Below are 57,671 nucleotides of genomic sequence, written 5' to 3' on the forward strand. Positions count from 1 at the left end.
ATGACATTTGGTCATCACCTGACACGGGTGAAAGGATTAGATAGAGTACTAAAGGTGCCAAAGCAGCTAGGGTATAGGAAGAAGCACTTATCGTATGAAGAGCTGAACCCACTTCCTCACCCGTTTCCGTAATGGAAGGAGAGGAGGACGAAAGAATTGGAGTTAGATACATTTATATACAATCTCCACTTTGATACAGAGAAACTTGCTCCACCCGATTGGCAGGTCGATTGGGAAGGGGCCCCCCTTCCGTATAAATTGTACCGTGGGTTACCAGCTATTCCGTTAAACGCTAATGTACCTTCAACCCTTCACCAAAATCTAATGCCTACATTGAAGGAGATTGGGCATTTGCTATGGTATACCTATGGAATAACTCAATATGTCCGGCTCCCTCATGACACTCAATCATTGCGGAGATTTGTCCCCTCCGGTGGGGCGCTTTATCCTAATGAAATATATGTATATATGAAACTTGAAGATGCTAAAACAGGCATCTACCATTATGATGTTGCTCATCACCGCCTCATTTTGTTACGGGAGGGAAATTTTGATACATTCGTTTCCAAAAGTTTGGGGACAGTGATTGAAGATTGTTTTTGCACTGTTTTTATTTCAACCTTCTTTTGGAAAAATTTTTATAAATACAATCATTTTTCCTATCGATTACAGGGACTAGATACTGGGGTGCTCATTGGACAATTATTAGTAGTAGCAGATCAATTAGATTACAATACGAAAGTTTGCTATCAGTTTTTAGACGGAGCAATGAATCATTTACTAGGTCTAGCTGAAGAAGACGAAAGTGTGTACGCAGTCATTCCGATATCAACTAAAGCCATCGACCAAACGACTAAAGAAATGGTGTCCTCCCATACATTGTGCGCCGAAATAGCGCAATTAGGTCACCTACCTCATAACCTGTCAAAGACTATGGACTATCCGTTACTTAGAAAGCTCAATGAAGCTGCCATGTTCGATTCAACAGTGTCTTTTAGAAAGGTAAGGTGCCAGGGTGGAACATTCACTTCTGGTACTGATATAACCTTGCCAAATACACAAAACTATTCATATGATTTCTCATCGATTTGTAAGAAGCGGTTTTCTCCAGATGCAGACTTTATGATGGGGGAAATAAGGCAAACGACTCTAGCAACCTTGCTAAAGGAGACATGTTCCTTCACTTATCATCACGATCTTGATGATACCGACGGCCATGTTGCTGCGCGTGTAACTTTATACGGCAGCCTATACAATGTGGAGGGGATACCGAACGGGGCTTATGCTTATGACAATGAAAATCATATGCTTCGTCTATTGAAAGTAGGTGATTATCGCCCGTTTTTACATTCGGGCTTAGTGATGCCTAATGTTAATTTATATCAAGTGCCGCTTTGTATGCATGTAATAGGGGATAAAAGCCATTACAAAGATTCATTGGGTTACCGAGGATACCGTATTCAACAGATGGAGGCAGGCCTACTAACACAACGATTACTCTTGCATGCGTCTGCCTTAGATTTGGGAGGGCATCCACTATTGGGTTATTCTGTCAGTCAATGCGATCAACTCTATGAACTCGCTTCTAAAGGGAAAACGAGCTTAATTCAAATCCCGGTTGGCATGCACCGGCCTCGTGCTTGGTTGAAAGGAGGATTACGTTGATGTAGTTTACTCATCAATAACGTACCCTCTCAAATTCTTGGTAATGAAAACAAGCCTTCTAACTCAACTTAGAAGGCTTTATCAAGTATTAGTTTGCAACAAATATCTCTCTTGCCTTCTTTTCTTACCCTTTTAAACCACAATCATCTATAAAAAAGTATTTTCTATTAGAAAAAGCTTGCATCTCACGTTACGTTATCTTCTATGATTGGGTGTAGATAGAATGAGAGAGGCAGGGTATGAATGGAACAACGATATTCTTTAATGAGAAACACACCTTTTATTTTCTTATTTATAGGTAGCTTTTTGGCGATTATTGGATTTAGTATGTTTTTCATGACAACTACTTGGTTTGTAATTTCAGATTTAGGGTCTGCTAGTTCACTAGGCATGATTCTCATTGCCATTACTGTACCTAGAGTAGTTATGATGGCATTTGGTGGAGTACTTGCTGATAAATATAAGAAGACGACCATTATGTTCACTACGAGTACCATTCAAGGTGTTTTACTCGTACTCATTTTTTTACTAAACAATGCCGGTCAATTAACATTTGTTTATTTGCTTATTTTGGGGTTCTTTTTTGGAACACTAGATGCTTTTTCTGGACCAGCCGGAACCTCGTTAATTCCCAAGTTGGTACAAGTACAACAGATCAAACAAGCGAACGCAATCATTCAGGGGTTAGGTCAAATTGGTTTTATTGTTGGTCCAATTATTTCTGGGAGTATCATGGAGTTCGCTGGCGTAACAACAGGTTATTTAGTTTCAGCTATTATTGTTCTGTTGTCTGCTTTCTTTATGTTTCCACCATTCTTAAAAGAAGGTCCAGTAGACAATACAGTCAAACAAACACCACTGAAAGATTTGATCGAAGGGTTTTCTTATGTCAAAGCGAGCAAATTTTTGATTACAGGCATTCTTATTTTAATCACGTTAAATTTCTTTGCCTTTGGTGCGATTTCTATTGCGATTCCCATCTTAGTAGAGACGTACGGAGGTTCACCAATCAATCTTAGTTACATTGAATCAGCATTAGGAGTGGGGATGTTAGTTAGTACTGCTATTATTGGGATGGTTAAAATACGCCGTAGGGGGTTCACTTCTATTGTTGGTCTAATTGCAACACTAATTGTTGCGATAGCATTTAGCCAAATTCCCAATTTGTATATATTGACAGCTTTAGCTTTCTTTATTGGATTTACGATGACATTTGTTTCTATTCCATTCTTCACTTCAGCACAAGAAGATACAGACCCAAGGATTATGGGAAGAGTGATGAGTATTGTTTTCTTAGCGATGAACGGCTTTGACCCGTTGGCTTATGCCACTGTCACTTTACTCGTGTCTAAGGGAATTGATATCCAATTAGTCATTTTGTCCTTTTCTGTTATTGGATTAATCATTGCTCTAGTCACTTTATGGAAAGGAAAGACGTATAGAAATTACGAGTCAACTTATTAATGTATTTAAAACAAGAGACCACTTTAATATAAAAGAAGTGGTCTTTTGATCACTAGCATACTATTGTGAATCAACTAGGTAGATCCTTGATCAATAGGAGAAAAAAATCAATTTAATAGAAACTTTATTATTTTTCTAAAAATAGTATTAGTAGAATCATTGCTGAATTTTCTCTAATTATGGTAGTATAATAATTGTTAGGGTTAATCTTTTCACAGTCTGAAATGTGCCAATTGTAGCAACATTTCAAAATGACTGATGTGAACTTATAGGAGGATGAAAAAATGGTACAATCTTATAAGCATGAGCCATTTACTGATTTTAGCGTTGAGCAAAACCGTGAAGGGTATTTAAAAGGTTTAGAAACGGTTAAAGGTTATTTAGGTCAAGATTATGATTTATTAATCGATGGAGAACGTATCTCTACTGAAGATAAAATCGTTTCTGTAAACCCAGCGAATAAAGAAGAAATCATTGGTCGCGTTTCAAAAGCGAACCAAGAGCTAGCTGAAAAAGCGATGCAAGCTGCAGTTAAAGCCTTCCAATCATGGAAGAAAGTGAAGCCAGAAACACGTGCAGATGTGTTATTTAAAGCAGCAGCCATCATTCGTAGACGTAAACATGAATTCTCTGCCTTACTAACAAAAGAAGCAGGGAAGCCATGGAATGAAGCAGATGCTGATACAGCTGAAGCAATTGATTTCTTAGAGTATTACGCGCGTCAAATGCTTGCAATTAAAGATGGTGTGCCTGTTAACAGTCGACCAAATGAATTTAATCGTTATGATTATATTCCTCTTGGCGTTGGTATCATCATTTCTCCTTGGAACTTCCCATTAGCGATTATGGCAGGTACAACCGTTGCTGCTATTGTTGCAGGGAATACCGTTCTATTAAAACCCGCTTCTACAACGCCAATTGTGGCTGCGAAATTCGTAGAAGTTATGGAAGAAGCCGGTCTACCAAAAGGTGTACTGAATTTTGTACCAGGAAGTGGCGCAGAAGTAGGTGACTATTTAGTAGATCACAAAGATACTCGTTTCGTATCATTTACAGGATCTCGTGATGTTGGCCTTCGTATTAACGAACGAGCTTCAAAATTAAATGATGGTCAAATCTGGATTAAACGTGTCATTGCTGAAATGGGCGGTAAAGATACCATTGTTGTAGATAAAGAAGCAGATTTAGAGCTTGCTGCTCAATCAATCGTAGCTTCAGCCTTTGGTTTCTCTGGTCAAAAATGTTCTGCATGTTCACGTGCAGTCATCGTTGAAGATGTTTACGACCAAGTGTTAAATCGCGTAATCGAAATTACAAAAGAGAAACAAGCTGGTAATCCGGAAGACACAAGCAACTTTACAGGACCGGTTATTGACCAAGCTGCGTATGATAAAATCATGAGTTATATTGAAATCGGTAAACAAGAAGGAAGATTAGTAGCCGGTGGAGAAGGCGATGACTCTAAAGGTTATTTCATTCAACCAACAGTGTTCGCTGATCTTGATCCAGAAGCTCGTCTCATGAAAGAAGAAATCTTCGGCCCAGTTGTCGGTTTCACAAAAGCAAAAGACTTCGACCATGCAATTGAAGTGGCAAACAACACGGAGTATGGTTTAACGGGTGCTGTTATTACAACCAACCGTGAACATATCCAAAAAGCACGTGAAGATTTCCATGTCGGAAACCTTTACTTCAACCGTGGTTGTACAGGGGCGATTGTCGGTTACCAACCATTCGGAGGGTTCAATATGTCAGGAACAGACTCAAAAGCGGGTGGCCCTGACTACATCATGCTACACATGCAAGCAAAAACAACATCTGAAATGTATTAATCTGTCTAATCAAAAGGTGCTCACCAAAAATACGGTGAGTGCCTTTTTTTATGTACGTACCTTTACCAAATCTACTGGCAAAAGTTGACGTAGTAGTGAGCGGATGACAAACATTACTCGGCAATCCTTAGCCAGGGTGGTTATGAGTAGACTTTTACTGAAATCTGGTTGGATAGCTAGTATTAAAGAGTTTGCTCGGATAACATTGTAGGAAAATGGCAAGATAGCGGAGGAAAGCGAGATAGCGATTCCGACCGTAAGAAGCCGGGAAGATAGCTGGGGAAAGTGCGATTGCGCGTGCAACTGTATGGGAAACTGGGAAGATAGCTGTGGAAAGGACGATTGCACGTGCAACTGTGTGGGAAACTGGGAAAGAAAGCGTAGGAAAGTGCGATTGCACGTGCAACTGTGTGGGAAACTGGGAAGATAGCTGTGGAAAGGACGATTGCACGTGCAACTGTGTGGGAAACGGGAAAGAAAGCGTAGGAAAGTGCGATTGCGCGTATAACTGTATGGGAAACTGGGAAGATAGCTGTGGAAAGGACGATTGCACGTGCAACTGTGTGGGAAAATGGAAAAGGTAGCTGTGGAAAGGACGATTGCGCGTACAACTGTGTGGGAAACGGGAAAGAAAGCGTAGGAAAGTGCGATTGCACGTGCAACTGTGTGAGAAATTGGAAAGATAGCGGAACAAAGTGAGATAGCGCGTGCAAATCTGCAGAAACCGGAAAGATACCCGAGCAGAGCGAGTTTACTCATACAAATTGAAAGAAAAATAGCAGAGCAAAAAAGGTTTGCTTCGCTATCCTTAAAGGATCTTCTACAGTCAAAAGAGCAAAAACCTCAAGACTCCTCATTCTAAAACTTTATAAAGACTCTTCATTAGAATTGAACTATTGCCAAACAAATGAAAGTTTTCTAGTTTGTAATTTTGAATGTTTTTTAATCTGTATTATAACAATCTTAAATTATAACCCCTTTGAAAACGTTGGTATATCAATGTTTTTATCGTAGTTGTCGATATTTGTCGAAAATAATATCAGATTATTTTGAATAAAACAGTTCCAATAATGGATTTTCTGTTATATAATACAAATTGTTAAGAGGTTATTGTAATACAACAATAAAGACGGGTTTTTTATTCAAATGATTAAAGGGAGGATTTAACAGATGGCGAATGAAAGAGTTAAACAATTACAAGAGGCTTGGGCAAATGATTCACGTTGGATGGGGATTGAAAGACCTTATTCTGCAGAAGAGGTTATTAAACTAAGAGGATCAATTGATATCGAATATACGCTTGCTCGGAGAGGGGCTGAGAAGTTATGGAAGCTCATTAATGAGGAAGATTTCATAAATGCTTTAGGTGCATTAACAGGCAATCAAGCGGTACAGCAGGTAAAAGCGGGGTTGAAGGCGATTTATTTAAGCGGGTGGCAAGTTGCTGCTGATGCGAACCTTTCTGGACAAATGTACCCAGACCAAAGTTTATATCCAGCGAATAGTGTACCAAATGTAGTGAAACGTATTAATCAAGCGCTACAAAGAGCGGATCAAATTCACCATATGGAACAAGATGAATCAATTGATTGGTTTGCGCCAATTGTAGCGGATGCAGAGGCTGGTTTTGGTGGACAGCTGAATGTGTATGAACTCATGAAAGGCATGATTGAGTCAGGTGCAGCTGGGGTCCATTTTGAAGATCAATTATCCTCGGAGAAAAAATGTGGACACCTTGGAGGGAAAGTTTTACTTCCTACACAAACGGCAGTGAAAAACTTAATATCTGCTAGATTAGCAGCAGACGTGATGGGTGTACCCACACTAGTCATTGCAAGAACCGATGCGAATGCCGCTGATTTAATTACTAGTGATGTTGATCCATATGATGCCGCTTTTATTACTGGGGATAGAACACCGGAAGGGTTTTACCGGACCAAAGCAGGCTTAGATCAAGCAATTGCAAGAGGACTTGCTTATGCACCATATGCTGATCTTATCTGGTGCGAAACATCAGAGCCAAGCTTAGAAGAAGCAAAAGCATTTGCAGATGCTATTCACGAGAAGTTCCCTGGTAAACTACTAGCGTACAACTGCTCACCTTCATTTAACTGGAAGAAGAAATTGGATCAAGAAACGATTGCTAAATTCCAAGTTGAGTTAGGAAAAATGGGTTACAAATTCCAATTCGTGACATTAGCTGGTTTCCACTCATTAAATCACAGCATGTTTGAACTTGCACTAGGTTATAAGGATCGTGGAATGGCAGCTTACTCTGAACTTCAACAACGTGAATTTACTAGTGAAGCAGATGGTTACACGGCAACAAGACATCAACGTGAAGTAGGAACAGGTTATTTCGACCAAGTTTCCATGACTATTACAGGTGGTACATCATCCACAACCGCACTAAAAGGCTCAACCGAAGAAGAACAGTTTACGAAGGATGAAGAAGTTCAAGTGTAATTTTTTGTATTGCCCTAATAATAACTCCAATTTTTTGCCTCCCTATTTTAGATGGGGAGGTCTTTTTTGTGTAAAGGAGAAGGTGGCTACAAAAGTAATCTAATGCCGTTAGGGCGGAAAGAAATAGGGATTGCGAGTCACACAGAAGGAAAAGTGGAGCTGAGCGTGTAGCAAAAGAGGTTAGCGAGTCACTCAGAAGGAAACCGGAAGTTGAGTGCGTAGCAAAAGTGGTTAGTAAGTCGCTCAAGAGGAAAAGTAGATATGAGCGCGTAGCAAAAGGTGTTAGCGAGTCACTCAAAAGAAAAGCCGGAGCTGAGCGCTTAGCAAAGTGGATTAGCAAGTCACTCAGAAGAAAAAGTGGATATGAGAGAGTAGCAAAAGAGGTTAGCAAGTCACTCAAAAGGAAACCGGAAGTTGAGCGCGTAGCAAAGGTGGTTAGCAAGTCACTCAGAAGGAAAAGTGGATATGAGAGAGAAGCAAAAGTGGTTAGCAAGTCACTCAGAAAGAAAAGAGGAAATGAGCGCGTAGCAAAAGTGGTTAGCGAGTCACTCAGAAGGAAACCGGAAGTTGAGCGCGTAGCAAAAGTGGTTAGCAAGTCACTCAGAAGGAAAAGAGGATATGAGAGAGTAGCAAAAGTGGTTAGCGAGTCACTCAAAAGAAAAGCCGGAGCTGAGCGATTAGCAAAAGTAATTAGCGAGTCACTCAAAAGGAAACCGGAAGTTGAGCGCGTAGCAAAAGTGGTTAGCAAGTCACTCAGAAAGAAAAGAGGAAATGAGCGCGTAGCAAAAGTGGTTAGCGAGTCACTCAGAAGGAAAAGAGGAAATGAGCGCGTAGCAAAAGTGGTTAGCGAGTCACTCAGAAGGAAAAGAGGAAATGAGCGCGTAGCAAAAGTGGTTAGTAAGTCGCTCAAGAGGAAAAGTAGATATGAGAGAGAAGCAAAAGTAATTAGCGAGTCACTCAGAAAAAAACCGGAAGCTGAGTGCGTAGCAAACGAGGTTAGCAAGTCACTCAAAAGAAAAACCAAAGCTGAGTGCACATCGAAATCCAATTAAGCATATTTTCTAGGATGTTTTAGTCCAGTCTAGAATAATTGATAATGTACATTTTTGTTCCTCTCACGACTGATTGTACTACGATTCAAAGTCCTCCAAAGAAAAGTAAATAATTACAGGTCCACTAATCACCTTTTGCCCAAATTTTCATACGCTTAAGTGAAAGAGTTGAGTTCAAGTCAATGGGCACGTATACTAAAACGAACATATCCATTAATCAAACGTTTGATTGATGAGGTGGAGGTAATAACGGTATGGCTGAGAAGGTTGATGATTATATTACACAAGGAATTTATGGAAAAAAAGAAACGAAGCCAGATGAACGTAGAAAATTTCTGGGCACATTGAGAGAAAGAACCGTTATCGCTTTGACACAGGCGCAAGTAAGGAAACCGGGTATCATGAAAGAAGTAAAAGAAGCGATGACAAAAAATAAACAAGCACGCGTATATTTAAATGGTCATATTGCTTATCGTGACATATCGAAGTATGCCAAACTAGCGTCTGAACAGCATATGTCATTTACCATTGTCACGAACAAGGACTACAACTCGGACCTTGGTCTTGTTCTCGCATATGATTATGCCATTGATCAAGATGACATTTATGTGCAAGAACAAAGTAAGGTTTATAAAGAAGCGAATCAAACTGAGGCTGGATTTAAACAGTGGATGAAAAAAATATTTAGAAAATAAAGGGAAAGGTCGTGGGATAACGGCCTTTTTCTAATTCAACTTTGTTGAAAAGAATGAAACTTTATTTGAAACCATCCAAACCTCATTATATAATTTTATTAAAAGATATGAGGGAGAGGTTTCTAATCGAGTTAAGGCAAATAGGTAAGAGAGTTAAGCAAGCTAGATTAAACAAGCAAATGACACAACAAGATTTAGCAGAAAAATGTGGGCTAACGAAAAGTCTAATTTCTAAAATAGAGAATGGTCAAACAGCATCTGCTGTGGCAACTTTGTTAAAAATATCTAATCAACTAGATATTCCCTTATCTTGGGTGCTTGAAGAAAATGAAAGTAAAAATTTAGTGCTTTCTCCGAGTCAAAGCCGCACGACAAAGGTTGGCAATAAGGAAATGGGCTATCTATATGAAACATTAGCTAATCGATCTCCGTTCAGTAAGATTGATCCAGTTGTTGTGACGGTTTTGGAGGACTCAGCTAAAGAAGGTCCATACACACATTTAGAAGATGAATTTATATACATATTAAAAGGTTCAATTTATCTCTCTTATGATGGAGAAAAATACTTATTACATGAAGGTGATAGTGCGTATTTTGCTGGTACCATTCCACATGTGTTTTTACCAGTAGAAAAAAAGGAAGCAAAAGTATTAACCATTTTTATACAAGCAGATGAAAGATAATAGTAGGGTTTTGGATGATCTTCTCAAGAGATTCCAAAACCCTTTATAATTTTCAGATTTTTTATTTACTTTTACAGAAAGGGGGTGTAATATTTTATTTAATATCATTCAACTTAGTTGAATGATATTAAATAAAAGTACTAAGGAGTGAATGGAATGAATAGTCGTCTATCTGGTTTTCATCGATTTTCGGTTGAGGAGAGACTTCAAATAATATCAGAAGCGTGTCATTTGACAGAGGAAGATAAGGAAATACTTATTGGCAAACAACCCCTTTCTATTAGTACGGCAGATGCCATGATTGAAAATGTGTTAGGTTCAATTTCAATTCCTGTTGGGGTAGCAACGAATTTTAAAATTAATGGTAAGGACACTTTTATACCGATGGCAACTGAAGAGCCTTCCGTAGTCGCTGCCGCAAGTAATGCAGCGAAGGCATCCTATGATAAAGGTGGTTTTTTTGCATCATTAAGTGGATCGGTAATGATTGGTCAGATACAAGTTATAGGTGTTGAAGATCCATATGCTGCAAGATTAAGGGTGTATGATAAGAAATCAGAAATTTTGAAAATATGCAACGAAAAGGATCCAACTCTAGTAGCTATTGGTGGAGGCGCAATAGACATAGAGGTAAAGATTATCCAAACGGTGAATGAGGTTTTACTTGTGGTTCATTTATTAGTAGATACAAAGGATGCAATGGGGGCGAATGCTGTCAATACAATGGCGGAATCAATTGCTCCATTGATAGAGAATATTACTTCAGGAAAAGCGCTTCTTAGAATTATTTCTAACTTGGCTGACAGACGATTAGCTAGAGCTCATGCGGTATTTTCAAAGGATCTACTTGGTGGAAAAGAAGTTGTGCGAAAGATTGTAAACGCTTACGAGTTTGCAGATGCTGATCCTTATCGAGCGGCTACACATAATAAAGGAATTATGAATGGTATATCTGCCGTTGTACTCGCGACTGGGAATGATACAAGGGCAGTTGAGGCCGGCGCCCATGCTTTCGCTGCAGTAACAGGGCAATATCGTTCCCTTACGAAATGGGAAGAAAATCGAGCAGGTGACTTAGTTGGATCTATTGAACTTCCGATGCCTGTTGGCATTATTGGTGGCGCTACAAAGACTCATCCGGTTGCCAAAGTAAATTTAAAAATATTAGATATTCAATCAGCAGAAGAGTTAGCTTGTTGTATTGCATCCGTTGGTTTAGCGCAGAATCTAGCTGCGATGAGAGCTTTAGCAACTGATGGCATTCAAAAAGGTCATATGGCCCTTCATGCAAAAAACTTAGCTGTTATGGCTGGTGCAACAGGGGATGAGATTGGTCGAGTCGTTGCTGAAGCAGTAAAGGAAAAAGATGTAAGGTTTGATCGAATCCTACAATTAACAAAAGAGATACAAGGGAGGATTTAATATGGCTCCTAATTTACATGTGGATAAGGGGAAGCAAAGCATAGAACTAGATAAAATAAATGAAGCACCTAAATATCTTGAAATATTAGGTGATACAGTTTTACCTCGTAATATTATTCTAGCAATTATTATAAGTATCATTCTTAGTTTAAGTGGATACCTTTTAGGGGAAAGATTATTTCCTCTGTTTGCCAGCGAAAAGATGGTATCGTCGTATTCTTTATTGCTTGGTATTGGCGGTAGTGTATTATCACTTGCTTTATGTGCCTTTATATTTAAACCTAGTAGAGTGCTGACAGAAGAAGAAACTTCTCTTGAAAGTATGGAAGAGATTTTTAAAGATATGCAGTTAGATCCTAAGGAAGAATATTTATTAATTGAAGAAGATCCTGTTACGAGAAAAGAAATGGAAGCACTTGGCGTTCTCGATAAGTTTAGGACAATTGGGGAGGACGATAAGAAATGAGTATTCTCCTCATATCTATTTGCTTAGCTTTAATTGGTGCTATTCTATTTTCTTTAATTGGGTTAATCTCTGGAACAGATGAAACGGCTATAATGGTGCCATTTACCTTATTAGTTATCTTGTTAGGAGCTCCCCCGGCAGCTGTGTTTGCCTTTTTTATGGCAGCTGTACTTGCCAAACACTTAACTCATGCCGTTCCTACCGCGTTAATGGGTATTCCGGGAGATACAACTGCTGTCCCATTAATTGATCATGCCTCTGCTTTAAGAAGGCTAGGGATGCCTCATATTGCATTAAGGAAAATGGTATCGGGTGGTGTGATTGGTGCTTTTATCGCCTTACCGACAGCCGTCTTATTAGGACAATTCCTTGGACAATTTGCTGACTTTTTCAAATCAGCTTCAGGATTGATTTTTACGTTAGCGGCCATTTTAATTGCTTTTTTCTCAAAAGGAAAATGGGTAAGTGTTTTGATGATTATCCCGTTAGCTTTTTTTATTAAAAGTTTAGATGTATTAAGTTTTAGCATATTAGATAAGCATTTAACCATTAGTTTCTTTTTAGGAATTGCCATTGGTCCAATGTTTACTGATATTTTGTTTGCACTGTCAGGAAATGCACGACAGACCATTCAAAGAGATCGTCCTAAAGAGTATCATTTGGCACCAGATAATAAATCATGGGCAGGATTTTTTCCTAATCCATTTAAAATACTGACAAAAAGGCAAACGATGCAAACGACTGGTACAAGCTTTATTTCTTCTTTGACATTTGTATTTAGCCCTGTAGGAATGACTTCCTTAATGGGGGAAATTGTGGGTTCGAGATCGAAAGGGATTTATAAAAAATCAACGTCCAGTTTAACCACAATGAATGGAGTCACAGAGTCAACCTATATTGCCGAAGCAATCATTCCTTTAATAGCATTTGGTATTCCGTTGAGTCCTGTTGCATTAGGACCAGCATCGCCGTTATTTAATGCACCACCAGTGTTTACAAGTGATCCGGTTAATAATCTCCATAATTACCTAGATCCTTTAGATTTTCTTTTATATGGAGCGATTGGTCTTATCATTGCCACTCTAATTGCTTATCCGTTTTCAATGAATTACGCGAGAAAGGCAACCGTTTTGGTCATGCGCTTTATTAGTCAAGAGGCAATCGTTGCTATGTTTATTGGTTTAGCCTGTTTATTGGCTTTTCACGAAGCAGGATTAGTCGGTATCGTACTCACCTTTACAATGGCTGCAATTGGGGGGCTTTTGAATAAAATCCTCGGAATTGGTTCAGGCGTTCAGTTTATGGTATTTTATGCATCAGCCTGGTTAATTAGTGTTTTATTTGGTTTTTAAGAAAGGATTTTTTTATGAAAATGAAGAAATGGATAGAAAGTCGGGAGAGGGGACCGTATGCATACGGTCTCTTATTAATGGTGATAAGAAAAATCATGTCTCCGTCAGCAAAAAGTGAGGAGCCAGATTGCGGATATGGCTGGAGGGATGCTGTCAATTAGGCTAAAACGAGTAAATGCCTGCCGATTACATACAAATGAGAAATCCTTTTCAAGCGAATGAGGATGAAATGGATGCTTCCAATTATTTTTCTAATGTAATTCATTCGTTTTTAATATCTAGATAAGTTAAATGTTTTTAAAATCAAATGGGAAAACTTTACACTTATTTGTACATGAAGATAGTACTGAATTGTTAGAAGATAATTTTGTTGTGACCGTACAAGTAGTATAGAGGAAGCGTTACAACTTTGGTATAGGTTTGCAAAAGTGGTAGAAAGGAAGAAAATGAATGGAAACGAGAATTTTTCATATTCGTAAAGCGACAGTGATGGATGCGGAACGATTATCTCAGTTAAGGTTGATTGTGGACGGGGAGACAGATAACTTTGACAGGGAACGAGGAGAAGATTTTTTAAGTGCGGCAGATTTTGAAGAGATGATACGATCTGAGTCAGTTGAAAAGAATAGTATATTTTTAGTAGTAGAAGTCAAAGGTCACCTTGTGGGTTTCCTAAGAGCTAAAGGTGGCCAATTAAAGAGGACTTCACATCGATTGGAGTTTGGTGTTGCTGTGAAAAAACAATATTGGGGACAATCTATAGGAAAAAGTCTTATTCAAGAAATGTTGCAATGGGCAGATCAAAAAGGGATTAGAAAAGTAACGCTGCAAGTATTAGAAACAAATAAAAAGGCGATTGCACTGTATGAACGACTTGGTTTTATCGTAGAAGGAGAATTAAAGGATGATAAAAAAATAGGCGATATCTATTATTCTACGATCTTAATGGGGCGGAGGAATGAGAGTAATGGATAAAAGGACGTTACTTACGGAAAATTTTTTAAAAAAGGTTATTCAAGGAAAGCGAGTGGGTGATTTCTACCCTTTTATACAAGGTGGTGATACCGAGATGGAACAATACATCTTCCATTTGGTAGGAGAGATAGGTGGATTAAAAGGGTTGTTGTATGAAGCAGATTTTGACCATTATGGCAGTGGATTTGCCTCGTATGTTAGTGTGTTTCTCTGGAAAAAGGAAGAGGAAGAAGTATTAGCAAATGGTGAAGTATCTATGAAGGGTTTATGGTTATATATTTCAAGGTTAGCGCCCGTAGTTATTATGGGTAAAGGTGAAATGACGAGACATGGTAGTAGTGGAAGTAGCGACTTTTTAGCAAGTCATACTGTGTGTGAATGGCCATCTGAGACATGGAGTAAACAAATTTGGGCAATAAAAAAAATCGTAGAAGCATATCATTATGTTATTTTGACAAAAGCAGATGTAGATCAGTATTTAGATTTTCAGATAGACATCCCAACAATACTCAGTGAACCGCCATACAAAGTCTTTGACGCGCATTTTTATTGGGAAGATTGATTAACTGTTGTGAAATAAAAGTTTACCAAAGATTATGCAATGAAAATCGTAAGACAATCGAGTATGATGAGAGAAGTTTGAGTTTGATCACGGAGGCTATGGGATGATTATTCGGAAAGCTAACTTCTCTTTATTATTGTTTCTCTTTATGATAGGAAATTTCTTATTATTTGCGATCGCCATTCACTCCTCATCTCTTGAGGTCTTTTTTTTCCATTGGGCAGTTCTACTAGCTAGTGTTATGGTTATACTTTTCCTTTCACCAAAATGGTCTTATATAGTTATAAGTGCACTCACTGTGTTATATGGTTTTCTATTATGTTATTTCAGTTATTTACAAACGGTTTTTAATCAGATGCAATTGATTTCTTTATTTATATCTTATGTATTATCTGTTGTCCCTCTCCTTTTTATCAGGCATAGCTTTTTAAGTATGGACATCCGCATGAAAGAATTATTAGCGGAAACGGTTGCTTTAAGAAAATATATGGACTCAGACGGGCTAATGCTTACAAAACAGGAGTTTTATGAACGTAGCAAAATAACATTGCGGGGAATGAATAGAAGGAATGAAACAGGTTTTCTATTAAAGGTATCTGGTTTAAATAGTGGAGTGACGCAAAAGGCTTGGCAAGGCTTAATACAAAATGTAATAGAAGAAACCATTCGGAGTGATTTCGATTTCTTTATGAGTGAAGGTGCGTCTTTCATTATTTTCTTGCAAAATACGAATGAAGAAGGCGTCATTAAATTTCAAAACAGACTATTAAGTAATTTACGTCTGCAAATGAACATGATTCAGCCACCTATCCACTTTCGCGATTATGCTATAGTCGATTTTGACGAGGTCTATCAGATGTTGCTGGAGGAGAAGTCGAATGTTTAAGGTCGTGTTACTCTTGATTATGGCTTTCTTTTGGTTTTTGCTTTTTTATTATACGATTTTATTAGTCTCTGGTGTTTTGCATTATAAAAGGGAAAGAGAAAGAAAGCGTAGACCTCTTTTGAAATATCCTTCTGTTGCTATTTTAATCCCTGCTCATAATGAAGGGTTAATTCTTGAGGATACGCTGAATGCTATGATGAAATTAAGGTATCCTGGTCATCTTGATGTATTCTTATTAGACGACCAGTCGATAGATCAAACAGCGGCAGTGGCTAGAAGTTTTGCAGAAAACTTTTCGCGTATTCACTATATTAAGGTCCCGCCTGGCGAACCTAAGGGAAAGTCGAGAGTGCTTAATTATGGATTGAGTATTAGCCAATCTGATTATTTTCTTGTGTACGATGCGGATAATCAGCCAGACTCGGATGCTGTGACAAAGCTAGTAGAAATAGCAGAACAAACAGAGAATGCAGCCGGAGCTGTCGGAGTAGTTCGTACCCTTAATCAAAATAAAAATTTGCTCACGCGGATGATTTCAATAGAGTTTCAAGTATTTCAATTGACAATGCAAAGCGGTAGGTGGAAATTGTTTAACCTTGGCTCTTTACCGGGAACTAATATGCTTTTAAGACGTTCTGTCATTGAAGAGCTAGAGGGGTATGACCCGTATGCACTTGCGGAAGATGCAGAGTTGACGATACGAATTACCCAGAAGGGATACGTATTACCGATTGTTCCATATGCACAAACGTGGGAACAGGAACCAGAGAATCTTCAAACCTTTTTAAAACAAAGAACAAGATGGCTCATTGGTAATCTTTATTTACTAGAGAAGAGCTTCAAGGATATTCATTTTTGGAAAGGTAAAACTTTCTTCCATAGTCTGCAACATCTTTTAACCTATTTTGTATTTATATTTTTCTTAATTACTTCAAATGTTATTTTTGTCGGTAGCTTATTCGGTATTAATTTTCCCGAAATGGCAGCCCCTTTATTGATGATTTGGTTAATGAGCTATGTGGTATACTCCATCCAAATTATAAGCAGTTTAGCAGTAAATCAACAGCTCTCGCTAACAAGCCTATTTGTTGGGGCAATTATGTATTTTACGTATGCCCAACTATTCGTCATCTTACTTATTCGCGCGTTTGCGATTTATCTTTATCATCGTGTGAGAGGCTTAACGATTGGATGGGATAAAACAACACGCTTTAAAGCAGGCGAGAAAGATGAAGCAGCATAAAATGGCTTCATCTTTTTTATATGGATGTGGTTCACTTTTATTGTCGAGTTGTGGTAGAGATAAATGCTTGGGGCCTGATAAGAATTACTGGTTGCAAATGAAGACGCAGAGGTGAGTGCGTCCAAGGGGGAATTGTTGGTCACATGTAATGAATCAGAATTATTGAAGAAAATCTTGGTTCTCTGATGGTTCTTCAACCCTATGAACCACTCATCCCTACTTTGCCATTGATCTTACTCTATAGCTAACTAAACTACAAACTACGTAATCCTTCCCCTCTATCTGGAAGTTCTTTGACCCCTTTATCAAAAATCAATTTCTATTATTTGTCCATTAGGCGATCTATTGAACTCGTGGTAAAATAAAGGGTGGTGAAAACGATCAGATCTTCATGTTGCTTTAACGCGTGAAAGTTTGATATGATCAATATAATTGTGTATTTTTATTTGAATTTGGAGGTGTCTATATGTCAAGAATTACAATTGATGAGGTTAAGCATGTGGCGAACCTAGCGAGATTAGCGATTACGGAAGAAGAAGCAGAGCAATTCCAACATCAGCTAGATGCAATTATCTCGTTTGCCGAAGAGTTAAACGAGTTAGATACCGATCATGTGGAACCGACTTCCCATGTGTTGGATATGAACAATGTATTACGTGAAGATGAGGCAACAAAAGGACTGCCGCAAGAGGAAGTTCTGAAGAATGCACCTGATTCACAAGGCGGCTATATTAAAGTGCCGTCAATCATGGATTAGTTGGAGGGGAAACATTTTGAGTTTATTTGATCATAAAGTGTCTGAGCTTCATGAGCTTTTACATAAAAAAGAGATTTCAGCGACTGATTTAGTCGACGCATCTTATAAAAGAATTGCTGAAGTAGATGACAAAGTAAAAGCCTTCTTAACATTAGATGAAGAGCATGCACGTCAAGTAGCAAAAGAAATCGATGGTAAATTGGGAACGGACGAACAAAAAGGTCAGTTATTCGGGATGCCAATCGGTGTCAAAGATAACTTAGTCACAAAAGGTTTAAGAACAACTTGTGCGAGTCAAATATTAGATAATTTTGATCCAATCTATGATGCAACGGTTGTTTCGAAATTAAAAGAAGCAGAAGCCATTACGATCGGTAAATTAAACATGGATGAGTTCGCTATGGGATCTTCAAATGAAAACTCAAGTTACAGAGCGACACGCAATCCATGGAATATCGAAACGGTTCCTGGTGGTTCGTCTGGTGGATCAGCTGCAGCAGTTGCGGCAGGAGAAGTATTATTTTCACTAGGATCAGATACGGGTGGTTCGATTCGTCAGCCAGCATCTTTCTGTGGGGTTGTTGGGCTTAAACCTACATATGGTCGTGTATCTCGCTTTGGTTTAGTGGCGTTTGCTTCATCTCTTGACCAAGTGGGACCAATTACACGTACAGTTGAAGATAATGCGTATCTTTTACAGGCGATATCTGGCGTTGATCCAATGGATTCTACTTCAGCTAATGTGAGTGTACCGAATTTTGCTGAAGGCTTAACCGGTGATGTGAAAGGATTGAAAATCGCTGTTCCGAAAGAATACTTAGGCGAAGGTGTGCAAGAAGATGTCAAACAATCGGTGCTTGCTTCCCTTAAAGTATTAGAAAAATTAGGAGCAACATGGGAAGAGGTTTCCCTTCCGCATTCTAAATATGCACTTGCAGCCTATTATTTACTTTCTTCTTCTGAAGCTTCAGCTAACTTAGCACGATTTGACGGTGTACGTTACGGTTACCGTACTGAAAATCCAGAGAACTTAATTGACCTTTATAAAAAGTCTCGTTCTGAAGGATTTGGTGATGAGGTAAAACGCCGTATTATGCTTGGTACATTTGCCCTGAGCTCAGGTTATTATGATGCGTATTATAAAAAGGCGCAAAAGGTTCGTACACTAATTAAACAAGATTTTGAAAACGTCTTTGAAAAGTATGATGTAATTATCGGACCAACAACGCCAACACCGGCATTCAAAATCGGTGAGAAAACGAAAGACCCATTAACAATGTATGCGAACGATATTTTAACCATTCCTGTGAACCTTGCTGGTGTACCAGGTATTTCTGTACCTTGTGGATTCTCAGAAGGGTTACCATTAGGGTTGCAAATTATCGGTAAGCACTTTGATGAAAGCACGGTTTATCGTGTTGCCCATGCATTTGAGCAAGCAACTGATTTCCATAAACAAAAACCGGAGCTGTAAGGGGGGCAAGGAATAATGGAATTTGAAACAGTCATCGGACTTGAAGTCCACGTTGAATTAAAAACAGATTCAAAAATTTTCTCTGCTAGTCCGAACCATTTCGGTGCAGAGCCAAATACAAACACAACTGTTGTTGACCTTGGTTACCCAGGTGTACTGCCAGTAGTCAACAAAAAAGCAGTTGAATACGGGATGAAGGCATCTATGGCCCTAAACTGTGAGATTGCACCAGTGACGAAATTCGATCGTAAAAACTATTTCTATCCGGACAATCCAAAGGCCTATCAGATTTCTCAATTCGACAAACCGGTTGGAGAACATGGCTGGATTGAGATTGAAGTAGATGGCTATAAGAAAAAAATCGGGATTACGCGTATTCATCTAGAAGAAGATGCGGGTAAACTAACACATGGCAAAGGGTATTCTTTAGTCGATTATAACCGTCAAGGAACACCTTTAATTGAGATTGTCTCTGAGCCGGATATACGCACACCAAATGAAGCCTATGCGTATTTAGAGAAGCTAAAATCAATCGTACAATATACTGGTGTTTCTGATTGTAAGATGGAAGAAGGTTCCTTACGTTGTGATGCCAATATTTCATTACGACCTGTCGGCCAGGAGGAATTTGGTACAAAAACAGAACTGAAAAACTTAAACTCTTTTAACTTTGTTCGTAAAGGATTAGAGTACGAAGAGAAGCGCCAAGCAGAAGTCCTTCGTGAGGGTGGTGTCATTGAACAAGAGACACGCCGTTTTGATGAAGCTACTGGGAAAACATTGTTGATGCGTGTGAAGGAAGGTTCTGACGATTATCGTTACTTCCCAGAGCCGGATTTATTAGATATTGTGATTGATGAAGATTGGAAAGCCCGTATTCGTGCGGAAATTCCTGAACTACCAGATGCACGTAAAACACGTTATATCGATACGTTCGGCTTACCTGCCTATGATGCAGGTGTCCTTACCGTAACAAAGGAAACAGCGGATTTCTTTGAGGCGACTGTTGCAGCGGGAGCAGAGCCGAAACAAGCTTCAAACTGGATCATGGGTGAGGTATCAGCCTATCTTAATGCAGAAGGGCTCGAACTCCATGAAACAAAGATAACAGCAGAAGGGTTAGCAGGAATGATTGCGTTAATTGAAGATGGAACGATTTCTTCAAAAATTGCTAAAACTGTTTTCAAAGAATTAATTGAGAATGGTGGAGAAGCAAAGAAAATCGTTGAAGATAAAGGATTAGTGCAAATTTCAGATGAATCAGCACTACTCGCTATCGTTACTGAAATCCTTGATAATAACCCACAATCCATTGATGATTTCAAAAATGGGAAGAAAAAAGCAGTCGGCTTCCTTGTTGGTCAAATGATGAAAGCAACAAAAGGACAAGCGAATCCACAAATCGTAAATAAATTATTAATGCAGGAAATACAAAAGCGTTAATCAAAAAAATCCGGACAATTGTTCGGATTTTTTCGTTTAGTAATGGCAATGCAATAAAGTTGATTAATTTAATAAAGTCATTACATTTTGTATAAATGGTGCCAGAAACTGAAATGAAAAGAGTAATTTTAACGGATAGAAATTTTGTACAGCTCAATAGCAGAAGTTTGGGAGTAAAAAGATGGAATCGCTTGAGATATAAGTAAATAGAGAATCTTTACTAAAGAAAGGGTAGCTGCCAAATAAGTAGTGTAACCAAGGGAATCGCGACTGATAAAAGGATTCCTTGTTATATAAGTAGCGTAACCTGGAGAATCGCGACTGATAAAAGGATTCCTTGTTATATAAGTAGCGTAACCTGGAGAATCGCGACAGATAAAAGGATTCTTTGCTACATAAGTAGCGAAACTAAGAGAGTCGCGACTAATAAAAGGCTCCCACGCCATATAAGTAGCGTAACCAAGAGAATCGCGACTAAAAAAAGGATTCCGTGCTATATAAGTAGCGTAATCTGGAGAATCGCGACTAAAAAAAGAATTCCTTGCCATATAAGTAGCGTAACCCGGAGAATCGTGACTAAAAAAAGAATTCCTTGCTAGATAAGTAGGGCAACCAAGAGAATCGCGACTGATAAAAGGCTCCCACGCCATATAAGTAGCACAACCCGAAGAATCGCGACAGATAAAAGGATTCGTTGACATATAAGTAGCGTAACCTGGAGAATCCCGACTAAAAAAAGGATTCCGTGCTATATAAGTAGCGTAATCTGGAGAATCGCGACTAATAAAAGGCTCGCGCGTTATATAAGTAGCGTAACCAAGAGAATCGCGACTAAAAAAAGGATTCGTTGACATATAAGTAGCGTAACCTGGAGAATCCCGACTAAAAAAAGGATTCCGTGCTATATAAGTAGGGCAACCAAGAGAATCGCGACTGATAAAGGCTCCCAAGCCATATAAGTAGCACAACCCGAAGAATCGCGACTAAAAAAGGCTCCCACGCCATATAAGTAACACAACCAAGAGAACCGCTACAAATAAAAGCTCTCCTGTCATACAAGCACTGCAAAAAAAAAGAAAACACATGCTAACATAAACTGATCTTCAACGATAATCTATCCAAAACGAACACCTCAGTTGTATCTATCACCATTATCAACACCAGCAGTTACTATTAATCCCCGTCTCTATACAAATATGAAAATTCCCCTAGCACTTAAGTTTATCATCAGTTGAGAGGATGACGCGCTTTAGCGAAATGTATGCTGCTTCTTCAGATCCCTACTTACAATCATTGCTAATAAAACGGCACTAATGCCTGCCACTAACTTGCCAATAATCATGGCAAATACGACTTCTTTCTGAATACCGGCGACAAAGGCTAAATGACTTCCTAGAACAAAGGCTCCGCTTACAGCAAAAGCAACATTAACGACCTTGCCTCTCGGTTCCATATCTTTTAGCATGATCAACATGGGAATATTATGAGCGAGTGAAGCAATCAACCCAGCTGTTGATTTATCACTTAGTTTTAACCAAGATCCCACCTTACTGAGTGGTTTCCTGAAATATTTCGAAATAAAAGCTACTAAAGGAAAAGCGCCCGCTAAGAAAATAGCAATCGAACCGACTGTTTGAACCCCTTCCTCAATTGGCGTTAAATGGGGGATCAGTGTTAGGTCTGTTAATGTTTCAAATATAATCGCTGTAAGACCAATAATTGCAATGATTTCAATGAATTTACCGAAGATGGCAAATCCTCGAATCATGTTCTCAGGCTTTTTCCATAATCCCCAAGCAATTAGCAAAGAGAATACAATGGTAGGAATCAAGTTTTTGATAATCATAAAAAACGGCAATCCGCAAGCTAGGCCTCCAGCTAAACAACCAAAAGGTACAGTAATAAGTCCCACTAGAATACCCCTCGCAAAATAAGGTTGGTCTTCTTTTTCTATGAGTCCTAAGGCAACAGGGATTGTAAATACGATAGTCGGTCCCATCATAGTGCCAAGGAAGACCCAAGCGAAAAGTTCTGAATCCGCACTAATGGACATCTCAGTGGCTAGGGAATAGCCCCCCATATCAATGGCGAGAATAGTATTGGCGAACGCTGCTGGGTCAGCGCCTACGAATTCATAAACGGGAGAAATCACAGGTGTTAAAATGGCTGCTATGACGGGTGCTAAAGAAATAATCCCAATCATAGATAACGCGAGGGAGCCCATCGTCATCATTCCTGCAGTGAATCGCTCACCTAGTCCTAATTTATTCCCGCATATTTTATCAAGTGCACCGACACAAAGGAAAGCGGCAACAATAAAAATAATCAAATCATTTATGCTCATCTTGTTTCTCCATTCGAAATGATGTTTATTAGAAAATTGCAGGGGTTGTAATTGAAATAATGATTGTTTCTTGATTGAGTGGGTTTTCCCACATATGAGGTACGGTTGATGGAAAATGTATGGTTTCTCCTTCGTTTAGATGATATTCCTCATCCTCCACTCTTACAATAAGTGCCCCCTGTAATATATAGAAAAACTCTTCACCTGGGTGCCTTACCAGTTCAACATCTTTTTGTCGAGGTTTTAACTTTACGATGAATGGTTCCAATTTCCGTTCAGGAAAATGACCACTTAGTTTAATAAATGTAGAGTCCGAGCTTTCCATTTTAAATGGTCGTTGGTGCTCTTTTTTCATCACATAATGAAAATCATCATCTTCTTCAAAGAAATGAATCATTTTAACCCCAAAAGCATCAGCAATCCTTTTTAAAGAAGTGATAGCTAATGAAGAGGTACCTCTTTCAATTTGTGATAAAAAACTAACAGATAGCTCCGTTTTCTCACTTAGTTCTTTCAATGTCATGCCTTGCTCGTACCGAAGTTGTTTAATCTTCTTATATATATCATCCATTGAGGTGACATCCTTTCTTTTTTTGCTTTTTTATCTTATCATGTTTTATACAGTAATAGTATAATAATTTTACCTATACTATAAAAGGGGGAATTAAAAATGAGTATTTACCAAAAAAGGTTAAAACAATTACAGTTATATTTAAATGAGCAGAAACTTGATTTTGCTATCGTCACTCAACCTAAAAACATATTCTATTATTCTGGGTTTAATAGTGAACCGTATGAAAGATTCATGGCGGTTGTTATTGATCTACAAAAGAGTGAGGAGTACTTATTTGTGCCAGCATTAGACTATGAAGCAGCTAGCGAGCATTCGTATGTGAAAAACATTATTCTGATTAGTGATGATGAAAATCCATATGAAAAATTAAAATCAGTCATCCAAGTGAATAATCAAATAGTAGGATTGGAAATAAAAGAGATCACACTTTATCAACAAGAACAACTTAAAAACGTTTTTCCGCATTTTAATTATCAAGATATAGGTAGGTTCATAGCAAACCAAAGAATGCTGAAAACGCCAGCTGAACGGACAAAGGTTTTACATGCAGTAACAATTATTGAAAAAGTACTGGCTGATGGATTGAAGAAAATTGAAAAAGGGATGACAGAGCTCGATTTGGTATCAGAGTTTGATTATTTAATGAGAAAGTTCGGTGCCGATGGTCCTTCATTTTCTACAACGGTCCTCTCAGGTGCAAAATCATCTTTACCACATGGGCATCCTGATCAGAACAAGCTCCAAAAAGGTGACTTTCTTTTAATTGATATGGGGGTTGTTGCGGATGGGTATTGTTCCGATATCACACGTACTTTTGTTCTAGGAGAACCAACGACTAAGCAAAAGAATATCTATGAAATTGTAAGGCAGGCTACACTTTCGGGTGTTTCAACAGCTCGTGCAGGTATCCCAATCGGCTCGATTGATAAAGCAGCTCGCCGTGTGATCCAAGAGGCAGGCTATGGACAATATTTTAATAATCGCGTGGGCCATGGATTAGGTATTGATGTTCATGAAGAGCCTTCTATTCATGAAAAGAACGATCGTTTAGTTGAAAAAGGTTTACTTTTCACGGTAGAACCTGGGATTTATATACCGGGATTTGGTGGGGTGAGAATTGAAGAAGACGTCTATATAAACGAAGAAGGAACGGCCGAAATTCTTACATCTTTCCCAACAGCATTGCAAGTAATTGACCGTTTTTAACTTAGTTTAACGATCGTTTTTATCGAAATAATTTGGATTACAACCACTTTACTTATGGTAAAAGGTAGTTTATAGAAATAACTTGCAGATCTTCTATATTAAAATGCCATACATATCTCGTTTGGATATTTTATCCTTTCTTAATCCACGTATAAGAGTACCTCGCTAGTTTATGTTATTATGGTTAAAACGAAGCGGAGGGAAGGTGTGAACCTTTTGCATTGGATGATTCTATTCATCATTGTTTCCGGTTTTATCACAGTTGCTTCTATGAAAAAAAGGATGGAGAATAAACTCGCGAGGCTAGTGGCTCAAGGTGAAAATGGGGCGTACAAAAGAAATAGAGATATGCAAGCAATTATATACTGGATTTTAGGTACAGTAGCCTGGGGTGTCGTAAGTATCTTTCTTATTATATGGTCATTTAATGATTTCTTCGAATAACAGATTGGTTTGTAAAATAAAACACTTTGATTGTTGAGGAGTTTATATTTTATAGAATCAATCTTTTTTTTGTTAATTTTTCCTACACGACTACTTCCTTTAAGAGATTGTTAAACAATTGCAACAAATTTCGACAAAAGTCTTCCCGTTCCTGTGGTATATTGGCTAATGGTGATAGTATTTAGAAAATTAAATAAAAGAACACTTATAGTTTAGCATCTTGGAGGGGATAAAAATTGCATTACGATACAATTATTATCGGCGCAGGTTCGATGGGGATGGCTGCAGGTTATTATTTAGCGAAAGAGGGCAAAAAGGTTTTGCTTATCGATGCAAATAGGCCACCTCATCAGAAAGGAAGTCATCATGGTGAGACGAGAATCATTAGATATGCTTATGGTGAAGGACATGCTTATGTGCCACTCTTGTTAAAGGCTAAACAACTATGGGAAGAAGTAGAGAAAGAATCCGAAATGGAGTTGTTTTTACAAACAGGTGTTTTAAATATTGGTAGCGAGACTTCTCTTTTTATGAAGGAGGTCAAAACAAGTGCGGAAAAATATCAGTTACCACTTGATGTTTACACACATGAAACGGTCAATACTAAATGGAGTGCATTACATTTAGATGATGGAATGGTTGCTTATCATGAGCCGACATCTGGGGTTTTGAAGTGTGAAGATTGTATTGAGGCTTACCGGAGACTTTCTTTGTCCTATGGTGCTAAAATCGTGACTGATAGCGTAATTACTGACTTATCTATTATAGAAGGGATTGTTAATATTGCTACACAGGATGGTCATTATTCAGGAGACTCGTTAATTGTATCAGCAGGAGCTGGCACAAATTCCATCCTTAGTTATCTGGACTTACAGCTTCCATTAAATCCGATTCGGAAAACTTTCGCTTGGTATGAAGCACAAGAGGATGTTTATGAGGCGAAACAGTTTCCAGCCTTTACATTTGAATCGCCATTAGGTCATTATTATGGCTTTCCTAGTATAGATGGTTCAGGATTGAAACTAGGAAGGCATGATGGAGATGTTCAGAGAATAGAGAGTAAACAAGAAGTGCAGCCTTTTAATGAGGATGATGAGAGAGAGCTTACAACATTTCTAGGGAGATATTTCACTGAAAAAACAAATTTACAATTTGGTAAAACCTGTATGTACACAATGACACCAGATGAGCATTTTATTATTGATCAACATCCTCAATATGAGAATGTTGCAATTGCAGCGGGATTTTCCGGTCATGGATTTAAATTTAGTAGTGTAGTTGGTCATGTTTTAAGCGAACTAATCCAAGGAAAAACTTCGTCAGTGGATATTTCCCCTTTCACAATTGAGAGATTTGCTGAATTGAAGCGATAATAATGAGGGAAATGTCGTTAATCAGATACTTTCCTGGGAAATAAGAGGAATTATGTCGGAGAGGGATAGAAGAAGGTTCAAGTTTCGACACCAGGTCATAGAGGAGGTGTAAGAGCATGCAAAAAATTGGTGTTCTTTCGTCATTACTACGTTATCCTGTCAAGTCATTTGGTGGTGAAAATGTTGAGTCCACTAGAGTCTTACCATACGGTGTGTATGGCGACCGAAGCCACGTCATTATAGATAGGAGTAGACAAGGAAAATACCTTACGATCACTCAATATCAAGAAATGGCAGCATATCAAGCCACTTTTGTCAGTGAGGAAAATGAAGATACATACCCGGAGTTACAAATACATACAGCAAATGGAGAGAGGTACGGGTGGAATGATGAGAGGTGGAGGCAAGATCTTCGTCTGAAAAGTGGAAGGGATTTATCTTTTCATTCTTTTACGCCATCCTATGTACCCATTGGGGCTATTGAAGAAGCTCCCCTTTTGTTAGTAACACATTCATCACTACAATATTTAAGTAAGCAACTTGGAAAAAGTGAAATCGATCCGAAGCGTTTCCGTCCCAACTTTATTATCCATACTGATTACGATAGGCCATTTTCGGAACATGATTGGATCTCCAACCAAATGAAAATAGGAGAAGAAGTGGTGATAGAGATAACTAAGCCTTGCGAACGTTGTATGATTATTACTATTGATCCGAAAAATGGAAAAAGGACACCTACCATACATAAAGAGATTATTAGAACCAATCATAATCATTTTGGTGTTTATGCAAAAGTGATTCAAACGGGGAACGTAAAGCTTGGTGATGAGATTTGGCTATAAATGACTGATGAGGGGTGATACAGTGCAATCGCAAAAACAAGCGATGATCCGCCATCATGAACAGTTTATTAAATTTATAGAATCAATCCCAACAAGCCATTGGCGGAAAGAAATAAATGAAGGAAAATGGTCGGTCGCTGAAGTGGTAGGTCATTTTATTCCGTGGGATGAATTTATTTTAAAAAAGCGTCTACCATTTGTTTTATTACACCTTCCTCTACCAAAAGCTCCTTCTGCAGAAGAAATGAATCCAACAGCCGCGGAAGCAGCAAGAAATCAATCGCAGGAGACAATCATTGCAGAATTGCTTGTAAAAAGAAAACTAATAATAGAAAGAATCTCTAAAATTCCAGATTCGTATTGGCAAAAACCATTAATCATTGGCAATAAGAAAATAAGCCTATATGATTATCTCATCGGGCTTGCTGCACATGACGAACATCATATGAAGCAAATTAGTGCCATACTTTAATCGTTCAATGGTATGATATGATTGGATAAAAACGTAAGAGGGATGTGCAAAGGAAATGGAATTAAGAGAATGGTTTGAAAAGGGTTTAACGAAAGAGCAATATCTAAATCATATGCAAGTAAACAAAGAAGGTATGCTTACCATTTATGAGGGTTTTTCACTTAGTGAAGAAGAAAAGGAAGCATTACAAGAGGTCAAGCAAAAAAATCTGCACGCCATTGTCCTTACTGAGGATTGGTGTGGCGATGCGATGATTAATAATCCTGTTCTATTAAAAATTGCTGAGGAAATCGGTATGGAAGTACGGTTTGTTCTAAGAGATAGTAATTTAGAATTAATGGATCAATACTTAACAAACGGAACAGCACGAGCAATTCCTATTTTTGTATTTATTGATGAAGCAGGTGCAGAACAAGCTGTATGGGGCCCACGTGCACCAAGATTGCAAGATTATGTGATGGAGAGAAGAACCTCCCTACCTGCTAAGGAAGATCCAAGCTTTGAACAGGCTCAAAAAGAGCTTTATAAAAGCATTGGAGAAACCTATCAATCTGATCCAAGTTTATGGCATAGTGTGGCTGAGAGCATTATTGCAAAATTAAAATAAGAGGTGAGGGGAAATGAGTTGGAACCAAAATAGAATAACAGATATGTTAAAGGCGAAATACCCAATATTCCAAGCACCAATGGCAGGAGGAGCGACGACTGTTGATTTAATTAGTAGAACCTCTATGTATGGTGGTGTCGGAAATATCGGAGCGGGTTATATGAGCCCAATGGATATGGAAACGATGATTCATGATATTCGTCAAAAAACCAATCACCCTTTTGGCATCAACTTATTTATACCTGGGAATGATATCGCTTTCACAAAAGAAGAAGAAGAAAGGGCGATTGAATCACTAGAAGTATTTCGTAACGAACTTCAAATTGATGCACCGCTTCAATTACCAAGAAAAGATCACCGCTTATTTTATGAACAGCAATTAGAAGTTGTGATGAAATCTTTTGTTCCGATATGTAGTTTCACATTTGGTATTCCAGAAGAAGCAGTGATAAAAGAATTACAAAAAGAAGGAACAAGAGTAATCGGTACAGCGACATCAGTAGAAGAAGCTGTTCTCTGGGAAGAGAGAGGTTGCGACCTTCTTGTTGTACAAGGGAAAGAAGCAGGCGGTCATCGTGGTACTTTTATCGGTGATGCACTTGATTCCCTTATTCCGTTAGTTGACCTTATTCCAGCAGTTACGGATGAAATCAGTATTCCAGTCATTGCGGCGGGTGGCATAATGGACGCTTCGGATGCAGAAGTTGCCTTTCGCTTAGGAGCTGAGGGTGTTCAATTAGGTACTGCTTTTTTAGCAACAGAAGAAAGTGGTATTCATCCCGCTTATAAGAAAATGCTTGTCTCTTCTAATAAGAAAACAAGCTTGACAGAAGCCTTTTCGGGTAAATGGGCAAGAGGGATTCACAACCGTTTTATGGAGCAAATGAAAAACCAAACTAGCTTACCTTATCCACTTCAAAATGACTTAACACAAGCGATAAGATTAGTGGCAGCGAAACAAAATCAGACTGACTTCATGTCACTTTGGGCAGGAGAAAGTTATCAAAAGGCTACTCTTCAATCTGTAAAAGTACTCATGGATAATCTTGTTGCAGGGTTGGATCAGCAATTGGATGATGAATAAAGATTAAATTACTCACGCGTGGGAGATGAGACCACGCGTTTTTTATCTTGAAAAACCTCTTACACTTAAAAAAATCAAATAATTTTTAAAAATGAAATAGTTGGAGGTTACGATGTTATTAGAAAGAGCAGGGAAACGAAAAGAGCGCGCTAAACAAATATTGAAGGAGCTTTCTTTACTTGAAAGGTGGTCTCGAATAGGAGAAGTATATGTAGTGGGAGCCTATGCTTATGATTTAATGGTCGATTGTGATATTGATATCGAAGTCTTTTGTGATGAACCTAATGCCAATCAAGTGTTTAGTATGTTAGCGGAGATTGTTGACCACCCACAAGTAGTAGATATTAAATATCACAATTACCTGAATGAATCATTTAATGGTCTCTATTTTAAGATTTTATATAAGTATGATAATCTAGAAGTTTGGAAAATTGATATGTGGTTATTTCCAAAAAGTCATAAAGGACCTTTGTCTAGGGATCTTGTGAAGGAAATGCAATATTCGTTAACACATGAATCAAGAACACACATCCTATCAATAAAAGAGGAACTCTCTAAGAGAGAATTAACCTACCCTTCCATTTTTGTGTATCGAGCAGTCTTAGAAGATGGAATCATAAATAGTGAGCAATTTTACGATTGGTTAGCTGACCAAGATATAACGCGATGGACGCATTGGAAACCAGCAAGAAAAGGAGAGAAATATAGTGGAGATCAGAAAGCCAACTGAAAAAGAGGTAGAAAGTATTTTAAAGCTATCTGTTCAATCAGTGTATGAAGGTACATTAAACCGTTCTAAACCGGAAGAGCGTAAGCTGAGAGAGATGGTTGAATCTATAAGAAGTAACGGGGGAGAATATCTTGTTGCTGTAGAACATGAAGAAATAATGGGATGGGTGCTGCTTGGTGGAAAAAGAGACGAAATGACCGAGCAAGAAATTGGCTTCATTTATGAATTGTATGTGCAAGAAAACAATAGAGGAAAAGGAATGGGTCGGCAATTAATGATGGCAGCGATGAAGGAGCTAAGAAAACAACAGTTCAAAGAATTTCGATTAACAGCTTATCACGGTAACCCAGCCATTGGATTGTACGAGTCACTGGGATTCCAACCCAGAAATATTTCAATGGAATGGAAGCAATCATGATAATTTACGGTAAGTAAGATATTTTGTTTATTGAGACTCTCATCTGGGGAGTCTTTTTCTTGTCATAATAAGTTGGTGTGAAATATATAATGATGATAAAAAGATATCAAGCATATATTCTTTACAACCACCTATTGTTGTTTATTGCAACAACTGGTATACTTTCTTGGTTGGCGTCTGGTATACCAGATGCAGATACCAAATTTTCAAAGGGGAGATTGTATGGTTTTTCAAAAGGTTGAACAACCACCTTCTTTTAAGGAACATGCCTATCGTGAAATAAAAAGAGCGATTATTCAACATGATATTGCACCAGGCTCAACAATTCATGAACGTACCTTGAGCGAAAGCCTAGGGATTAGCCGGACGCCTTTAAAGTTAGCACTTCAACAGTTAGAAATGGAAGGCTGGGTACAATCATTACCGAGAAAAGGGATTTCAGTGAAAGAGATAGAGCGTAAAGATGTCAATGAAGTATTTCAATTGCGAAAAGCGAATGAAGCGCTCGTCATTGAACTTTTAATCCCATTATTAAATCAGGAGATGCTACATAAACTAGAGGAAAAGGACCAGCAACTTTTTGAATTGAAAGAGGATCCCGTCGCATTTATGTATCATGATTCTGCTTTTCATTTATTTTTAGCAGAGTTAACAAATAATGAAAGATTGTATCAAATTATTCGTAATTTAATAGATTATGTGAATTGGTATGGGTTATATATATTAAATAAAAGAGTGAGTATCGAAACGGTTTATAATGAACATCAATTGATAATAGAAGGGTTAAGGTCAGGAGATATTGATCGCACAAAAACGGCTATGGTTAGACATCTTGATCATTTTTATTCTGAAATGATGGCCAATCTATCATCCTATTAATAGAAAGAAGGGCAGTTGCTCAGGAAAATAGAGCAGCGTGAATGATGAAAGTTTTATTGGTTATTTTACAAGTATGTATTTTATATATTTTTTCCTTTATAGGAATCTCTATTCAGCATTTTTTCTCATTAACCATACCAGGAAATATTATTGGTATGTTGTTATTATTTGTTTGTTTATGTTTTAACATTGTGCCCGTCAAAATGATAGAGAGCGGTGCGCAGTTTCTTCTTAGTATTCTGATGTTGTTTTTTATTCCAGCAACGGTGGGGGTCATGGATTACCCAGAATTACTATCTGTGCGCGGATTATTACTGATTATTGCGATATTGGTGAGTACAATAATTACAATGGCAGTATCCGGTAAAACAACCCAGTATTTTGCGAAAAAGACACAACAAAGAGAGGCGGATCAAGCATGCGAGACATCTTCTTCTCAATCTCTATGATTCTTCTCACTTTAGTTATCTATTTCGTTGTTTCATCGCTATATAAAAGGTATCCACTACCCATCTTGTTACCAATTTTGTCAGGTACAGTTCTAATGATTATCATTTTAGTAAGCTTAGGTATTTCATATGATAAATACATGGAAGGTGGGCAGTTCATTACATCATTATTAGGTCCGACCGTTGTTGCCCTAGCCTATCCATTATACAAACAACGTGATTTTTTGAAAAAATACCTTTTTACGATTATAGGTGGGGCGTTTATTGCAACTCTAACAGCGATGTTAAGTGTGGGTCTCCTTGGAAAGGCACTTCGTATTGATTCTGCACTAATCATTTCAATGCTACCAAAATCACTTACAACACCTGTCGCAATAGAAGTAGCTAAAGTGTTAGAAGGGAATGCTTCCATGGCAGTTGTCGGGGTAACGATTACGGGGATCTTCGGCGTAATAATTTCCCCCTATATTTTTAAATATTTGAGGATTTACACATCTATTGGTCGTGGAATTGCACTTGGCGGCACCTCGCATGCAATGGGTACGGCAAAAGCGGCTGAATATGATGAGCTCGCTTTTTCCATTAGCTCCATTACTATGTCTATATGTGCCATTATTGGTTCAATCATCGGACCACTCATCGTTTGGGTCTTGCAAATGTAAGCTTCTATTATAATAGAGGCTTTTTTTGTTTAACGAATTCATTCTGATTGTGTTAAATATATCTTAGACGAGGGATGAGATGCCTTTACTGTCAGTTAGGCTATTTATCAGTTCATTTATCGTATCAGTTTATACGCAAATTAAAGGGTTTTCAACGATCGCCAAGAATAGATACAGTACAGAGTCAATAAAGGAGGAAGCGATTTGCCACAAAAAACAGATGAGATTTTCTCACATCAGTTTCATCAAAACCCTTATGATTATTACAAAGAAATTAGACCACACCAGCCATTTACAAAGGTGAAGTTATTCAGTGGTATGGAGTCTTGGATGGCATTTAGTTATGAAGCGAGTGAAGCGGTGTTAAAAGATCCACGTTTTATAAAAGATATGAGAAAAGTCTATCCAGACGAAATAACAGATGAGAATATGCCACCGATTGCGAGTAGTATGTTATTTGTTGACCCGCCTGACCATAGAAGGTTACGCAATCTTGTCCAATATGGCTTTACGCCCAAAAAAATAAATGCGCTTAAAGGAAGAGTGGAAGAGATTGCTCTAGAACAAGCGGAACTAATGAAGGGAAAAGAGACGGTTGATTTTATAGAAGTGTATGCATTTCCGATTCCTATTCGTGTCATCTGTGAATTGATTGGTGTGCCTGAGGCAGATCAAATGGATTTTCAACGATGGTCACATGTGTTAGTAGATGTAATGGATCCCGAAGATCACGACGAAGCGATGGGCGAATTCATTGTTTACTTAGAAAATTTAATTGAACAAAAGAAACTTACTCCGCAGGCGGACTTACTTTCTGATTTAATTCGAGCGGAGGAGGATGGGGATAAATTATCGAAGCGTGAGCTAATCGGTGTCATCATGTTATTAATCGTAGCAGGGCATGAGACTACAGTAAATTTAATCGCCAACGGGTTACTCGCCTTATTGTCACATCCCGATCAGCTACAATTATTAAAAGAAAACCCTGACTTGATGCCACAGGCAATTGAAGAACTTTTACGATATAACGGGCCGGTTGAGTTCAGTACGGATCGTTGGGCGAGTGAGTCTTTTACCTTTATGGGCCAGGAAATTGCACAGGGTGATCATGTCATTGTTTCTCTTGCTTCAGCTGATCACGATCCGCAAGTTTTCTCAAATCCAGAGCAGTTAGATATTACAAGAGAGAAGAGCCCGCATATTGCCTTCGGAAAAGGAATTCATTATTGCTTAGGTGCACCATTGGCAAGATTAGAAGGGGACATCGCTTTACGTATATTATTGCAGATCTTTCCCAAAGTAAGCTTAGCTGTCCCCGAGTCTGAACTAGAGTGGAGACAAAGTATCATTATTCGTGGGTTAAAAACCATGTTTATTAACTTAAAATAAAAACTAAGAGGATAAACAAAATCTCTTTGTTCTTGGATGCTTTATGAATAAATCGCAAAAAATGACGTGTGAACAGGTGCACGTCATTTTCCTTTTTTATTCCTATTTTAGGTTTTCATTGTTCTTGATTTTATATTTAATGTAGGACAAACCACTAGTATAAGAACACCTAAATAATCTAAATGGTGCAGATCAATGAAAAGTTGAAAATGAATAGGAATATCATTGTAATTTCTTGTGAAGAAACAAGAATATGGTAATACTCTGCTAGCTACCTTCAATAGAAGAAATATTTATGTGTTACGCTATACTGTCTAACAATGGAGAAGGAAAATCAACAGAAACTGAAGTTTGGATTGGGAGTTACAATGTTTCTAAGTCATTAGCATTTAATGATTACTTAAAAGGTATTAACTTCATAAATATATTTCCTATAATTATTCCAGGAATTACACATAACATTGGTAACCAAACAGGTCCCAATAGTATACCGAAAATCGTGAAGTCTACCGAAAAAAGCAAACCAGCTGTAACAAAATAACCCGAAAACACAAATGGGATGAAAGAATATTTACTTCCTACACCAGATTCTTTATAAGCATCCCAAATCGCATAGAAATATAAACAAGGATAAAACATAAGCCAGTGATAATTTGTTTGTTCTATAGCCATAGGAATATCCCCTTTAAAACTATATATAATGGCTTCATTAAAGTGTGATTTAATGTTTATAAATATTTCTAGTATTAGAAAAACGGTGCCCTTAAATAGTTTTCCATTTAAATATTGACCAAGTCCTGGTAAAGCAATACTCCATAATATTTTCTCTAGTGGAGAATATTTCATACTGTTCCACCTTTACAAGCATTACTTCTTTTTCAAAGGATTTAAGTGCTGGAAAGTAATCTCTCTATATAATTGAGCTAATACCTTCATTTGACCAGCGACCGTTTTTTCCAGAAGCGGTTAAAGTTCCCTTACTTCTTTCGATTGTGCCACTTGACTAGAGATGAAGGTTTTTGCCGCCTTTCCTTTTTTAGCATCAGTTGTAAGACACTATGTCTTCGCCTCTTTATACAGTTTCATCACACGGAATTAATGTAATTTAATTATATGTGGATAATTGCAAAATACGATTTCATTAAGTCCAATTTGAACTGTAATACCCTAAATTTCGTATGATCTTGTTTCTCCTGCTTTGCAAAAAAAGTAACAACAAGTTAAATATTTCTTTAATGGATTTATCCACAACTATAGTCATCAGACTATCCATTAACTATATCTTTATTGTTTGATTCATATATGCTCCCCATATTTGTCCTTGTCTTTAGAGAAGTAAGTCTAAGATTATTATTCATATTATCACCTTAAATCTATCATTTTCAAACTCCCAATAAATTATGAGTTTAAGTTAATTATTACCTTTATCCTTAATAACTTTGGCATCGAATATTACTTGGTGAATGGGACACCTTATGAGTAAAAACTGCGAGGAGTCAAAAATGAACAATACATCTAATGCAAAATTAACTTCTGCTGAGATTGCAGCATTATGGACACAGTATATGAACGAAACCGCAAGTATTTGTATTCACAAACATATGTTGGAACATATAGAGGATACTGAAATAAGAAGTGTATTTGAATATGCAATGGCCCTTAGCCACGAACATACACGAAAAATTAAAGAGTTCTTTAAAAGTGAAAGTTTTCCGATTCCCATTGGATTTTCTGACAATGATTACATACCAAATGTACCTCGCGTTTTCTCTGATGTTTTTTGTTTAAATTATTTAAATATTATGTCCATACATGGTTGTAATGGTTATAGTGGTGCAATAACTACATGTACTAGAGTAGATGTTCGAAATTATTTTAGTGAATGTATAACTACTTGGGTGGAATTGTGTAACCAAACGAAAAACTTACTTTTAGAAAAAGGATTGTATTTGCGTCCCCCTGTGATTACCCCTCCAGATAGAGCAGAATATATAGATGATAAAAGTTACTTAACGGGATGGTTGGGAGAAAAAAGGCCATTAAGCTGCATTGAAATAGCAGATATTTATTTTAATTTAAAGAAAAGCATATTTGCTAAGGCATTTGTAGTTTTTGCTCATCAAGTGGCAAAATCAAAAGATGTAAAAAAATTATTAAAGAAAGCTGTAAAGACAAAAGAGAAGCATGTAAGGACGTTTTTTGAAGTTTTTCTAGCAGAAAACCTCCCGAATCCGTCTATTTTTGATGCTGAAATTACAGATTCGACGAACTCACCATTCTCTGAGAAACTCATCATGTTCCAAGTAGGATTTTTATTTTCAACAGCAATGGTGTATTACGGGACCGGTTGGGCTACTTCACCAAGACGAGATTTATCACCAAAATACATGAAAGCAATTGCAGATGATTTAGATATTGGTAATGAATGGATTAATCTAATGATTAAGAATCGTTGGATCGAACAACCCCCATTGTCTGAAGATAGAAGTAAATTAGCAGAACAAAAAAATGAATAGCTACCAATAGGTGGCTTTTTCTTCTTAATACTAATAGGAAGGCAAATAAAAAAAGAGCTAAGAAGCTCTTTTTTTATTCCCAATGACTTGCATGCTCTTGAACGATTTCCATCATACACTTTATCGATGGAGAAATCCATTTATCTTTATGATGCGTCATATAAGTTGAAATCGACGATTGCTTATTAGATACCTTTTCCCCCTTAAACACCCCATTTTTCAATTCTTCTTTCACTGAGAACAAAGGCACTAATGATATGCCCAACCCATGTTTAACACAATGCTTAATGGCTTCAATGCTCTGAAACTCTAAACTAGCTTCAATATCTAACTGGTTTAATTTTATATACTCATCAAAAACAGACTTGTAACTACATCGTAAATCAGAATACAATGCGGTTCTGGAGAAGTCTTTTTCATTGGGGCTAATTAATACCATTTTCTCTCTAATCAATTCCTTAATAAATAAATCTTCTTTTATCCAATCTTCTTTTTCCAAAATGAGTGCTAAATCAATATCTCCGCTTTGTAGACTCTTAGTAACATCATAGTTCTCTAATGATTTAACATGTAAATTAACCTTTGGATATCTCTGTTTAAATTCAAGTAGAATAAGTGGAATTCGACAGATGGTCAACGATTCCGATATACCAATGGTTAGTTGACCCTGTGGTTCTTTATCTATATTTAAAGATTGATTGTAAAGTTCAATAATTTGGGTAGCATATGGATAGAATTGTTTTCCAAAATGCGTTAAAACTACCTTTTTTCCTAATCGGTCGAACAAAGGATTGTCTAACTCTTTTTCAAGCTCTTTAATGTGTGTTGTAATAGAGGATTGTGAATAGCCTAGGTGTTGGGCTGTTCTATTAAAACTACCTTTTTCTACTATAGTTTTAAATGTAATTAATTGACGTAGCTCCATATTTATACCCCTTGTTGGTTCAATATTATTGAATGTTTAATTTTAATATATTCATTTTACTAAACTACATACTTCATTTAAGCTATTTACTAAGAAGTTGTCAATTATCAAATCAACAGGAGGAATCTTAAGATGGATAAAAATATTTTGTTTCAATCATTCAACATCAACAATACAGAACTTAAAAATAGAGTAGCGGTTGCACCTATGACGCGAATTAGTGCAGACCAAGAAGGTTTCATTACAGACAGAATGATTAAATACTACCGTTCTTTTGCAGAGGGTGGCTTTGGGCTAATTATTACGGAAGGCACATATATAGATGACGAGAACAGTCAAACGTATCAGTTTCAACCGGGAATTGCATTGGATGGACAAGCGAAAGAATGGAAGAAAATTGTTGATGCTGTTCATTCAGAAGGTGGAAAGATCTTTATGCAATTGCAACATACCGGACCACTTTCCCAAGGAAATCGATTTACTGAAGAAACCATAGCGCCATCTGCTGTTCAACCGAAAGGAGAGCAATTAAAATTCTATCTTGGAGAAGGTCCATTTAAACGGCCAAGAACCATTACAAAAGAGGAAATGGTAGATGTTAAATACAGTTTTGTAGAGGCGGCAAAAAAAGCAAAATCTGCTGGTTTTGATGGTGTAGAATTGCATGGTGCAAACGGATATTTATTAGATGCTTTTTTAACAGAGTACACGAACGTTCGGACAGATGAATATGGGGGGAGCACCGAAAATAGAGTACGGTTTCTTGTTGAAGTTGCCAACGCTGTAACGGAAGCCGTTGCGGATGAGCAGTTTATTGTTGGGATGAGAATTTCACAATCACAAGTCAATGACTACTTTTATAAGTGGTCAGGCAAAGAAGTAGATGCAGAGATCATTTTTAGTGCATTAGGTAAGTCAGGATTAAATTATATTCACGTAACAGAATTTGAAGCTTGGCAACCTGCCTTCGAAGGTAGTGAGACTTCTCTTGTATCTCTTGCAAAAAAATACAGCGAATTACCGATAATCGCCAATGGACAACTCGAAAATGTAGATAGAGCAATTGAAATGTTAACCGATGGAGGTGCCGATCTAGTAGCTCTTGGTAAAGGAGCCTTAGCTGATCATGATTGGGTTAAAAAAGTTCAGCAAGGTGAAGTACTTTCTACATTTAATGCCGAAGCAACACTTCATCCCATAGCCAATATAAAGGATTTTGAAATAGAATAATACTAACTTGAAAAGTGAAATCGTCATGAGTTTCCTTATTGAACTAACAGTTAAATAAGGAAGCTCTTTTCTTATGGAACAATGGGGGCAGGTTTGTTGAATAAGATTTTTAGTAATGTTAAATTTTAACTTAAGATAGTCGGCAAAATGATAGGAGTGAACCAATGAACAATGAAATGTTTATACATATAAGTAAATGTAAATTATATGCTAAATTGGTGGGAGAAAATAATGGAAAGCCAACAGTCATAATGGATGCCGGATATGGAGACTTTTCTAAGGCATGGAATTCAGTATTAAGAGAGATTTCAATGCTCTCTAGTGTACTAATTTATGATAGAGCAGGACTTGGGAAAAGTGAACCAAGTTCTAGTCCCAGAACTAGCAGTGAAATGGTAAAAGAATTAAAGGAACTTCTTAGTGAAGCTAAGATTAAGCCTCCCTACATATTAGTAGGTCATTCGTTTGGTGGAGTAAATATGCGGATGTTTGCTACTGAATATCCAAATGAAGTTTGTGGACTAGTCTTGATTGACTCTACTCCAGAAGAATACAGAGAGCGTTTTCTCCCTACAATGTCAAAAGATTTTCAACAAGCATATAAGAGGCAATTCGTTTACGAAGGAAATTATGGAGAATTTATGGAAAGCCTGAAGCAGTTAAAAGACACTAGAAAAAAATTAAATGTCCCATTAATTGTTCTATCTGCGGGTCAGAAAGCTCATTATTCTATAGAATCACAAAAGTTATGGAATGAAATGCAGGGAGAGATTCTCGAAATATCCTCTGAAGGAGAATTAATAATTGCTGAAAATAGTGCTCACTATATACAAAATGACGAACCGAAAGTCGTAGTCTATGCAATAAAAAAGTTAATTGAGAATAATTAGTTTAGCTGCTAATTTAAGCAGCTTTTCTTATAGAATAAACGGGGCAGTTTAGTTAAAGGAGATAATATTATGAAGAGGTTAGTGGTTATTACTGTGGGCAAGACTCATTGTGGGAAAAGTACTTTTGCAAGAGAATTAGAAAATGAATTAGAAAACTCTTTTGTGTTAGATCAGGATAATCATGCTGAATTTGTTAATAGGCATTACAAAAAATTACAACCAAAAACTGAACCTAATACTCTTAAACATTCCATATCCAAGTTAATTGCTGAATATGCAATAGAAAATACGGATCTTCATATTATAGTTAGTAGTGCAAATAGAACTAGAAAAGGTAGAAAGTATTTGCTTAAAGAAGTCTATAATAAAGATGAGTTTATCCGTATCTTGGTGAATTTTGATATTCCAGATGAAATTCTAAAAGAACGGGTTATTAATAGTAAAAGAAATACCAATATATTAAGAGGTGCATATTCTAATTTTGAGCAAGTGCTTATTCGGCAACAAGCTGAATCTTTACATGAAGATGTAGTTGACCCAGGAGAAGGGGAAGCAGACTATTTATATATAATTAAAAATAGCAAGGAGGTTAATTCTACCATCAAAGAAATTGTTAAAATATCTAAATGTAAATGATTATCTCTCATTTTTATAATTAAGTTTCTTCTTGAGCTAAGGGGTGCTAATGTTCAAATTCAGCTACCAAATTAACTAACTAGGAATAAATTTATTGAAAAAAAGAAACTGTCATCTCACTTGAGGATTACAGCTTCTTCATGTTACGTGATGATATTTGATCGTTATTTGTTAACTCGTTATTCCGCTGACATTCTCAGTTTTCTTACAATATAGGACTAAAATTGCAGATACAAATGAAAAGCCATTTTTTCATTTCATTGTCATTATTTACGGTTTTAATACTACCTTTATACATTGATCTTCGTGGTTATTAAAAATCTGGTATCCATGACTGGCATCTGCTAAAGAGATTTTATGTGTGATAATCTCTTTAGGATTAAGCTTTTCTTCTTGTATCATTTGATAAAGTTCTGGCATCAGATGAATGACAGGAGCTTGCCCCATTTTAAGCTGTATATTTCTGACCCAAAATGGACCAAGTGGGAATGCGTTATAATTGCCTCCATATACGCCAGTCAATTGAACTGTTCCGAATTTCCTTACGGCTTTTGTGGCAATTTGGATGGGTCCTAAAGTGCCGCCTTGTAATTTAAGTTTCTGTTCAAGAAATTCTACTGGAGATTTTTTTCCGTCCATTCCAACGCAATCGATGACAACATCCGCACCACCATTGGTGATTTCTTTCAAATGCTCCCCCATATCAGGATACTTTGTAAATTCAAATGTTTCTACTTTGTTCATTTTTTTTGCATGATTCATTCGATAGTCCAAATAATCGATTGCAATTACTCTTTTGGCTCCCATCATCCAGGCAAATTTTTGAGTCATTAGCCCAACTGGTCCGCAACCAAGAACGATTACTGTATCTCCTTTTTTTACTCCAGAGTGAAGTACACTCCAATAGGCAGTAGGTAATACGTCAGATAAAAAAAGCAGAGATTCATCTTCTAATTCACAATCTTTAGGCACAATAAAAGGGGTGAAATTTCCAAATGGAACTCTCAAATATTCTGCTTGTCCTCCAGGATAGTTACCAAATTTCTCTGCATAGCCAAAGTATCCACCTGAATCATAATGAGGGTTAGAATGATCGCATTGGCTTTCCATTTGGTGTTCGCAGTAGAAACAATGTCCACATGATACGTTAAAGGGGATAACAACCCGATCGCCTTTTTTAACCCTTGTCACATCTGGACCTACTTCTTCTACGATTCCCATTGGTTCGTGACCAATGATATAGCCTTCCGGTAGTGGCATATTTCCTTGATATAAGTGAAGGTCTGATCCACAAATAGCCGTTGAAGTTATTTTTACAATAAGATCGTCTTTCTTTTCTATCTTTGGATCGGCTACCTTTGTTACTGCTACTTTTTTAGGTCCCTGGTATGTAACAGCTTTCATGGTTATCACCTCTATATGTTTTAATGTTTATTCTTTCAAATGTGGAGGCTATTATGCAAAAAAACGCCTTATTCGGCGTTTTTGTTCGTTTCTATTTTTTCTTTAGGGTCATGATGTTTAAACTCGATTAATTCAACTTTAGAACCTGCCACAGCTTGCTGGCTAAATACTTTGTTGTTATCAAGTGGTGTGACACCAAAGCTGATTTTATCAATACCAGTGGGTTCCGTTTGATCACCTTCGTAAGTATTGACGATGAAAGTTAATATATAGGGGTGACTCAGTTTATTTTCTTCTTTAGATTGTACGATTTTTACCAGTGCATGAGGGTGCTGACCTTTTGTATGATACTGCACCTTCATGGAATCGTTTTTGTAATAGTTGCTGACGGCTTTATTTATTTCTTCATCAAATTGGTCGAATAGAAATTGGTTAAATGCCTCATGCATCCCGTGCATTTTATGACTACGGTGTTTATGGTGGCCCTCGGCATTCGCTATAGGAGTCATGACACTAATTGCAAGTAAAACAATGGACATAAACGTTAGGATTTTTTTCATCATATTACCTCCTTTTTATTAAAATTTGTATATATATCCTTTTTTATACATATATTTTTCCATAAAAAAAGTGTCCTCATTTTGCAATGAGGACACTTTTTAAAAAAAATTAAGCTAATACATTTGTTAATGGTGGTACGATTTGTTTCTTACGAGAAACAACACCTTTTAGTAGAGCTTGATTATCTACTAGAATGACTTCAAATGCTTGTTCCACAGCTTTTACTTGAGATCCAAGAGCAATAGCCATTGAATCATTGTTAAGTATATCTGTTAATACAAATAGGAATAAATCTAATTCTTTATCAACAATCGCTGTCATCATTGCGGCTTCTATTTCCGTTTTACGTTTAAGGACATCGTCTAAATCGACAGCGTTTACTTGAGCGATATAAGCTTTGTGTTCACCTAATTGAAATTCTTTCGCATCAAGTGTGATCAATTGATCCACAGTTTTTTCACTTAAATCTGCACCGGCTTTAAGCATTTCCAAACCATATACTTGTGGGTTGACACCAGCAATTTCAGCCAACTCTTGAGCGGCTTTTACATCTTGTTCTGTGCATGTCGGTGATTTGAAAAGTAAAGAGTCCGAAATGATAGCTGAAAGCATCAAACCAGCAATTTCTTTTTTAATCTCTATACCATTCTCTTTATAGATTTTGTTTAAAATGGTTGCTGTACACCCGACTGGTTCTGCACGGTAGTATAGAGGATCGCTTGTTTCAAAGTTGGCAATACGATGATGGTCAATGACTTCAAGAATTTGGACATCACGAATATCATCTGCACTTTGTTGAAATTCGTTATGGTCAACGAGAATGACTTCCTTTACATCGCTAGCTACTTTTTCTACATAGCGCGGTGCCGCTTGCTTGAAATAGTCTAATGCGTATTGTGTTTCTCCGTTAATTTCGCCAAGGCGAACTGGTTCTGCATCCATACCTAATTCTTTTTTGAGGTCTGCATAGGCAATTGCAGAGCAAATCGTATCAGTATCTGGGTTTTTATGACCGAAAATATATACTTTTGACATCGTTCGTCTCCTTGATTAAAAGATTATTCATTGCTATTTTAACATAAATTTTAGCAGTAATCATGGCAAGAACACAATACATTCATGTTTAATTCGGAGAAAAGAAATGGAAGGAAGAGAGGGGGAGTTTTTAGTATTTGCTAAACCCTTTACTGCTCAGTGAAAGAGGAGTAGACTTTTCGTAATGAATTGTCGTTTGTTGGCAATAGAGAGGTATTGCCCTCCTCGGTGGTAAGTGAGGAAGTGGCAAATGAAAGGATGCGGATCTTTTAAAGGAATCTCAAGTCGCAAAAGAAGTAATCACTGACTTCAGGGAAAGAAGTACAATTGAGATAGTTACTGAAAGAAGAACCGTCCCTCTTGAACAAAGTAGAGTAACCAATTCAACAATAAAACTGCTATTATTTATGGCAAAATACTATAATCAACAAGCACGAAGGAGGAAATGACCATGGCCATTGCAATTATTTCAGATATTCATGGTAATTTGACAGCTTTAGAAGCGGTCCTACATCACATAAAAGAAAGAAAAATAGATAAGATTTTTTGCTTAGGTGATTTAATTGGTAAGGGTCCGAGTGGTTTAGAGGTAGTACATAAAGTAAGAGAAACATGTGATGTGGTACTGCAAGGGAATTGGGATGATTTTATTAGAAAGCCAATTGATAGTGAAGAAATCGAGTGGCATCAGAAGCAGCTTGAGGGAGAAGCTATGGACTATTTACAGAGCTTACCCTTCCATTATGATTTTTATATGAGTGGAAAATATATACGACTTTATCATGCTTCAGCAAAAAGTGTTTATCATAGAGTCATCCCAATGAAGGCCACGACCAAAGAGAAAAATGAGATGTTTGAAATAAGTGAATGGATAAAGCCGCTTGAACAAGAGAGGAAGCCTGATGTAATTGGATTCGGAGACATTCATGCTGCGCTCATTGAACCAATTCAACCGCAAAGAACATTATTTAATTGTGGCAGTGTCGGTAATTCATTAGATATTCCACAGGCAACTTTTGCGATTATGCATGGGAATTATCAATCTAAACAAGAAGGTCCCTTCTCAATTGAAATAGTGAGAATTCCTTATGATATTGAAAGAGAAATACATCAAGCTGAAATAATGGGGATGCCCAATGTTGCAGCCTATGCTCTCGAGCTACGTGAAGCGAGATATCGAGGAGCACCAACAAAATAATAAAGGGAGCGATACAGTGGAATATCGGGGATCATCCGTTTATGAAAATGATGAATTTTTACAAAATTATTTGAAAAGAAGAATGCGTAAAGAAAGCCCTAATGAAATGATAGAAAAACCAGCTTTTTTGAATTTACTAGGTGACATGAGCAATAAAGATGTGCTTGAACTTGGGTGTGGTGCTGCCACTTTAGCAAAAGAGTTGGCACCCTTACTCGGGTCCTATACAGGGATTGATGGTTCGCAAAAAATGTTAGAATTGGCTCTGAAAAACCTCGCAGGCATTCCTAATGAGAAATTAACTCATGCTAGTTTAGAAACATATGACTTTAAAAAAGAAACTTATGATTGTATCTTTTCACAATTAACGCTTCACTATCTTGAAGATTTCAAACAAATTTGCGAGAATATTTATAACAGTTTGCGAACGGGTGGCGAATTTGTCTTTAGTGTACAGCATCCGGTCCTTACAAGTGCTTTCATTAGCGGTGGAGGTAAGCGAGAAAATTGGGTAGTGGATGACTACTTTCTAATTGGTGAGCGGGTAGAGCCGTGGATTGATGAAAAAAGTTGTGAAGTATCATCGGACGATCGAACAGTATTTTAAAATATTGCAAGATTGCCAATTTAATATTATGAATCTTAGTGAAGCTACACCAATTCAATCATCATTCTCTTCAGAAAAAGAGTGGAAAAGACGCCAAAGGATCCCACTATTCCTACTCTTCGCATGTGAAAAAGCCGCAAATGAGTTTAACAAAAGGAGATAGACAGATGAATATTGAGGTCCCAGCCGTTTTCCCTGTTTCATATCAAGCATTAGAACAAGAAGCAAAAAAACTCATGTCTAAGGGAGCATATGGATACGTCCGCTCGGCAGCAAGTAATGAGGAAACATTACGAAAGAATACAACAGCCTTCGAAAAATGGTCAATACTACCTCGAATGCTTAGAAATGTAGCAGATATAGATATGAGTGTGACATTAGGAGAGCATACTTATCCATACCCCATTTTTATTGCCCCAGTCGGCATGCAAAAATTGACACATGAAGAAGGTGAGTTGGCAACTGCTAGAGCGGCGAAAACAATCGGAGTTCCTTTTATCCAGAGTACAGTCTCTAGCTACTCGATTGAGGAGGTCAAAGCGGCAACAGTAGATAGTCCAAAGTGGTTCCAGCTTTATTGGTCGAGGAATGAACAGGTTTCATTCAGTATGGTAGAGAGAGCTGAAAGAGCAGGTTATGAAGCGATTGTCGTTACTGTTGATACAATTATGACAGGCTGGAGAGAAACGGATATCGCTACACAATTTTCTCCGCTAAAAGAGGGCTACGGTAAAGCAAATTACGAATCAGATCCAGCCTTTATGCATGCGCTTGGTGAGAAGACTGACCATGAATCTATGATTCAATCTGTTTTAGATAATATTCATTATCCTGAAATGAATTGGTCGCATATTGCAGCATTAGCAAAAAGAACGTCCTTACCTATCTATATTAAAGGTATCCTTCATCCAGAAGATGTACAATGTGCAATAGAGGCAGGCGCATCAGGGCTAATTGTTTCTAATCATGGTGGCAGGCAATTAGATGGAACAGTTGCTGCGCTAGATGCATTGCCTGCGGTTGTTAAAGCAGCTAATCAAAAAGTGCCAGTAGTATTTGATAGTGGTATTCGCCGTGGGACGGATATAGTAAAGGCATTGGCACTAGGCGCAGCAGCTGTATGTATTGGTCGACCATTTGTATATGGTTTAGGTATAGACGGCCAAGTAGGGGTTGAAAAAGTATTAGAAAACTTAATAGAAGAAACGAGAATTACCATGTCCCTAGCTGGCATTGCAAGAGTGAAAGACTTAAATCAGTTAAAATTGATAAGAGAATAATTTTAACCGTGCACTCAGCTCAAATCCAGCTGATTGATATAACTTGATCGCCTGATGATTATCAAGCGAAACACATAATGTGATTTTATCTATGTTTTCAAACTGGAAGAGTGTTTCGAGTGCAGCCTCAATGAGCTGTCGCCCTCTTCCTTTTTTTCTTGCTTTAGGACATACAGCAAGGAATTCAATCTGCCCTTCACCAAAGTGTGGTGCAGCTTCGAGATATACATAGCCCTGTAATTGGCCATTTTCTGTCAATAGAAGCAGTTTATGATGCTGATCCAACAGTTTTAGTATCTCTTCGCCTGACAAATAAGTTTGTGGAAAAGTTGCTTCGTGTAGTAGCAGGAAATCGTTGCGATATTGCTCATGATAGCTGTGACAGATGTTTTGGAAAATCCCTCGCTTTGCTGCGAGTATGGCGTGATTTCCTTGGTGAGTGGCATTGATTGATTGTAAAAAATGTAAGGTACTATTATTCTTTTCGTTCACAAAAAACGATAATTGCTGTAGCTTATTTTCATAGGAGTTTACAACTTGGTTCCACAAATCTTTTTTTACCTCATGATTCTTGGCAAAGGGACCCCATACTTCGGCACTCCGGTCAGCTTCATCAATATCTAATCCTATTGCAGCTTCAATTTCACCCTCATATTCATAAGTGATAAAATAAGGCTTTATTTCTTGTATATCATGCAGAATGTCCTCTTCCTTTTCTCCACAATAGCCGATATGATGCTTGTCTAATTGATTTAAATCAGCGATGAACTTGGCTAACTGTTTAGTCATAACAGACCTCCTTAAGCTTGTTTAGGTGGCAGACGGTCATCTTTAATTTTCTTATCATTAATTTTAGGCTCCCTCTGCAGTAAATGGTTGCGAATATTTGAACGGTGTAAATAAATGAGCAACAATAAAAATAGGAAGAAAATCCATTCATTTTTTTGTAGTGGTGAAAGGGTGGCATATAAGAAAAGAGCAACCCCTACAGAAATGGAGCCATAGTAAAGGTATTTTGTGATAGAAACCACGGCAACAAAGGTGATATAGGCAATTAGAAATAACCAGATATTCGCGACCAATAGCACACCAGCAGTAGTAGCAATGGCTTTTCCTCCACGAAAGCCAGCGAAAATAGGGAAGCAATGCCCAACAACTGCAAACAAACCAATAATCAGTGGATCACCACCTGTTTGAAGTAACAGGGGGAGTGAAGCAGCAAGTGCACCTTTACCTATATCAATAATTAAAACAGTAACCCCTGCTCTTTTTCCTAAAACCCGAAGTGTATTCGTTGCGCCGGGATTGTTGCTACCATATTCACGAATATCAATGCCAAAGAAAAGTTTACCTACAAGCAAGGCAGTAGGTATCGAGCCAATGAGATAAGATAGTAATAAAATAAATAAGTCCATAGCTAAACTCCTTATCAAGAAAATTCTAACATTACTAATTTTACCATATTAGTCTATGCGAAAATATCCTATAAAATAATAAATAAATATTAAAATAATGTCTATCTTTTTCAAAATGAAAGAAACTATTTAGTGTAAAATAACAGTGTGATAGAGTGGATGACAGAAAATTATAAAAATTTTAATCGTCTTAAGAGTTACATCATTCAACTAGACTTCTATAAATCAGGGATTGAATAAGTTCTGCAATATCCTCATGGTGAGGAATAACAATTAAGTAATCGGCTTCTTCTTGAAAGGGACGTTATGTTTTTTTGTTTCTTAGTAGTTCCGTAAAACGTTTTTTCTCTCCTTGGATGATATCTGCTCTTCGATTACTAATACTATTCGTCTATTTTAAAAAAATGTAGCTTGAACAAAAGTTAAACCCTCGATAAAGACATTGCTTCAATCTACGGGAAAAAATTTATTTCCTAAGGGTTATAAATGCCGATTCTTTTGTAAATAAATCACCCGAACTTAAACAAATAACAAAAAAACACCCCTTTTTGGGATGTTCTTTGTTGTTCTCTTTTACACATAAACACTGTCACATGTGTTAGCGATTGGTTCATAATAGCAGTGATTTTTAAACTGGCCAGCAAAAGGTTGATTATACCAAGTAGGCGGGCAGGGAGCATATGGATTGAAATACCAGAGTGCATATTTAGCAGGGTGTTCACGCCAATATTTCAAATTTTTCTCGGCGAGTCTTTTTTCTGTGCTCCTTGCTCTGTTGTAAAAGAGGTTCCCCTTCTGCACGGCTTCGAATGAATAATTACCACCTTGCACATGATAAATGACATCCTCGATTGTTCGAACATCTTTAAAGTCAAGACAGTCAGCGATTGCACGATTAACGATTACATTGCCTACGTATAACATTCCTTGCTTTCCTTCACCCTCAGCTTCGGCTCTCATCATCCTTGCCATTAAATCTACGTCGGAACTTGTATAAGCTACTCTCATGCTGTTCTCACCCCATAGTTAAGAATATGAAGATAAAGTGATATTCATGATTGAAAATGTCTAGAACCCATTATTTTGCAAAATATAAGTATAGTCAAGCAGGCTAATTTTTGCTTGAATAAAGCTAGTGAAAATATTTTTATCTTTTGTGTAGGGGAAAGATGATTGTGTAACGTCTATTATGATGGAAGCTAAAAAGGAAAGGGGGAGAGTGACATTAGCGACCAAGTTCTTATCCAAAAAATATTAGATGGCAACGACCATGCTTTCCGATTACTTGTCGAAAAATATCGCAATGAACTTTTTAAAGTTACGTTTGCGGTATTACGTGATCGGAATGCTGCTGAAGATGCCGCACAAGAAGTGTTTTTGAAAATCTATCACTCTCTCCCCCAATATGAGGATCAAGGTTTTAAAACATGGATGAAACGAATCGCCGTCAATCACGCCATTGATATGAAAAGAAAAAAAGAACGACAGCGTGAAGACATAATGGATGTGATTGATTTTGATAGAAGGGAATCTTCACATGGTAATATTGAAACAAAGTTCCTTAGGAAAGAAACGGTAGAGTTAGTAAGACAACGTATCCATCAATTGCCAGAAGGCTATCGACATGTCATTTATGATTTTTATATAAACGAAAAAACCTATCAACAAATGGCAGATGAGCAAAATGTGCAGGTGAAGACCATCGAAACAAAATTATACCGAGCACGTCAATGGATGAAAAAGCATTGGAAGGAGGACGATTTTTCATGAAACATTACAGTTATGAACAATGGACGAAATATGTGAAGAATGAATTAGATGGTGAAGATAAAATTCTTTATGAGGACCACCTCTATACCTGTGATCAATGCTTGGAGGTCTATCTGACGGCAATTGAGGCAGAGGAACTCCCAGATATTATAGATGGAACAGCTTTTACCGACAACATTATGGCCCAATTGCCAAATGAAAATAATAAACAAGATACAAAGAATGAAAATTTCTCTCGCAAAGCCACAGCGTTCTATAAAAAAACAATTTTTCATTATGGGATAGCGGCAGCGATGACTTTAATACTTATGTCAACGGGCTTTTTCCAAACGCTCACACAATATGCTGGTGATGTGGAGAGTAAACAGTTTAAAGAGGATAAAGCATCTATAACAGAAGGAATTATGGATAAAACATTTGCTTGGATGGATACAAAGAAGGAGGAGGATAAAAAATGAAAAACCCTTTATTGGCATTCTTATTAGGTTTTTTCCCTGGAGGAGGTCTTTTATATTTAGGCGTATTCCTCCGCGGGTTGGCCTATCTAATAGGCGAATTTGCCCTTATTGCCTTTACATTTTTCATGCTTTCGGTTGGGGTAGGAGGCGAAATTATACTTGTTGTCTTTGCTGGTGTCATTCTTTATATTATTAATCTCGTCGATACAGCTATTATGGCTTCAAAGTTGCTAAAGAATAAACAAGACCCGTCCTCTAAAGTCGGAGAGGAACTGGACTATGAACGGTTCCGTACTATTCTTTTATCTTTTATTCCAGGGGTGGGACATTTTCATTTAGGATTAATGAATAGAGGGATTACCTTACTAACGGCTTCACTTGGTTTCTGTATTATGGTTTTGTTTGTCGCTTTTTTAACTGATCGTGGAGAGTTTATGGTCTTTCTTTTACTATTCCCAGTAATTTGGGTATACAGTTTCTTTGATGCGATTCAACAATTAAATAAAAAGCAAAAAGGGGAAGAGCTTGTAGACAGAACTTTATTAGAAGATATAGAAAGAGGAAGAGAAGAGGGCCGGAAAAGTAAAGGGCTTGCTACTTTCTTATCTATTTTCCCGGGAGCAGGTCATTTGTATTTAGGACTACAGCGAAGAGGGATTCAATTAATGGCTGCTTTTCTTTTCTCTATCTATATTTTGGACGTTCTGCGTTTAGGGATTTTCCTGTTTCTCATACCAATTATATGGTTTTATAGTTTTTTCGACGGTTTACAAAAATCCTCACGCTATGGGGAAGAAGAGTTAGAAGATGTACCGATTGTTTCTTATTTTGAAAATCATCAAAAATGGTTAGGTATAGGGTTGGTTGTAGTTGGTTTGTATTACATGACAACAAATGTCTTATTGCCGGCTTTTGCACCAAGTATTATTGAAGTGTTGAATATTGACGTCTGGTACTGGTTTAATCGCTATTTCCAAACAGCTATTGTATGTATCGTTTTAATTGGTGGCGGGTTAAAGCTCTTATCTGGAACAAAAGAAAAGAAAAAAATGAAGAAGGGGTGAAGAAAAAATGAGGACATGGAGAGTAGGAACCTTTTCAATGGGGGCATCACTTTTATTTTTAGGCGTATATTTGCTTCTTTCACAAATATTTAAGCTGGATGTCTCGAGTATACTTATTTCATGGTGGCCGATTATTTTTGTTATTTTAGGCGGCGAAATCTTGCTATTTTTATTCTTCTCAAAACAAGAAAAGCCTTACTTAAAGTATGATATCTTTAGCATTTTCTTTGTGGGTGTGTTAGGAACAGTTGGTATTACCATTGCACTTCTTAGTATGACAGGTATTGTTGATAAAGTGAGTGCCAATATGGACCTTGAACATAGGACAGGTGATTTACCAACATTCGATTTTGCTATGAATAATGATGTGAAAAGAGTCGTTGTTGATTCAGGCTCAACTGGCATAAGTGTGGAAGGATCGACAGGAAAGGAACTGTCTGTATTTGGTACCTACACTGCTACCCAATTAGAGAAAAAACCATTAATTACGGATGTTGAAGATTATATGACAACTACTGTAAAGGGAGATACCTTATACATTGCTTTTAAGGAACTACCACGTGAGTCAATCGCAATGTTTCAAAATTATAGTACTTTGGATCCGACACTCGTGATTCCACAAGATGTGACACTAGAAATTGACGGGAATTATAACGAAATTACGATGAAGCCTCGTCAACTAACAGCAGATTGGGACGTGAATAACAGTTCTGCAGTGAATGTGTACATGAGTAAAAACAGTAATGCCGAGCTTGTTATATCAGATGTTGGTGACCTTAACTCTGAAAAAGAACCAAATAATATCGTTTTTACAGAAAAACAGGATGAATATGATGAACAACAGAGAGTAGAGAAAGCCATGCTTAAGTATGGGGATGGTAAATACACCATTTCAATCAATAATAGTGATTACTTGCAAATAAAAGATAAAGAGTGATTTGAGGAGAAGCCGGCTTACAGTCGGTTTTTTTTGTTTTCTTAAACTTCAAGATGTTAAAATGAATTATTAAAAGCGTAGTTAGGAGAACAATTGATGACGACGATGGAATGGGAACGACTAGAAGGGGTATATAACTTCAGAGATATCGGAGGACTTGTTACGAGCAACGGACTAAGAATGAAATCAGGTCTGCTTTACCGATCAGATGAACTGTCTCGTTTGACTGAAGCGGATATGAATCTTTTTCGAAAGTTGAATATAAAAACAATCTGTGACTTAAGAACGGTGTCAGAAGGAGAATCAAAGCGAGCGAAAATTCATGAAGAACAAAATCTCTCAGTAGTAAAAATTCCTATTCAAGACCCTAGTTGGGAATTGACGCGAAAAGGGATGCTTAAATTTTTACTAACTGGTGCGAGACATATGAACTTTGAAGAGTTGATGCTTAAAATGTATCAGCATATGGCGTTCGGTTGTCAAAGGGAAATTAAACAAATCTTTGATCTGACAGTTGAAAAGGAGCACGCTCCACTGCTTATTCATTGTACAGGAGGTAAAGACCGGACAGGTTTTATGTCATCGTTAATTCAATTAACAGCGGATGTTCCATACGATATGGTCATGAAAGAATACCTCCAATCCAATGAATTGATTGCGCCCAGAATGAAGAAAACCGCAAAAGCACTAAAGATAGCTAGCCTTTTCCGTTTGAAGGAAGCAGATATTCAACCAGTGCTTGAAGTACGAGAAGCTTATCTTGAACAAGCCTATAAAGCCATATTTTCTAAATATGATACAATCGAGGACTATCTTATGAAGGAGTGCTCAGTTGAGAGCGAGGTTATAGAGAAATTAAGAAGAAGGTTATTGGATTGATTAGATGATACGGAGAATGGTGGGAAGATGCCTTTTGGGGTGAAAGACTTCTCCTTTTCTCCGTTCTATGTATTTTTACTTACTCTCTTTGTAAAAAATTATAAGTAAATAAGACTGAATATTTTTACTTTAATATTATATCTTCTATACACCCTTTTTATATTCTCTTCAAGTTCCTCCTTTATCATTTGATTCGAAAGATAAAATAAAGGAGTTGGGGAATTTGAAGAAAGTATTACTTTTCTGTTTACTAGCGACAGTGATTTTTGTGACTTTGCCTTTTGGTGAGGCTGAGGCAAGTAGGAAAGAAAAAGAAATTGCGAACGTAGCGCATCGGGGAGCTTCGGGCTATGCACCAGAAAATACAATCGCAGCATTTGATTTAGCTGTTGCGATGGGTGCAGATTATATTGAGATTGATGTGCAAAGAAGTAAGGATGGCAAGTTAGTCATTTTACATGATACGACAGTCGACCGCACAACTGATGGAACTGGCAAAGTAGGTGACCTCGATTTTAAGGAGTTAAGACAACTAGATGCTGGTAGCTGGAAAGGTGAGGAATTTGCAGGAGAGAAAATTCCTAGTTTCGATGAAGTCCTCGATCGTTATAAAGGAAAAATCGGTATTCTCATTGAACTGAAAGCACCCGAGTTATATCCTGGTATCGAGAAGCAAATGACGAAAGCATTAAAGAAACGGAAGATGGATAAACCGAAAAGAGAAGAAGTGATTGTCCAATCCTTTAACTTCGAATCTATGAAACTGGCAAATAAATTATTACCAAGAATGCCTATTGGCGTATTAACTTCCTCTCCTAACGATGTTAGTGATGAAGCGCTCAAAGCATTTCGGAAATATGCTGATTATTTTAACCCGAGTATCGGTCTTGTGAATGAAGAACTCGTCAAAAAGGTGAGAAAAAACAAAATGAAAATCCAGTCTTGGACTGTTCGTACACCTGAAGCAGCACAATTCTTAAAAGAAATGAAAGTGGATGGCATTATTACTGATTATCCGGATTATGTATATTAAATAGTGGGGCAAGGGCGTTCTCAAACGTCTTTGTCTTTTTTAATTTCCAGAAAAGTAATTTATAGTAAAAATATTTAATGTTACGGTATACTTGAACAAAGTCAAGGAAGAAAGGTGTGATAAGGAATGCTTGCAAATGAACATTTATATTTAAGAAAGATGACTGTGGATGATATACCCATTTATCATAAATGGCGAAATGATTTAGATGTGATGACTTTTACGAGTTTAGATTTAGATAGATATACATATGAAGAAACAAAGGAGTTCATTGAGACAGTCATTCTCGGGGCGACGGATTCTAAATGCTATATCATTGAGGAGAAGAGTCATCAACGTCCAATCGGCATCATCTCATTAGTGAATATAGACATGAAAAATCGTAATGCTGAACTCATTATCGATATTGGTGAAAAAAATGAATGGGGTAAAGGTGTTGGTACGAGCGCCGTTCAAATCCTCTTAGAATATACTTTTATGGAGTTAAATCTTCACCGCCTTTCATTGAGGGTTTTTTCATTAAATAAGAGAGCACACCATGTTTACGAAAAATTAGGATTTATTGAAGAAGGTCGTGTGAGGCAATGTTTATTTAGAGAAGGCAAATGGTTTGATATGATCCATATGGGTCTATTACAGGAGGAATATATGAACAGGAGGACAGTATGAATATAAGGTCGTACAATCAACAAGATAAACAAAGAATCTTGCAATTATCATCTCGTTTGAGTGAGATTTCCTTTCTAGAACACCGTGATTCCGAGCAGATGCAGCAAAAACAATTGGAAATGGCACAGGCCTCCATTGATGAGAATAGTGATAATATATTTGTCGCAGAAGAAGAAGGTGTGTTTTTAGGATATATTGAATGTAAGGAAGAAGAGGATTATTTTTCAAAAGAAAAGCTAGCGTATATATCTGCTATCGCGGTCACTGCTGAAGGTGAGGGAAAAGGAGTTGGTAGGCAGTTGATGCGTTTTGCAGAAACTTGGGCACATGAAAGAGGAATCAAAGTCCTCGTTCTAGATGTGTTTTCCGAGAATCAACGTGCCGTCCAATTTTACGAACATATCGGGTATTCGCAAGAAATTGTGAAGATGACAAAAGTAATCGGGGGTTAATAAAGTGAAAGAAATCTATATCGTCAGACATTGCCAAGCAACAGGACAAGCACCTGATGCTGAACTAACCACAACGGGTCAGCAACAAGCAGAAGAGTTAAAGGCATTCCTTCAAGACATGCCAATTGATCGTATCCTCTCTAGTCCATTTTTACGTGCGACACAAACGATCGAACCGTTAGCTGAAAACATCGGCGTTACAGTAGAAGTGGATAAACGTTTATCCGAACGTGTGCTGAGTACAACAAGCTTAGATGATTGGCAAGATAAGTTAAAGGCCACTTTCGATGATCTAGATTTATATTTTGCTGGTGGTGAATCAAGCAGGCAAGCGATGGACCGAATCTCTCAAGTCGTAGAGGAAATACGAAGCAGTGAGGCCGAGCGCACAATAATCGTAGCCCACGGAAATATTATTGTTTTACTACTAAAACAGTATCATGCTTCATTCGGGTTTGACGAATGGAAAGAATTATCGAATCCTGATGTTTATAGATTAAGAGAAAAACCCCGTGGATTTAGTGTAGAGCGGATATGGGTAAGGTGATTCATTTTGTCACATCTACTAGCGATTATTTTTTTAATTCTCTGTTTTTATAGCACGCTCACTTATTTCGAGTATGTCATCAAGAAGGAATTACGAGAAGCGAGACAAATGAAGATAATGGCACTGCTTTCGTTATTTATGACGATTGCTGTTTGGTTTTTGGGTGGTTAGGAGAAGATGTATGACACCAATATTTAAACAAATTTTAATAGAGTTAGAGAAGAGGAACAAGACAGCCCCTTTCATCATAGCCATCGACGGCTTTGGAGGAGCAGGAAAAACCACATTTGCGAAAAAGCTACAGCAATACTTAACACCCAATTACAATGTGAAGCTTTTTCATTTAGACAATGCTATCGAACCTGCAGCTATGAGGTATGGTACCGGCTATGAAGAATGGTTTGAATACTATTATTTACAGTGGGACATAAAGGAGATAAGTAATCAGTTTTTTACTAGAGTGAAAGAATGTGAGCGCAAAGCCTTTTTTCCTTTTTATGATGAGGGGAAAGACCGGACCTTGATGCAATCGTATTCCATTGACTCTTTTGACATTATTCTTATCGAAGGTGTGTTTATTCAGAGAGAAGAGTGGCGACCATTTATTGACTATAGTATATTCTTGCATGTTCCTAAAGATGTCAGGCAAATCAGACTTATGGAGAGAGATAATGGCAGTAAGGATTTGTTACTTAAGTATCAGCGGCGTTATTGGCGTGCGGAAGATTATTATTGGACAACGGAGAAACCGCTTGAAGGATCTTCTCAAGTGGTGTTAGAGAATTGAAAATCAAGAAGGTGCAGAATGGAATTTCCTTTCGGAGACGGGATGTCGATTGTTTTACCTCCAATACCATATACCATTGCAATAATTGTAATTATTTTTTTATTAGTATGTTGGGCAAAAAAACTTGAAACGGAAAAAATTAGAATTTTATTTTATTTTATAATCAGTACTTATGTGCTACCGATTTATACAAGTTCTAGTGAAGAGGGATATTTTCAACTTTTCATACCAATCGGTTTTATCTTTATTCTTCTTCATTTAAAAACATCAAGGAAGTATCATCTCTCGAAATTAAAAGCCAGTATACTAGGTTTCAGTATAGCGGTGTATCAAATGGTGCTTCCATATATATAGCTACGTATTTACTACTGTAGAAGGTTACTCTTTATCAGCAAAGAATAACCTTCTTTCTCATTTATTCCTCAGAAAAAACAAATCTTTCTTTCAGTGGACGTCCTTCATTGCCTTTTTCTGTCCAGGTGATTTCAACTTCAAGTTCTGTTGCTTTTTCAGCTAGGATAAAGTTTGCGAAATTGTATGGGGAGCCATTATTTAATTGTGCGGCAAGCGTATGCTTTTGATCTTCTGAAATTTGCTTGCAATCTAATGCTCCCGGACAACCTTGTAGGGCATACTTTGTTGTGGATTTTGGTTCATTTCGGTACATTGAAATTTCAGCAGTTACGAGGTTGTTCTCTCCCATGTTTTCAACTTTCAAAGACCGTGTATCATAATGACCGAACTTGGATTGCTGTTTTGAATTATCGTCCACACCCTCACTTATTTCCACGGACCAACGTTGTGATGATTGCTCGACAGGTAAGGTGTCGAAGGTAAGGGCACTAACATTTGATACAAGGCCAATATAGATGAAAATGAAAAGTAATATGACTATTCTTCTTTTTTTACGCATATTGAACAGCTCCTTTTGTAATAAGATTCTTTTTATTATGTCGTTAGATGAAAGGAATATTCTTCTAAAAGTAGAAATATAAAGTTAAATAAAAGAAGGGATACGACTGGTGAATGGTCAGGTTGAGGCAAGCAGGTGTATATGTCAGAATACGTCACGGATGCAACTGTTCGTTCAAAAGGAAATGGTGGAAAGCTAATGCAATTGGCGAAACATGGAGCGGGCTATATTTGTCTTTCAGCCTAGTCACGAAAAGCAGCTCATCGTTTTTATGAAGAAAAACTGGACTTTCCTAAATGGTGCTATTCTTTCGGAGAAGAATGATAAAGGAGGTAAACTATGATTATAGGGATTCATCATGTACAATTAACGATTCCAAAAGGAGCAGAAGAAAAAGGCAAGCAGTTTTATTGCGAAGTTCTGCAATTAAAGGAGATTGAAAAACCAGCTTCATTGAAAGGGAGAGGTGGTTTTTGGTTACAGGTAGGTGACCGTGCTGTCCATGTTGGCACTGAGAATGGATTTGACAGAACGACTACAAAGGCACATATCGCT

At 37.4% G+C, this 57,671-nt stretch carries 63 protein-coding genes and 1 pseudogene (2 of these 64 only partly in view); 52 read left to right on the top strand and 12 right to left on the bottom strand.

Features of this window, described 5'->3' with window-relative positions:
- From MKX67_RS03030 to gatB, 19 genes are all read left to right on the top strand, one after another.
- A protein-coding gene (locus tag MKX67_RS03030) for a TOMM precursor leader peptide-binding protein (protein WP_342488814.1) crosses the window boundary here: on the top strand, positions 1 to 132 show its end. Its footprint begins 1,797 nt before the window's first position; the window shows 132 of its 1,929 coding nt (coding positions 1,798–1,929); the start codon falls outside the window, past its left edge; it ends in the stop codon at positions 130 to 132.
- Positions 133 to 156: 24 nt separating this feature from the next.
- Positions 157 to 1,665 carry a SagB family peptide dehydrogenase gene (locus MKX67_RS03035; protein ID WP_342488815.1) on the top strand — a complete coding sequence of 503 codons (1,509 nt, stop codon included), beginning with the start codon at positions 157 to 159 and terminating at the stop codon, positions 1,663 to 1,665.
- A gap of 243 nt (positions 1,666 to 1,908) precedes the next feature.
- Entirely contained in the window at positions 1,909 to 3,129 is a 1,221-nt protein-coding gene (locus MKX67_RS03040) for an MFS transporter (RefSeq protein ID WP_095370699.1), read from the top strand.
- Between the two features lie 284 nt (positions 3,130 to 3,413).
- Positions 3,414 to 4,961, top strand: a complete 1,548-nt coding sequence (pruA, locus tag MKX67_RS03045) for an L-glutamate gamma-semialdehyde dehydrogenase (protein WP_095370698.1) — start codon at positions 3,414 to 3,416, stop codon at positions 4,959 to 4,961.
- Positions 4,962 to 6,131: 1,170 nt separating this feature from the next.
- A complete protein-coding gene (gene aceA, locus MKX67_RS03050) occupies positions 6,132 to 7,427 on the top strand; it encodes an isocitrate lyase (protein ID WP_095370697.1) in 1,296 nt (431 codons plus the stop codon).
- Between the two features lie 227 nt (positions 7,428 to 7,654).
- The gene (locus MKX67_RS03055) at positions 7,655 to 8,479 is read left to right on the top strand and encodes a hypothetical protein (RefSeq protein WP_322910206.1); all 825 of its coding nucleotides are present in this window, start codon (positions 7,655 to 7,657) and stop codon (positions 8,477 to 8,479) included.
- Positions 8,480 to 8,733: 254 nt separating this feature from the next.
- Complete coding sequence (locus tag MKX67_RS03060; protein WP_095370695.1) at positions 8,734 to 9,174, top strand: YueI family protein; 441 nt, start codon at positions 8,734 to 8,736, stop codon at positions 9,172 to 9,174.
- Positions 9,175 to 9,239: 65 nt separating this feature from the next.
- Complete coding sequence (locus MKX67_RS03065; RefSeq protein ID WP_233435316.1) at positions 9,240 to 9,857, top strand: helix-turn-helix domain-containing protein; 618 nt, start codon at positions 9,240 to 9,242, stop codon at positions 9,855 to 9,857.
- Between the two features lie 156 nt (positions 9,858 to 10,013).
- Positions 10,014 to 11,279, top strand: a complete 1,266-nt coding sequence (locus MKX67_RS03070; protein WP_342488817.1) for a hydroxymethylglutaryl-CoA reductase, degradative — start codon at positions 10,014 to 10,016, stop codon at positions 11,277 to 11,279.
- Between the two features lies 1 nt (position 11,280).
- A complete protein-coding gene (locus tag MKX67_RS03075; protein ID WP_233435315.1) occupies positions 11,281 to 11,745 on the top strand; it encodes a hypothetical protein in 465 nt (154 codons plus the stop codon).
- Positions 11,742 to 13,097 (top strand): tripartite tricarboxylate transporter permease, encoded by a 1,356-nt coding sequence (locus tag MKX67_RS03080; protein WP_095370693.1) that lies wholly within the window; start codon positions 11,742 to 11,744, stop codon positions 13,095 to 13,097. Before MKX67_RS03075 ends, MKX67_RS03080 begins: the two co-directional genes overlap by 4 nt.
- Positions 13,098 to 13,117: 20 nt before the next feature.
- Positions 13,118 to 13,258, top strand: coding sequence for a hypothetical protein (locus tag MKX67_RS03085; protein ID WP_157733808.1), 141 nt, complete (start codon positions 13,118 to 13,120; stop codon positions 13,256 to 13,258).
- A gap of 289 nt (positions 13,259 to 13,547) precedes the next feature.
- Complete coding sequence (locus tag MKX67_RS03090) at positions 13,548 to 14,072, top strand: GNAT family N-acetyltransferase (protein ID WP_342488818.1); 525 nt, start codon at positions 13,548 to 13,550, stop codon at positions 14,070 to 14,072.
- A complete protein-coding gene (locus MKX67_RS03095) occupies positions 14,065 to 14,634 on the top strand; it encodes a hypothetical protein (RefSeq protein ID WP_342488819.1) in 570 nt (189 codons plus the stop codon). Before MKX67_RS03090 ends, MKX67_RS03095 begins: the two co-directional genes overlap by 8 nt.
- Positions 14,635 to 14,737: 103 nt before the next feature.
- Positions 14,738 to 15,520, top strand: a complete 783-nt coding sequence (locus MKX67_RS03100) for a hypothetical protein (RefSeq protein WP_322910203.1) — start codon at positions 14,738 to 14,740, stop codon at positions 15,518 to 15,520.
- A complete protein-coding gene (locus MKX67_RS03105; RefSeq protein ID WP_342488820.1) occupies positions 15,513 to 16,763 on the top strand; it encodes a glycosyltransferase in 1,251 nt (416 codons plus the stop codon). Before MKX67_RS03100 ends, MKX67_RS03105 begins: the two co-directional genes overlap by 8 nt.
- Positions 16,764 to 17,229: 466 nt before the next feature.
- On the top strand, positions 17,230 to 17,520 hold the full coding sequence (gene gatC, locus MKX67_RS03110; protein WP_095370688.1) for an Asp-tRNA(Asn)/Glu-tRNA(Gln) amidotransferase subunit GatC: 291 nt from the start codon (positions 17,230 to 17,232) through the stop codon (positions 17,518 to 17,520).
- Positions 17,521 to 17,536: 16 nt separating this feature from the next.
- The gene (gatA, locus tag MKX67_RS03115) at positions 17,537 to 18,994 is read left to right on the top strand and encodes an Asp-tRNA(Asn)/Glu-tRNA(Gln) amidotransferase subunit GatA (RefSeq protein WP_322910201.1); all 1,458 of its coding nucleotides are present in this window, start codon (positions 17,537 to 17,539) and stop codon (positions 18,992 to 18,994) included.
- A gap of 15 nt (positions 18,995 to 19,009) precedes the next feature.
- Positions 19,010 to 20,437: an Asp-tRNA(Asn)/Glu-tRNA(Gln) amidotransferase subunit GatB gene (gatB, locus tag MKX67_RS03120; RefSeq protein WP_095370686.1), complete on the top strand. Its 1,428-nt coding sequence runs from the start codon at positions 19,010 to 19,012 to the stop codon at positions 20,435 to 20,437.
- Positions 20,438 to 20,565: 128 nt separating this feature from the next.
- Here the strand turns inward: gatB and MKX67_RS03125 are convergent, their stop codons facing one another.
- From MKX67_RS03125 to MKX67_RS03135, 3 genes are all read right to left on the bottom strand, one after another.
- Positions 20,566 to 21,291: a hypothetical protein gene (locus MKX67_RS03125; protein WP_342488821.1), complete on the bottom strand. Its 726-nt coding sequence runs from the start codon at positions 21,289 to 21,291 to the stop codon at positions 20,566 to 20,568.
- A gap of 395 nt (positions 21,292 to 21,686) precedes the next feature.
- Positions 21,687 to 22,781 carry an ethanolamine utilization protein EutH gene (eutH, locus tag MKX67_RS03130; protein ID WP_095370684.1) on the bottom strand — a complete coding sequence of 365 codons (1,095 nt, stop codon included), beginning with the start codon at positions 22,779 to 22,781 and terminating at the stop codon, positions 21,687 to 21,689.
- 28 nt (positions 22,782 to 22,809) lie between these two features.
- Complete coding sequence (locus MKX67_RS03135; protein WP_095370683.1) at positions 22,810 to 23,352, bottom strand: cupin domain-containing protein; 543 nt, start codon at positions 23,350 to 23,352, stop codon at positions 22,810 to 22,812.
- A 99-nt stretch (positions 23,353 to 23,451) separates the two neighbouring features.
- Here MKX67_RS03135 and MKX67_RS03140 point away from each other — a divergent pair, with 99 nt between their 5' ends.
- The 13 genes from MKX67_RS03140 to MKX67_RS03200 all read left to right on the top strand — a co-directional run bounded on the left by MKX67_RS03140 (position 23,452) and on the right by MKX67_RS03200 (position 33,910).
- Complete coding sequence (locus MKX67_RS03140) at positions 23,452 to 24,561, top strand: Xaa-Pro peptidase family protein (RefSeq protein ID WP_342488822.1); 1,110 nt, start codon at positions 23,452 to 23,454, stop codon at positions 24,559 to 24,561.
- A 207-nt stretch (positions 24,562 to 24,768) separates the two neighbouring features.
- Complete coding sequence (locus MKX67_RS03145; RefSeq protein ID WP_095370681.1) at positions 24,769 to 25,005, top strand: hypothetical protein; 237 nt, start codon at positions 24,769 to 24,771, stop codon at positions 25,003 to 25,005.
- A gap of 236 nt (positions 25,006 to 25,241) precedes the next feature.
- Positions 25,242 to 26,378, top strand: coding sequence for an N-methyl-L-tryptophan oxidase (solA, locus tag MKX67_RS03150; RefSeq protein ID WP_095370680.1), 1,137 nt, complete (start codon positions 25,242 to 25,244; stop codon positions 26,376 to 26,378).
- Between the two features lie 116 nt (positions 26,379 to 26,494).
- A complete protein-coding gene (locus tag MKX67_RS03155) occupies positions 26,495 to 27,220 on the top strand; it encodes an MOSC domain-containing protein (RefSeq protein WP_095370679.1) in 726 nt (241 codons plus the stop codon).
- A 22-nt stretch (positions 27,221 to 27,242) separates the two neighbouring features.
- Positions 27,243 to 27,692 carry a DinB family protein gene (locus MKX67_RS03160; protein ID WP_157733805.1) on the top strand — a complete coding sequence of 150 codons (450 nt, stop codon included), beginning with the start codon at positions 27,243 to 27,245 and terminating at the stop codon, positions 27,690 to 27,692.
- A 55-nt stretch (positions 27,693 to 27,747) separates the two neighbouring features.
- On the top strand, positions 27,748 to 28,299 hold the full coding sequence (locus tag MKX67_RS03165) for a thioredoxin family protein (RefSeq protein WP_095370677.1): 552 nt from the start codon (positions 27,748 to 27,750) through the stop codon (positions 28,297 to 28,299).
- Positions 28,300 to 28,312: 13 nt separating this feature from the next.
- Positions 28,313 to 29,383: a nitronate monooxygenase gene (locus MKX67_RS03170; protein ID WP_095370676.1), complete on the top strand. Its 1,071-nt coding sequence runs from the start codon at positions 28,313 to 28,315 to the stop codon at positions 29,381 to 29,383.
- Positions 29,384 to 29,495: 112 nt separating this feature from the next.
- Positions 29,496 to 30,113: a nucleotidyltransferase domain-containing protein gene (locus tag MKX67_RS03175; protein WP_095370675.1), complete on the top strand. Its 618-nt coding sequence runs from the start codon at positions 29,496 to 29,498 to the stop codon at positions 30,111 to 30,113.
- Positions 30,091 to 30,531 carry a GNAT family N-acetyltransferase gene (locus MKX67_RS03180; RefSeq protein WP_095370674.1) on the top strand — a complete coding sequence of 147 codons (441 nt, stop codon included), beginning with the start codon at positions 30,091 to 30,093 and terminating at the stop codon, positions 30,529 to 30,531. The genes MKX67_RS03175 and MKX67_RS03180 overlap by 23 nt, the downstream gene beginning before the upstream one ends.
- 222 nt (positions 30,532 to 30,753) lie before the next feature.
- Positions 30,754 to 31,410 carry a GntR family transcriptional regulator gene (locus MKX67_RS03185; RefSeq protein WP_180317015.1) on the top strand — a complete coding sequence of 219 codons (657 nt, stop codon included), beginning with the start codon at positions 30,754 to 30,756 and terminating at the stop codon, positions 31,408 to 31,410.
- A gap of 44 nt (positions 31,411 to 31,454) precedes the next feature.
- Positions 31,455 to 31,859: a CidA/LrgA family protein gene (locus MKX67_RS03190; protein WP_095373534.1), complete on the top strand. Its 405-nt coding sequence runs from the start codon at positions 31,455 to 31,457 to the stop codon at positions 31,857 to 31,859.
- Entirely contained in the window at positions 31,829 to 32,521 is a 693-nt protein-coding gene (locus tag MKX67_RS03195; protein ID WP_095370672.1) for an LrgB family protein, read from the top strand. The genes MKX67_RS03190 and MKX67_RS03195 overlap by 31 nt, the downstream gene beginning before the upstream one ends.
- A 204-nt stretch (positions 32,522 to 32,725) precedes the next feature.
- A complete protein-coding gene (locus MKX67_RS03200) occupies positions 32,726 to 33,910 on the top strand; it encodes a cytochrome P450 (protein ID WP_095370671.1) in 1,185 nt (394 codons plus the stop codon).
- A 396-nt stretch (positions 33,911 to 34,306) separates the two neighbouring features.
- On the opposite strand, the gene MKX67_RS03205 is transcribed toward MKX67_RS03200, so the two are convergent.
- Positions 34,307 to 34,756: a hypothetical protein gene (locus tag MKX67_RS03205; RefSeq protein ID WP_095370670.1), complete on the bottom strand. Its 450-nt coding sequence runs from the start codon at positions 34,754 to 34,756 to the stop codon at positions 34,307 to 34,309.
- Between the two features lie 656 nt (positions 34,757 to 35,412).
- Here MKX67_RS03205 and MKX67_RS03210 point away from each other — a divergent pair.
- A complete protein-coding gene (locus MKX67_RS03210) occupies positions 35,413 to 36,426 on the top strand; it encodes a DUF3231 family protein (protein ID WP_342488823.1) in 1,014 nt (337 codons plus the stop codon).
- 73 nt (positions 36,427 to 36,499) lie between these two features.
- On the opposite strand, the gene MKX67_RS03215 is transcribed toward MKX67_RS03210, so the two are convergent.
- Positions 36,500 to 37,351, bottom strand: a complete 852-nt coding sequence (locus tag MKX67_RS03215) for a LysR family transcriptional regulator (protein WP_095370668.1) — start codon at positions 37,349 to 37,351, stop codon at positions 36,500 to 36,502.
- Positions 37,352 to 37,483: 132 nt separating this feature from the next.
- Here MKX67_RS03215 and MKX67_RS03220 point away from each other — a divergent pair, with 132 nt between their 5' ends.
- The 3 genes from MKX67_RS03220 (at position 37,484) to MKX67_RS03230 (ending at position 40,107) form a co-directional block, all read left to right on the top strand.
- A complete protein-coding gene (locus tag MKX67_RS03220) occupies positions 37,484 to 38,581 on the top strand; it encodes an NADH:flavin oxidoreductase (protein ID WP_095370667.1) in 1,098 nt (365 codons plus the stop codon).
- 164 nt (positions 38,582 to 38,745) lie between these two features.
- A complete protein-coding gene (locus tag MKX67_RS03225; protein WP_095370666.1) occupies positions 38,746 to 39,471 on the top strand; it encodes an alpha/beta hydrolase in 726 nt (241 codons plus the stop codon).
- Between the two features lie 69 nt (positions 39,472 to 39,540).
- Entirely contained in the window at positions 39,541 to 40,107 is a 567-nt protein-coding gene (locus tag MKX67_RS03230; RefSeq protein WP_095370665.1) for an AAA family ATPase, read from the top strand.
- Between the two features lie 270 nt (positions 40,108 to 40,377).
- On the opposite strand, the gene MKX67_RS03235 is transcribed toward MKX67_RS03230, so the two are convergent.
- From MKX67_RS03235 to MKX67_RS03245, 3 genes are all read right to left on the bottom strand, one after another.
- Positions 40,378 to 41,511, bottom strand: a complete 1,134-nt coding sequence (locus MKX67_RS03235; protein ID WP_340977751.1) for a zinc-dependent alcohol dehydrogenase — start codon at positions 41,509 to 41,511, stop codon at positions 40,378 to 40,380.
- Positions 41,512 to 41,579: 68 nt separating this feature from the next.
- Positions 41,580 to 42,071, bottom strand: a complete 492-nt coding sequence (locus MKX67_RS03240; protein ID WP_157733804.1) for a DUF3888 domain-containing protein — start codon at positions 42,069 to 42,071, stop codon at positions 41,580 to 41,582.
- A 109-nt stretch (positions 42,072 to 42,180) separates the two neighbouring features.
- Positions 42,181 to 43,107, bottom strand: a complete 927-nt coding sequence (locus MKX67_RS03245; protein WP_095370662.1) for a manganese-dependent inorganic pyrophosphatase — start codon at positions 43,105 to 43,107, stop codon at positions 42,181 to 42,183.
- Positions 43,108 to 43,558: 451 nt separating this feature from the next.
- Here MKX67_RS03245 and MKX67_RS03250 point away from each other — a divergent pair, with 451 nt between their 5' ends.
- The 3 genes and pseudogenes from MKX67_RS03250 (at position 43,559) to MKX67_RS03260 (ending at position 46,192) form a co-directional block, all read left to right on the top strand.
- A complete protein-coding gene (locus MKX67_RS03250) occupies positions 43,559 to 44,305 on the top strand; it encodes a metallophosphoesterase family protein (protein ID WP_095370661.1) in 747 nt (248 codons plus the stop codon).
- Between the two features lie 16 nt (positions 44,306 to 44,321).
- Positions 44,322 to 45,075, top strand: a pseudogene (locus tag MKX67_RS03255) (class I SAM-dependent methyltransferase).
- A gap of 4 nt (positions 45,076 to 45,079) precedes the next feature.
- On the top strand, positions 45,080 to 46,192 hold the full coding sequence (locus MKX67_RS03260) for an alpha-hydroxy-acid oxidizing protein (protein ID WP_233435313.1): 1,113 nt from the start codon (positions 45,080 to 45,082) through the stop codon (positions 46,190 to 46,192).
- Here the strand turns inward: MKX67_RS03260 and MKX67_RS03265 are convergent.
- From MKX67_RS03265 to MKX67_RS03275, 3 genes are all read right to left on the bottom strand, one after another.
- The gene (locus tag MKX67_RS03265) at positions 46,172 to 46,981 is read right to left on the bottom strand and encodes an N-acetyltransferase (protein WP_095370659.1); all 810 of its coding nucleotides are present in this window, start codon (positions 46,979 to 46,981) and stop codon (positions 46,172 to 46,174) included. The two genes, MKX67_RS03260 and MKX67_RS03265, sit on opposite strands and share 21 nt — an antisense overlap.
- Before the next feature lie 11 nt (positions 46,982 to 46,992).
- The gene (gene plsY / locus MKX67_RS03270) at positions 46,993 to 47,607 is read right to left on the bottom strand and encodes a glycerol-3-phosphate 1-O-acyltransferase PlsY (RefSeq protein WP_095370658.1); all 615 of its coding nucleotides are present in this window, start codon (positions 47,605 to 47,607) and stop codon (positions 46,993 to 46,995) included.
- A gap of 573 nt (positions 47,608 to 48,180) precedes the next feature.
- Positions 48,181 to 48,615 carry a cell wall hydrolase gene (locus tag MKX67_RS03275; RefSeq protein WP_095370657.1) on the bottom strand — a complete coding sequence of 145 codons (435 nt, stop codon included), beginning with the start codon at positions 48,613 to 48,615 and terminating at the stop codon, positions 48,181 to 48,183.
- 243 nt (positions 48,616 to 48,858) lie between these two features.
- Here MKX67_RS03275 and MKX67_RS03280 point away from each other — a divergent pair, with 243 nt between their 5' ends.
- The 12 genes from MKX67_RS03280 to MKX67_RS03335 all read left to right on the top strand — a co-directional run bounded on the left by MKX67_RS03280 (position 48,859) and on the right by MKX67_RS03335 (position 56,557).
- Positions 48,859 to 49,377: a sigma-70 family RNA polymerase sigma factor gene (locus MKX67_RS03280; protein WP_341052698.1), complete on the top strand. Its 519-nt coding sequence runs from the start codon at positions 48,859 to 48,861 to the stop codon at positions 49,375 to 49,377.
- Complete coding sequence (locus MKX67_RS03285; protein ID WP_095370655.1) at positions 49,374 to 49,835, top strand: hypothetical protein; 462 nt, start codon at positions 49,374 to 49,376, stop codon at positions 49,833 to 49,835. The genes MKX67_RS03280 and MKX67_RS03285 overlap by 4 nt, the downstream gene beginning before the upstream one ends.
- Entirely contained in the window at positions 49,832 to 50,899 is a 1,068-nt protein-coding gene (locus MKX67_RS03290) for a hypothetical protein (protein ID WP_095370654.1), read from the top strand. Before MKX67_RS03285 ends, MKX67_RS03290 begins: the two co-directional genes overlap by 4 nt.
- A 7-nt stretch (positions 50,900 to 50,906) precedes the next feature.
- Positions 50,907 to 51,836 (top strand): hypothetical protein, encoded by a 930-nt coding sequence (locus MKX67_RS03295; protein WP_095370653.1) that lies wholly within the window; start codon positions 50,907 to 50,909, stop codon positions 51,834 to 51,836.
- A 96-nt stretch (positions 51,837 to 51,932) separates the two neighbouring features.
- Positions 51,933 to 52,715, top strand: coding sequence for a tyrosine-protein phosphatase (locus MKX67_RS03300; protein WP_095370652.1), 783 nt, complete (start codon positions 51,933 to 51,935; stop codon positions 52,713 to 52,715).
- Between the two features lie 268 nt (positions 52,716 to 52,983).
- Positions 52,984 to 53,748: a glycerophosphodiester phosphodiesterase family protein gene (locus MKX67_RS03305; RefSeq protein ID WP_224939013.1), complete on the top strand. Its 765-nt coding sequence runs from the start codon at positions 52,984 to 52,986 to the stop codon at positions 53,746 to 53,748.
- Between the two features lie 126 nt (positions 53,749 to 53,874).
- On the top strand, positions 53,875 to 54,417 hold the full coding sequence (locus MKX67_RS03310; protein ID WP_095370650.1) for a GNAT family protein: 543 nt from the start codon (positions 53,875 to 53,877) through the stop codon (positions 54,415 to 54,417).
- Complete coding sequence (locus tag MKX67_RS03315) at positions 54,414 to 54,869, top strand: GNAT family N-acetyltransferase (RefSeq protein ID WP_095370649.1); 456 nt, start codon at positions 54,414 to 54,416, stop codon at positions 54,867 to 54,869. The genes MKX67_RS03310 and MKX67_RS03315 overlap by 4 nt, the downstream gene beginning before the upstream one ends.
- 4 nt (positions 54,870 to 54,873) lie before the next feature.
- Positions 54,874 to 55,416 (top strand): histidine phosphatase family protein, encoded by a 543-nt coding sequence (locus tag MKX67_RS03320; protein WP_095370648.1) that lies wholly within the window; start codon positions 54,874 to 54,876, stop codon positions 55,414 to 55,416.
- 6 nt (positions 55,417 to 55,422) lie between these two features.
- A complete protein-coding gene (locus MKX67_RS03325; protein ID WP_157733803.1) occupies positions 55,423 to 55,587 on the top strand; it encodes a hypothetical protein in 165 nt (54 codons plus the stop codon).
- A gap of 10 nt (positions 55,588 to 55,597) precedes the next feature.
- Entirely contained in the window at positions 55,598 to 56,203 is a 606-nt protein-coding gene (locus tag MKX67_RS03330) for a uridine kinase (RefSeq protein ID WP_095370647.1), read from the top strand.
- 18 nt (positions 56,204 to 56,221) lie between these two features.
- A complete protein-coding gene (locus MKX67_RS03335) occupies positions 56,222 to 56,557 on the top strand; it encodes a hypothetical protein (RefSeq protein ID WP_095370646.1) in 336 nt (111 codons plus the stop codon).
- Between the two features lie 61 nt (positions 56,558 to 56,618).
- Here the strand turns inward: MKX67_RS03335 and MKX67_RS03340 are convergent, their stop codons facing one another.
- Complete coding sequence (locus MKX67_RS03340) at positions 56,619 to 57,116, bottom strand: hypothetical protein (RefSeq protein ID WP_095370645.1); 498 nt, start codon at positions 57,114 to 57,116, stop codon at positions 56,619 to 56,621.
- 339 nt (positions 57,117 to 57,455) lie between these two features.
- Here MKX67_RS03340 and MKX67_RS03345 point away from each other — a divergent pair, with 339 nt between their 5' ends.
- Positions 57,456 to 57,671: the 5' portion of a VOC family protein gene (locus MKX67_RS03345; RefSeq protein WP_095370644.1), read on the top strand. The gene runs 153 nt beyond the window's last position; 216 of the gene's 369 nt are visible here — the first part of the coding sequence; it begins with the start codon at positions 57,456 to 57,458; its stop codon lies off the right edge, out of view.

Source organism: Cytobacillus sp. FSL W7-1323 (genome assembly GCF_038595015.1).
GTDB lineage: Bacteria > Bacillota > Bacilli > Bacillales > Cytobacillaceae > Cytobacillus > Cytobacillus kochii.

Bases quoted from the DNA above. Each gene is read 5' to 3' on its own strand.
- MKX67_RS03040 (WP_095370699.1), top strand. From the start codon at position 1,909: ATGGAACAACGATATTCTTTAATGAGAAACACACCTTTTATTTTCTTA.
- pruA (WP_095370698.1), top strand. From the start codon at position 3,414: ATGGTACAATCTTATAAGCATGAGCCATTTACTGATTTTAGCGTTGAG.
- aceA (WP_095370697.1), top strand. From the start codon at position 6,132: ATGGCGAATGAAAGAGTTAAACAATTACAAGAGGCTTGGGCAAATGAT.
- MKX67_RS03060 (WP_095370695.1), top strand. From the start codon at position 8,734: ATGGCTGAGAAGGTTGATGATTATATTACACAAGGAATTTATGGAAAA.
- MKX67_RS03070 (WP_342488817.1), top strand. From the start codon at position 10,014: ATGAATAGTCGTCTATCTGGTTTTCATCGATTTTCGGTTGAGGAGAGA.
- MKX67_RS03075 (WP_233435315.1), top strand. From the start codon at position 11,281: ATGGCTCCTAATTTACATGTGGATAAGGGGAAGCAAAGCATAGAACTA.
- MKX67_RS03080 (WP_095370693.1), top strand. From the start codon at position 11,742: ATGAGTATTCTCCTCATATCTATTTGCTTAGCTTTAATTGGTGCTATT.
- MKX67_RS03085 (WP_157733808.1), top strand. From the start codon at position 13,118: ATGAAGAAATGGATAGAAAGTCGGGAGAGGGGACCGTATGCATACGGT.
- MKX67_RS03090 (WP_342488818.1), top strand. From the start codon at position 13,548: ATGGAAACGAGAATTTTTCATATTCGTAAAGCGACAGTGATGGATGCG.
- MKX67_RS03095 (WP_342488819.1), top strand. From the start codon at position 14,065: ATGGATAAAAGGACGTTACTTACGGAAAATTTTTTAAAAAAGGTTATT.
- MKX67_RS03100 (WP_322910203.1), top strand. From the start codon at position 14,738: ATGATTATTCGGAAAGCTAACTTCTCTTTATTATTGTTTCTCTTTATG.
- MKX67_RS03105 (WP_342488820.1), top strand. From the start codon at position 15,513: ATGTTTAAGGTCGTGTTACTCTTGATTATGGCTTTCTTTTGGTTTTTG.
- gatC (WP_095370688.1), top strand. From the start codon at position 17,230: ATGTCAAGAATTACAATTGATGAGGTTAAGCATGTGGCGAACCTAGCG.
- gatB (WP_095370686.1), top strand. From the start codon at position 19,010: ATGGAATTTGAAACAGTCATCGGACTTGAAGTCCACGTTGAATTAAAA.
- MKX67_RS03125 (WP_342488821.1), bottom strand. From the start codon at position 21,291: ATGTCAACGAATCCTTTTTTTAGTCGCGATTCTCTTGGTTACGCTACT.
- eutH (WP_095370684.1), bottom strand. From the start codon at position 22,781: ATGAGCATAAATGATTTGATTATTTTTATTGTTGCCGCTTTCCTTTGT.
- MKX67_RS03135 (WP_095370683.1), bottom strand. From the start codon at position 23,352: ATGGATGATATATATAAGAAGATTAAACAACTTCGGTACGAGCAAGGC.
- MKX67_RS03140 (WP_342488822.1), top strand. From the start codon at position 23,452: ATGAGTATTTACCAAAAAAGGTTAAAACAATTACAGTTATATTTAAAT.
- MKX67_RS03155 (WP_095370679.1), top strand. From the start codon at position 26,495: ATGCAAAAAATTGGTGTTCTTTCGTCATTACTACGTTATCCTGTCAAG.
- MKX67_RS03165 (WP_095370677.1), top strand. From the start codon at position 27,748: ATGGAATTAAGAGAATGGTTTGAAAAGGGTTTAACGAAAGAGCAATAT.
- MKX67_RS03170 (WP_095370676.1), top strand. From the start codon at position 28,313: ATGAGTTGGAACCAAAATAGAATAACAGATATGTTAAAGGCGAAATAC.
- MKX67_RS03175 (WP_095370675.1), top strand. From the start codon at position 29,496: ATGTTATTAGAAAGAGCAGGGAAACGAAAAGAGCGCGCTAAACAAATA.
- MKX67_RS03185 (WP_180317015.1), top strand. From the start codon at position 30,754: ATGGTTTTTCAAAAGGTTGAACAACCACCTTCTTTTAAGGAACATGCC.
- MKX67_RS03190 (WP_095373534.1), top strand. From the start codon at position 31,455: ATGAAAGTTTTATTGGTTATTTTACAAGTATGTATTTTATATATTTTT.
- MKX67_RS03195 (WP_095370672.1), top strand. From the start codon at position 31,829: ATGCGAGACATCTTCTTCTCAATCTCTATGATTCTTCTCACTTTAGTT.
- MKX67_RS03205 (WP_095370670.1), bottom strand. From the start codon at position 34,756: ATGAAATATTCTCCACTAGAGAAAATATTATGGAGTATTGCTTTACCA.
- MKX67_RS03210 (WP_342488823.1), top strand. From the start codon at position 35,413: ATGAACAATACATCTAATGCAAAATTAACTTCTGCTGAGATTGCAGCA.
- MKX67_RS03215 (WP_095370668.1), bottom strand. From the start codon at position 37,351: ATGGAGCTACGTCAATTAATTACATTTAAAACTATAGTAGAAAAAGGT.
- MKX67_RS03220 (WP_095370667.1), top strand. From the start codon at position 37,484: ATGGATAAAAATATTTTGTTTCAATCATTCAACATCAACAATACAGAA.
- MKX67_RS03225 (WP_095370666.1), top strand. From the start codon at position 38,746: ATGAACAATGAAATGTTTATACATATAAGTAAATGTAAATTATATGCT.
- MKX67_RS03230 (WP_095370665.1), top strand. From the start codon at position 39,541: ATGAAGAGGTTAGTGGTTATTACTGTGGGCAAGACTCATTGTGGGAAA.
- MKX67_RS03235 (WP_340977751.1), bottom strand. From the start codon at position 41,511: ATGAAAGCTGTTACATACCAGGGACCTAAAAAAGTAGCAGTAACAAAG.
- MKX67_RS03240 (WP_157733804.1), bottom strand. From the start codon at position 42,071: ATGAAAAAAATCCTAACGTTTATGTCCATTGTTTTACTTGCAATTAGT.
- MKX67_RS03245 (WP_095370662.1), bottom strand. From the start codon at position 43,107: ATGTCAAAAGTATATATTTTCGGTCATAAAAACCCAGATACTGATACG.
- MKX67_RS03250 (WP_095370661.1), top strand. From the start codon at position 43,559: ATGGCCATTGCAATTATTTCAGATATTCATGGTAATTTGACAGCTTTA.
- MKX67_RS03260 (WP_233435313.1), top strand. From the start codon at position 45,080: ATGAATATTGAGGTCCCAGCCGTTTTCCCTGTTTCATATCAAGCATTA.
- MKX67_RS03265 (WP_095370659.1), bottom strand. From the start codon at position 46,981: ATGACTAAACAGTTAGCCAAGTTCATCGCTGATTTAAATCAATTAGAC.
- plsY (WP_095370658.1), bottom strand. From the start codon at position 47,607: ATGGACTTATTTATTTTATTACTATCTTATCTCATTGGCTCGATACCT.
- MKX67_RS03275 (WP_095370657.1), bottom strand. From the start codon at position 48,615: ATGAGAGTAGCTTATACAAGTTCCGACGTAGATTTAATGGCAAGGATG.
- MKX67_RS03285 (WP_095370655.1), top strand. From the start codon at position 49,374: ATGAAACATTACAGTTATGAACAATGGACGAAATATGTGAAGAATGAA.
- MKX67_RS03290 (WP_095370654.1), top strand. From the start codon at position 49,832: ATGAAAAACCCTTTATTGGCATTCTTATTAGGTTTTTTCCCTGGAGGA.
- MKX67_RS03295 (WP_095370653.1), top strand. From the start codon at position 50,907: ATGAGGACATGGAGAGTAGGAACCTTTTCAATGGGGGCATCACTTTTA.
- MKX67_RS03300 (WP_095370652.1), top strand. From the start codon at position 51,933: ATGACGACGATGGAATGGGAACGACTAGAAGGGGTATATAACTTCAGA.
- MKX67_RS03310 (WP_095370650.1), top strand. From the start codon at position 53,875: ATGCTTGCAAATGAACATTTATATTTAAGAAAGATGACTGTGGATGAT.
- MKX67_RS03315 (WP_095370649.1), top strand. From the start codon at position 54,414: ATGAATATAAGGTCGTACAATCAACAAGATAAACAAAGAATCTTGCAA.
- MKX67_RS03330 (WP_095370647.1), top strand. From the start codon at position 55,598: ATGACACCAATATTTAAACAAATTTTAATAGAGTTAGAGAAGAGGAAC.
- MKX67_RS03335 (WP_095370646.1), top strand. From the start codon at position 56,222: ATGGAATTTCCTTTCGGAGACGGGATGTCGATTGTTTTACCTCCAATA.
- MKX67_RS03340 (WP_095370645.1), bottom strand. From the start codon at position 57,116: ATGCGTAAAAAAAGAAGAATAGTCATATTACTTTTCATTTTCATCTAT.